Here is a 54,216-nt window from a genome sequence, read left to right as displayed (position 1 = left end):
CTGGTCAATCTTGAAGATGTCAGGACAGGGTATGTGTTCAGCCCGCAGGCTGAATAAAAGCAGGCATGAGCCGTATACGAGGTCCGTACGTACGGTTCTGTGAGAGGGATGAGGCGGTAACGCCTCACCCTACTCGTTATGGGAAATTTATTCAAATAATTTGAACCTCAAAGCCAGTAAAGGTCGCTTTGATTTTCAGTTAAAGCGATTAGACTTGAGATTAATAATCATGCACAGTTGATTGCGTGGCTGGTTACGGCGGCGCAGGAGAAGCCATTCATGCAGAAATATTCAATTACAATGCGCCTTTTTCACTGGCTCACTGCCCTGCTGGTATTTGGCCTGTTTGGGGTGGGGTTATGGATGCGCAGCCTGGGTTATTACGATCCGCTTTATCAGGTATTGCCCTACTGGCATAAAAGCGTGGGCTTTTTGCTGGCCGGCCTGATAGTGCTGCGCCTGCTAAGCCGCTGGTTTAGTGCTCAGCCCGCGCCGCTGGCCAGCCACAAGGCCTGGGAGCAGCGGCTGGCTCATCTGATGCACTGGGTGCTGTATTTATTATTGTTCGGGCTGTTTATCAGTGGTTATCTGGTGGCCACCTCCGATAACAGGCCCGCTTCGCTTTTTGGCTGGTTTGATATTCCGGCCTTGTTTACTGCCTTTGAAAATCAGGAAGATGTAGCCGGGCTTATTCATGAAATCTGCGCCTGGTCGCTGATTGGCCTGGTGGCATTGCATGCCCTGGCGGCTCTTAAGCATCACTGGTTTGACCGCGACCAGACACTGAAACGCATGCTGTAAGCCTTTTCTCACACAGGAGAGATAACATGAAAAAAACACTGATTGCTTCCGCTTTGCTGGCCGTTTCTGCCTCACCGGCGTTTGCTGCTGCTGAAAGCTACACCGTTGATACGCAAGGCATGCATGCCTCGGTAAACTTTAAAATCAACCATCTGGGATACAGCTGGATTGTGGGCCGGTTTAATGATTTCAGTGGTAACTTCACCTTTGATGAAAGCAATGCCGCCAACAACAGCGTGGAGATGACGATAAAAACGGCCAGCATCGACACCAACCACGGTGAGCGGGATCGCCATATTCGCAGTGACGACTTTCTCGATGTGAGCAAGTTTCCGGAAGCCACCTTTAAAAGTACCAGCGTCACCAAAGACGATGATGACGAGGGTGAATATGTGGTGAAAGGGGATCTGACCCTGCACGGCGTAACCAAGCCGGTGGAATTTGAAATTGAGCAGGTAGGTGCCGGTGAAGATCCCTGGGGGGGCTTCCGTCGCGGCTTTGAAGGCGAGATGGAAATAAAACTGGCTGACTTCGGCATCGACTATGATTTGGGTCCGGCCGCTGCCACTGTTTATCTGGATATGCATCTGGAAGGCGTACGCCAGTAAATAAAACCCGCCTGTGTTATGCACACCGCCCGGTCCCAAAAGCCGGGCGGTTTTTCATTTGGGACTTAAATTTGCCACAATAAACATTTACTTACCCTAAACAGGATGTGCCATGACTCAGGTTGCCGCCCGCATCGGGCATCGCTTGCGCTTTATTCGGGAGCATGGAGTGGATTTTTCTCTCTTTGTATTCAAGCGCATGCAACAGGACCGGCTTAAAATTACTGCCGGTTATCTTACTTATATCAGTCTGTTGTCGCTGGTGCCCATGCTGGCGGTGGTGTTTGCCATGATGTCGGCCTTTCCCATGTTTGCCGAGCTGCGCGAGACCATTCAAAACTTTGTGTTCAGCAATTTTGTGCCGGCCGCCGGAGACGTGGTGCAAAAGAACATTCAGGGCTTTATCGACAATGCATCCAAAACCACTGCCATCGGTGTGGCGGCACTGGCAGTGACTGCCATGCTGCTGATCTCGGCCATTGATGAAAATTTCAACCATATCTGGCGGGTTTCCCAGAAACGACGCTGGTCGGTAGCCTTTTCCACCTATTGGATGATATTGACCCTGGGGCCCATTCTGGCCGGTGCCAGCCTAGCGGTCACCTCATACATTACTTCCATGCGCTTGTTTCAGGGTGACAGTTTCTTTGGTGTGGGAACCCTGTTGCTGAGTATGCTGCCGTTTCTGCTGTCTACCCTGATGTTTGTGGTGTTTTACATGGTGGTGCCCAACAAGCGGGTGCGCTTCAGCCATGCCATTGTGGGTGGTCTGGTGGCGGCCGTGCTGTTTGAAATTGCCAAGCGCGGTTTTGCTTTTTATATCACTCAGTTTCCGTCTTATCAGGCCATTTACGGTGCTCTGGCGACCATTCCCATTTTATTTGTATGGGTTTACTTCAGCTGGATGATAGCGCTGTTTGGTGCCGAGCTGACCGCCAGTCTGGGTGATTATGAACACAGCCACGGACTAAGCTTTGAGGATGATAAAGACGACGAGGGCTCTGACTGATGCGCACCCTGTATCCGGCAATTAATGCTAACCGGCAGTTTTGGCTGCCTGTATCCGATTTACACCAGATTTATGTGGAAGAAAGTGGTAATCCGCTGGGTATTCCCGTGGTATTGGTGCATGGCGGACCCGGGGCCGGTATCAGCCCGGAGCACAGACGCTTTTTTGATCCCGAGCGCTATCGCATTATTTTGTTTGATCAGCGAGGCTCCGGTCAGTCTGTGCCTCATGCGGAGCTTGCCGATAACAGCACGCAGGCGTTGCTGGCCGATATGGAGCAAATTCGTGTTCATCTTGGCATTGAGCGCTGGCTGGTGTTTGGCGGCTCCTGGGGCTCGACGCTGGCGCTGTGCTATGCCATTGAGCATTCGGGCAGAGTACTGGGGCTGGTGCTGAGAGGCTTGTTTCTGGGCCGGCAGCAGGATCTTGACTGGCTGTATCAGCCCGAAGGCGGTGCTGCCCAGCTGTTTCCCGACTATTACCGGGAGTTTCTGACGCCCCTTAACGGTAACGCAGAAGATCTGCTGCACCGTTACTATCAGCTGCTTACCAGTGATAATGAGCTGGCCCGGCTCAATGCTGCCCGGGCCTGGGCCATCTGGGAAGGGCGCATTTCTACTCTGCTGCCCCGGCACGATGCCGAAAGCCATTATGGTGAAGCGCACAGCGCCCTGGCACTGGCCCGGCTGGAGTGTCATTATTTTGTAAATCACTGTTTCTTTGAAGAAAACTACATTATTCGGCACATAAATAACGTGCGCGGCCTGCCCGCTGTTCTGGTGCACGGCCGTTACGACGCCATCTGCAAACCCGCCGCTGCCACCACACTTGCTGCCTGCTGGCCCGAACTTCACCTGCAAATTGTGCCCGGTGCCGGGCATTCGGCCTTTGAACCGGGTATTATGGACGCGCTTATCAAGGCCACCGATCACATGGCAAGGGAGTTGGCAGCAGTATGATTGCCCTGATTCAACGAGTAACAGACGCCTCGGTAACCGTGGCCGGCGAGCAAGTAGGTGCCATTGGCCCCGGCCTGCTGGTGCTGCTGGGGGTGGAGCGGGACGACGATAAGGTTAAAGCCGACAAGCTGCTGGCCAAGGTGCTGGGCTATCGCGTGTTTCCCGATGAAAATGGTAAAATGAATCTTAATGTACGTCAGGCGGGTGGCAGCCTGCTGGTGGTGTCTCAGTTTACTCTGGCCGCCGATACCAACAGTGGCTTGCGGCCCAGCTTTTCCCGCGGTGCGGCACCGGCAGACGCAGAGCACTGGTATGATTATTTTCTGATGGCCGCCCGGGATCAGGGCGTGGCGGTAGAAGCGGGCCGCTTTGCCGCCGATATGCAGGTAAGCCTGACTAACGACGGTCCCGTTACCTTTTGGCTGCAGGCATAAGCCTGCACGCTTCAGGGCGTATGCCCCACCCGGCATTCCTTACTTACGAATAACCACAACAGGAGCAGACCATGTATCGTGTGGTCACCCCGCAAACGGAAGCGGAACTGGAAGCCTATTATCAGCTGCGCTGGCAGCTGCTGCGTAAGCCCTGGCAACAGCCGAAGGGCTCGGAACGAGATGAATTTGACGAATATGCCCATCATCGCATGATGGTGGACGACACCGGCAAACTGGTGGCGGTGGGCCGCCTTTATGTAAGCGGCGATGAAGCTCAGATCCGCTTTATGGCGGTCATCCCGGAGTGCCGGGATCACGGTCTGGGCTCACGTATGGTGCAGGCTCTGGAACAGGTCGCCCGTCAGCAGGGAGTGCGCCGGCTGGTGATGAACGCCCGGGAAGAGGCGGTGGCGTTTTATACGCACTGCGGATTTACCGTGGTGGGGGAAGGTCCCATCAGCTTTGGCAAAATTCCGCACCGGCAGATGATCAAGGCACTCACGCCTATTCATGAGATAAGCCACAGACCAGAGCTGTGCGACGAGCTGCAGCGCCAGTGGCACAGGCGCATTCCCATCAGTGAAAAAATGGGCGTCAAGATTATTCAGTATACCGGCAGCAAGCTGAAAACCCTGGCTAATCTCACTGCCAATTTAAATATGCATGAGTCCATGTTTGCCGGCAGCATTTACAGTCAGTGTGTACTCAGTGGCTGGGGGCTTATCTGGCTGCAAATGCAGGAATACGGCCTCAGCGGCGACATAGTGCAGAGCAGTGGTGACATTAAATATCTGACGCCGGTGTGGGACGAGCCCACCGCCGAAGTGCAGGGCCGGCTGCGGGATCAACTGCAGCCTCTGGGCCGGGGCGAGCGGGTCAAGGTGGAGCTGTCCATTACTTTGTACAGCGGCGACACCCGGGCCGCCCTGTTTACCGGACGCTATGTGATATTGTCCCATTAGAATAAAATACACACTCCCTCGTTCTGCGTGGGAGTGTGGATATGGATACTGTTACCTGAATTTGAATATTTCGAGTTGTTTTACTTCCATAAAGCCACTTGGCTAAAATGGAGTATAAACAAAATATGCTCGGTATATTATAAAGGGTTAAGAAGGTGTCATTGTTACTGACCCAATTCCTTTGGTTTAATATATTTCACCTCTTAAGTTGTTGATATTCTTAGTTAAGTGGTAGGCTCTTCATTATGCCTAGAGGGCAAGGTCAGTAATAATGCCACATGATAAGCTGGATTAGGAAAAAAAGGGAGGATGCTTCCTCCCTTTAATTTAATAATGTTCTATTAGGAAATCACTTACTATCATATTGAATAGCTCGCTCTTTTCCATGTGTATATTGTGAGCGCACTGTGGTAATACGGCTATTTCAGCGTCCTTGATACCACGCCATAAAGCATAAGGTTGCTCCCAAACATATGTGCGGTCTTTATTTCCCCAGACTATCAATGTCTGAGCAAGAATCTGATCCAGTCTGTCAGTGGAACTCCAACTTTTCATGGCTTTCAGGCCATTGATATAAGTCTGTGTAGAAACTTTCTGAGCTAACTCCAGGCTGGGCTGGTAATTAGGGTCTGCAGTTTCTTGAAGGTACCAGCTTTTAACCGAGTAAGTAGCTGCTTCCTTTGTTCCTTGGTGTTTTACCTTTTCTTGGCTAACTTCAAGTGGTTCAAACCTGCCAGGTAAGTTACCTACGGGCCCTGTACCATAGAGTACCAGTCGTTGTACTCTATGGTTTACTTTTAGTGCCACTTCTTGGGCGATCATTCCACCCATAGAGTGCCCAATAAGGTGAAAATCACCCACATTCAGTACATCCAGTATTTCAATCACATAATCAGCAAAGTCAGAGATGCTGTCAAGGCCAGTTTTCTCTGTACTATCGCCATAACCAAGAAGATCCATGGCTATAACGTCAAAGTGCTTTTTCAGATACTCTATTTGCTCGCTCCAATAAGAGTAGCCACTTAAAAAACCATGAATCAGTACTAGTGTTGGGCCATTTCCAGTTCGGATGTAATTCATTGCTTATACCTATTTAATTGCATTGGGTAGCCAAGTGGCTATATCTGGTAGCATTACCATCATACCAAGAAGAGCGATAAGTGCGCCGATGAATGGTAAGCACCCTATAATCACATCGCCGATAGTTACTTCTTTTCTGGCCAAGGCTTGAATTACATACAAGTTTAGCCCGACTGGTGGAGTAAGTACTGCTATCTCCATGGTGATGGTATAGATGACACCAAACCAAATCAGATCAAATCCAGCGGCTGACACCAATGGGTATAGTGTTGGTAATGTGATGAATGTCATTGATACTGGCTCTAGGAACATGCCAAGTATGACATAGAACACTATGATTGCAGCCAGAATCACATAAGGAGATAATTCCATCGCTGTAAATAGTGCTGTAAATTGCTGCGGTACCCTATAATAAGTCATTACAAAACCGAAAAGCACACCAGCTGACAAGAGCAGCCCAAGATACCCCATCGTTTTCATGGTTGCTCGAATTGCTTCTACAAAACCATCCCAGCGTAAACCGCCAACAGAAAATGCCATTATTATGGTGGCCACACAGGAAATTCCTGCTGCTTCTGTTGGTGTTGCAATGCCTGTGTAAATAGAGACGGTAATAATTAAACCAATGATAACAACTGGTAGTACGGCACTTAATGCAAGCCCCCAAGGGATTGGGTTACTATTGTCTCGCTCAGGAACTTCTTTGGGCTGCAGCCAGCCCCAGACACTGACAATAAGAATAAAAAGAGAAACCAGTATAACACCAGGTATAACTCCGGCAATAAACAAGTCACCTATAGACTGGTCGGTTACAATGCCGTAAAACAGCAAGATCAGGCTGGGGGGAATCAGAACGCTGAGTGTGCCACCCGCTGCCAAAACCCCACTGGACAGGCGCTTTCCATAACCCAGCTTAAGCATTTCAGGCAAGGCTACGCCACCTATGGTGAGTGAGCCAACCATACTTGAGCCGCATACTGCACCAAAGCCAGCACAGGCACCAATGCTACCATAAGCAGCAGAGCCGCGGACTGGAACTTTACTGTGCATGAACCAGTAAAGATTCGGGCCTATTGCCGACCTTCCTATCAGCTCCCCCAATAAAACAAACAAGGGTACCGCCAACAGAATGTAATCAACCCAGACTCCCCAAAGCTTGAGTTCAGCAGTGATCAGTGAAGTAGATAAGGACTGAATGTTAAGCAAAAAAGGTAAAGAAGCTGCAGCCAACGCAAATGGAATTGGAAGGCCAATAGATATAAAAAGGATTAATAGGCCAAGTAAGCCCAGGCCAACAACATACCATTCCATTATACTTCCTCCAGCTCTGTGTAATTTCTATCAAGAGGGTGCTGATAATTCAACAAGAGGACAAGTGCCAACAAGGTGAAAACAAAAAGTGAAATAGCCACGGGGATCCAGAAGTAGAATCTTGGCCAAAGTAAAATCTCAGATGCAGCGCCTGAATGAAAAGCCCGTACAGCAGCTTCGCCGGATGCAATGCTGAAAAATAATCCGGTTAAGGTCATAATTAAAAGGTTTACCCTGTCAATGACAGCCTGGACTTTTTTTGGCAGTATATCACGTAGTAAAGTCACCTTTGGATACGCATCCTTACTAAGTGCATACGCAAGTCCAAAAAATGCAACAGGTACTAACATGAGGGCTGTTGCTTCAGTGACCATACCATCCGGGTTATCCATTACATAGCGCATGAACACACCGTAAGTGATCCAGGATGCCTGAATGAAAACAACAAGACCTCCGGAGTAAAGCAGAATGTTTGCTATTTTCTCCAAGATTCTCGTCACCTTTGATAGCGTTAAAGTCAATGCCTGTTGCATTTTGACATCTCCGTCCCTAAGTAAAGCTATGTAAATTTATTTGGCATGTTTGGCAAACAATTCACGAATGTCATTTGCTAAATCTTCACCACATGCTTCATTCACTTCATTATCCCATGAAGATTGAACGCTATTAATTAGTTCGTGTCTCTTTTCTTGAGAGATGGTGAAAGCAGAACCATTACCTTTCATAACGGCATTACCAACCCGTTGATCAATCCAGTCTTCATAGCGTGGTTTGAGCCAGGTCTCAGCCTCTTGCGCTGCTTCAAGGAGGGCGGTTTGGTTAGTTTCACTCAGAGAGTCAAACTTGTTCTTGTTCATCATATAAATGATATTGGCATAGAACAAGTTGGCATTAACCATGCTTGGCATGACGCTCCACAGTTTCCATGAGCTATAGGTTGCTACACCCATGTTTATACCATCAACAACGCCTCTCTCAGCTGACTGAAAAACTTCATTGGGTGATACAAAAACAGGCTTCCCACCCCAGGCTTCGATCATGCTGCTGACCAAAGGACCAATAGAGCGAACCATTTTTCCATCCAGGTTCCCGAGATCACTAACAGGCTCCTTAAACCACCATTCCTGATCATAAGAGTAGTTTGAGTTAATTAGCGGCATTAACCCAACTTTTTCTGCTTCAGCCCTAATTAAGTTGGAGTACTCTTTATCCAGCTCAATTTGATTTTCAAGGCTCACAGCGACGGGATATAAAGAGGTCACCCGATAACATGCAAGTCGTTTGTCGGAGGGGATCCAGCTGATATCAGACAACCCACCTTGTACCGCATCAACGCCCTCGCTCCAGCCATGTAATGTAGATGAAGGGAATATTTGTATATCTAAATCACCATTAGATTTTTCAGTGGCCAGCTCGGCAAACTTTTCAAAACCCTGATAACGAATGTCAGTCTCGTTAACATAAGTGGAAATGCGGATGGTTTCCTTGGCCTGTGCTGCCCCCATGGTCAGAGAAAGAGCAATAGATATACCAAGAGCAGTACGTAGCAGTTTATTTTTTTTCATTTTATTCTCCATGTTTAAAATGTCATTTTCTGTATTTTCATTAGGCTAAAATGTAAAAAATTTTTTAATACCTACTTAGTGTTGTTCCCTCTGGTAATGCATTATTGATATTTCTTTTGTTCGTATACCGGAAAGTTCCACGTGATATCAGAAAAGTACTTACGCAGGCGCCAGTCACAGGCACGGGCGTGGCCTTCCATGCCCTCTGCACGGGAGATGCGGGAACCGGCGGCGCTGAACACCAGGTTGGCCTCTTCGCTCAGTTCCTGATAGGTCAGCACCTTCATGAACTTCTGCACGTTCAGGCCACCGCTGTAGCGGGCCGCCTTCTTGGTGGGCAGAATGTGGTTGGTGCCGGAGCACTTGTCGCCGTGGGAGACGGTGCTGCCTTCACCCAGGAACAGGGAGCCGTAGTTGTTGAGGTTGGCCTTCCACCATTCCAGATCGTCCGCTAGCACCTGCAGGTGCTCACAGGCCCACTCGTCGCTGATTTTGGCGACTTCTTCCCGGTTGTCGCCGAGGATCACCACACCGTGATCGCGCCAGGCCGCTTCGCACACATCGGCATTGGGCATGTCGGCAATCACATGGGGCATGATCTCCAGTACCTTCTCGCCCAGCTCGCGGCTGTCGGTAAACAGCCAGACCGGGGAGTTGGGACCGTGCTCGGCCTGGGACACCAGGTCAACGGCAATGGTCATGGGATCGGCATTCTTGTCGGCGATAATGGCCGACTCGGTCGGGCCGGCAAACACATCGATACCCACTTCGCCGAACAGCATGCGCTTGGCTTCGGCCACGTAGGCGTTGCCCGGACCCACCAGAATGTCGGCAGGGCGGCCGGTAAACAGACCATAGGCCATGGTGGCCACGGCGTGTACGCCGCCCATTTCCAGGATCATATCAGCACCGGCCACATGCATGGCATAGGCCACGGCCGGGTTGATGCTGTCGCCCCGGGGCGGTGAACAGGCCACGATAAAGGGTACGCCGGCGGCCTTGGCGGTGGCCACGCTCATCAGCGCAGAGGTGGCGTGGGCATAACGGCCACCGGGTACGTAACAGCCGGCACACTGCACCGGCAGTACCTGCTGACCCAGGCGTACGCCTTCTTCGGTTTCAATTTCAAAGGAGGTCAGGCTGTCACGCTGGGCTTCGGCAAAGCGCTTGATCTGGCGATGGGCAAAGTCAATATCGTCCTTGACCTGCTGGGGCACCTGATCGATCAGGGCCTGCTTTTTCTGCTCGGTCAGCACGAAATCGCCCTGCCAGTTATCAAACTGTCTGGCGTATTCACGCACCGCGGTTTCACCGTTGCGGCGAATATTGGCCAGCATGTCCTTGACTACGCCCTGAATGCATTCATCTCTCAGTACGACGTCACTGTTTGCCGCTGCCTCTTTGAGATATTCCATGGTATATCACCTGTTAAAAAGACGAGCCAACTGGCTGACAACAGAGTTCGTTGGTTATGAGCGGCCATAGTGTGGCCGCCCGAATCAATCAGTAGTATTTGGCAAAACCAAAGGCATCACGGTAGCCGAACAGCGCCTGTGCGCCGCCGGTGTGCAGGAACACCACGTTTTCACCTTTCTTGAAGTGGCCCTTGCGGATCAGGTCGATCAGGCCGGCGCCACCTTTGCCGGAGTAAACCGGGTCCAGCAGAATGCCTTCGTGACGGGCAAACAGCTCAATGGCTTCCAGGGTGCTGGGAGCGGGAATGCCGTAGCCTTCACCCACGTAGTCACAGTTGGCGACCACGTCTTCGCGCTTGACCGCACCGGGAATGCCCAGCTTCTCGGCGGTGCGCTCGGCCAAACGGAACACGTTGGCTTCCTGCTGTTCGCGGGGAACACGAACGCCGATGCCCAGTACCGGAATGCGGCTGTTACTGCCGGACAGACCGGTGACCAGACCGGCCTGGGTGCCGGCGGAACCGGTGGCGTGCACTACGTGGTCAATGCGCAGGCTGGCGTCGTTGGCTTGGCCCAGCAGTTCCAGGGCGCAGTTTACATAACCCAGGGCGCCGATTTCGTTGGAGCCGCCACCGGGCACGATATAGGGCTTCTTGCCGGCCGCTTTCAGTTCGCTGGCCAGTTCTTCCATGGCCGCGTTCATGTCGGTGCCGCCCGGGTACTTGCGCAGCATGCCGCCGAACAGCTGGTCGAGCATGACGTTGCCGTTGTAGTTGTAATCGGCGTCTTCGGAACCGGTACGGTCTTCCAGCAGAATGTGGCATTCCATGCCCAGCTTGGTGGCAATGGCCACGGTCTGACGGGCATGGTTGGACTGGGTGGCACCCTGAGTGATGATGGTATCGGCACCCTGTTCCAGGGCATCGGCCATCAGGAACTCGAGTTTGCGGGTCTTGTTGCCGCCACCGGCGAGACCGGTACAATCGTCACGCTTGATCCACAGGTTCGGACCATCCAGCAGTTTGGTCAGTTGATGCATCGGCTCCAGCGGGGTGGCCAGATGAGCAAAGTGCAGACGGGGATAACGAGCTAGATGCATTTTAACATTCCTCTTCGTTTTGAACATGTGCGATACATTTGGTTAACAACTGCATGGTGGAATAATCACCGTTCCACGACCAATGCTATATTGGCTTCGCTCCTGGTTACTTTTGGGCATAGGGCCAAAATGAGACAGTAAGGGATTGTTTTTAATGGAATTAAAATGGCTGAAGGACTTTGTGGCTCTGAATGAACACGGCAGTTTTTCCAAGGCGGCCGAGGCCCGTTTTGTGACCCAGCCCGCATTCAGCCGGCGGATTCGTTCGCTGGAAAACTGGCTGGGAGTGGCGCTGGTAGACCGGGAAAAATATCCCACTACCCTTACATCCAGGGGGTTGGCCTTTGTGGAAGAAGCTAAACGGATGATCCACGACACCTACCGGGTGCGTACGCGGCTACAGGGACAGGAGATTCAGAAGAGCCTAGTATTTTTTGCTCAGCATTCACCGGCAGTGTCGTTTTTTCCTCACTGGATTCGCACCCTGGAGCCCCTGGTGGGCAATACCCTGGTCAAGCTCAGTACCGGCAACCTGCACGATCTGACCGAGTCCTTTATGGCGGGCATGGGGGATTTTCTGCTGAGCTTTTCTTCCGCCGGCGACATGGGACAGCTGTCACGCAATGACACCACCTGCATTCAGGTGGGGACCGACAGGTTGGTGCCGGTATCGGCACTGACGCCTGAAGGCACGCCGGTGTTTTCGGTGAACGGCAAAACCCCGCTTAAATTGTTGGCCTATCCAGACGACTCCTATCTGGGCGGGCTGGTGAAAGAACTCTGCCTGAACCAACTGCCGCCGGACTTTCAATACACCATAGTGTGTGAAAACGCCCTGGCGGAGGGGCTCAAAGCCATGGCCTTGCAGGGATATGGCGTGGCCTGGCTGCCCTATGGACTGATCCAGAATGAACTGGCCCAGGGCCAGTTAACCCTGTTGCATGAAGGCTTTCATACTGTGGATCTACGCATTTTGCTGTATCGCTTTCGGCACACGGTCAAGCCGGAAGTAGATATGTTCTGGCAGTACCTGGTCGAGCTGTACAACCTTAGTTATACCGAGCAGTTTCCTGTGGTGCGGCCAACGGTGTAAAGGGCGCTCAGGGTGCCGCCGGCAGTGCCCGCACTGCCTCAATCAGCTTGCCGGGCAGGCCGGCGGCCGGGTAGGGCACAGCGCCCGAATACCAGGGCTGGCAGGGCTCGGCCAGTGTCGGCTGGTGCAGGCGCAGTTTGGGTGCCTGCCAGTCTTCGGTTAACTGAATGGCCAGCTCCCGGCAACCGGCATCGTTAATCACCCCCAGATTGAGCTTGAGCTGGCCGCCGGCGCTGATGCTGCCGCGCAGGGCCAGCAAATGGCGCACGCTCTGCAGAGCGCTGCCGTTCAGCTGCCAGCGGCCAGCCTGAACCGGCCCCTGTAAGTCGAGCCGGTAGATAAAGCCGTCATGTTGCATTAAATCCAGTCCGGCCAGGGCCGCATCCACCTGTTTGGGCCGAGGGTAGTCTTCTGCCAGCCGGTTGCGCAGCCAGTGATCCAGTCCCGCCTGCTCCACAAAAATATCCCGGCCGTCCAGCGCCAGCTTTCCCTGCCAGCTGTCGGCGTTACCAGGCTCACCGGTGAGCCTGACATTAACGGTAAGATCACCGGCAAAGCCTCTGTCGGCCCGCAGCCAGTTGCTGAGATGGCGCAGCTGCCAGTCTTTGCCTGCAAGCTCAAGCTCTGTGCTGTGAGGCGGGTAAAGCCCCATGCTGCCGTTCATTGTCAGCTGACCGTCGAGCCAGTTGCCATTGAGGTTATCCAGCAGCCATTGCTCGTCGGTAAGACGAGCGCTGAACTCAGTATTGCGGCCGATCAGGCTGTTCCAGACCAGCTCGGTCACACTGCCTTCAATTCGGGCCTGAGTGCTGAGTGGCCGCCATAATCCTGCCGACCAGGCCAGATCCGTGATAAACACATCGCCGTTATAAACAGACAGCGGCAGCTCGTTGTCCAGCGACAGCAGCTCTGTACTGGTGAGGTTGAGCTTATGAATACGCACATCCGGCACCGGCCAGTGTATATCAGGCTGCCATACCAGCTTGGTGTTGCTCAGTCGCAGCTCGTCTACGTCGAGCCTGCCCTGATCCGCATACCAGCCTAGTTCAGCCTCAATATTGCCTTCCCAGGCGTTGCCTGCCAGTGTGATGCTCTGACGCTCTTTGTCTCCCAGCCACTGCAGTGTATGGCTGTCCAGGCGCAGCCAGTCGAGGGTGGCTTCACTGGCCTGCCATTGTCCCCGGCCTTGTGGCAGCCCGGAACCTGTCCATTCCAGGTCTCTGATCTCGCCTCTGATGCCGTTAACAACAAGCGAAGGTGTGGTCAGACTGACGTTATCGAGTCCGGCCCGGGTGAGTTGCAGGGTCCAGCCTTCGGCCAGGGTGACATCCGGATTGACCGGCAGCTTTACCTGACTGAACCGGGGTCTGTTCAGACGCAGCTCGCGGCTGACCGGATCCAGCACCAGACTGCCACTGAGCAGGCCGCCAAACAGCCGGCTGCGCATATCATCCAGCTCCAGCCGGCCCTGGCGTAACTGGCCGGTAAAGCCAAATCCGGCCAGCTCCAGGGCGGGATGAGACAGCTGGCGCAGATTGCCGCTGACATCGGCATCGGCCCACCATTGCCACTGGCCGTTTTGCCGGGGTTGCCAGTTGCTGACGCTCAGCCGAATACCGCCGGCTTCCCAGCCGTTGCCGGCGAGGCTGAGGTTGCGGGTATTCAGTTCATGAATATAAACATTGGCCAGATTGGCGGGCAGTTCGGGGGGCCGGGTCTGCTCAAGGTTGAGCCTGCCGTCGATAATATCGAGAATGGCGATCTCGGTGCGTCCGGCCAGCGGTGCCAGCTGCTCCAGCTCCAGATAAACCTGGCGGGCGCTGAACCAGTCTCCGAGCCGCACGTCTTCTGCCAGCAGTTTGTAGGGTGACAGCGGATTGAATTCCAGCCGGCCAATACTCACATCCAGCTCGGTATTCTCGTTCAGCCAGGTAAGCACCGGCTTTTTCAGCTGATTCACATCCAGCAGGTTCAGCAGCAACCAGCCGCCGAGCAACAGCACCAGCAGCCCCGTCAAACCTCTTCTGGCCAGTTTTTTCATGCACTTATCCTTTTAAAACCCGCTGCTTGTATCATACATAGGCAGGACTTCGCCGGAAACTGATTTACTTTTAGTCTTCAGGCTACTCAGGAGCTGCATAAGGAGGGTGCGGGGTGTCTGCTTCACGACCGATCAAATGCCATGGATGGCATTTGCCGAGCGCTACATGGAGGTACTTGAAGCGTGTCGTGAAGTAGTGCGCCGTGCCCGACGGATCTGCACGCCGATGCAGATGACATACGGCATGCAATATTGTTTTCTCAAACCTTACCGTAGTGATCCCGAGTGCCGAGCCAGCGGCGGATCAATGGCTGCACGCAGTCGGGGTGGCGGTCGGCCAGATAGCGGGCCAGCCGTTGTACTTCCGGCAGCAGCGCCTGATCCCGCACCAGATCGGCAATTTTCAGATCTGCCAGCCCGGTCTGGCGGGTGCCGAGCAACTCGCCCGGGCCGCGAATTTCCAAGTCCTTCTGGGCGATGATGAAGCCGTCGTTGGTATCGCGCAGCACCCCCAGCCGCTGAGTGGCGGTCTTTGACAGGGGAGCGTGATAGAGCAGCACACAATGAGAAGCGGTGGCCCCCCGGCCCACCCGGCCGCGCAGCTGATGCAGCTGAGCCAGCCCCAGACGTTCGGGGTTTTCAATGATCATCAGCGACGCATTGGGCACATCCACCCCCACTTCAATGACGGTGGTGGCCACCAGCAGGTCCAGTTTGCCTTCCTTGAAATCGGCCATCACTGCCTGCTTTTCTGCGGCTTTCATGCGGCCGTGCACCAGCCCTACCTTCAGCTCCTGCAGCCGTTCCGACAGGGCGGCGGCGGTGTCTTCCGCCGCCTGGCATTCCAGTATGTCCGACTCGTCAATCAGGGTGCACACCCAGTAGGCCTGGCGGCCCTGTTCACGGCACACCTGGCGCACTCGTTCAATCACTTCATCGCGCCGGGTGTCGGGAATGGCAACCGTGGTCACCGGCGTCCGGCCCGGGGGCAGCTCGTCAATGATGGAGGTGTCGAGATCGGCGTAGGCGGTCATGGCCAGAGTGCGGGGAATGGGAGTGGCGGTCATGATCAGCTGGTGCGGATAGTGCTCGCCCTGAGTGCCTTTTTCCCGCAGGGCCAGCCGCTGGTGCACGCCAAAGCGGTGCTGCTCGTCGATAATCACCAGCTCAAGGGCGTTAAACTGCACCTGTTCCTGAAACAGCGCATGGGTGCCCACTATCATGGCCAGCTCGCCACTGGCCAGTTTTTCCAGTTGCTCGGTGCGGGCCTTGCCTTTTACCTTGCCCGCCAGCCAGCCTACTTTTATACCCATGGGAGCCAGCCAGGCGGCAAAGTTGGCGGCGTGTTGCTCTGCCAGCAGCTCGGTGGGTGCCATCAGCGCCACTTGCCCCTGGTTGCCGATCACCTGCAGCGCCGCCAGTGCCGCCACCAGGGTTTTGCCCGAGCCCACATCCCCCTGCACCAGCCGCATCATGGGCACGTTTTTATTCAGATCGGCACCAATTTCCGCTACTACCCGCTGCTGAGCACCGGTGGGAGAAAACGGCAGCCGGGCCAGAAAGTCATTCACCAGCGCCTCGGCGGCGGGCAGTGCCCGGGCCAGATGGGTCTGACCCTGTTCGCGCACCTGCAGCACCGACAGGTTATGGGCCAGCAGCTCTTCCATGACCAGTCGCTGCTGGGCCGGATGCTGGCCGCGCTCCAGCTGATCCAGCGCCACGTCCGGGGGTGGCCGGTGCAGCAGGCGCACGGCATCGTTCAGGGGAATTTGCTGATGATAGAGGCCCTCAGGCAGCAGCTCGGGCAGCGGAGTTTGCGCCAGCAGCGCCAGCGCCTGATCGGTGAGCTGGCGCAGGCTGATCTGGCGCAGCCCTTCGGTGGTGCCATAAACGGGGGTCAGGCTGGCTTCTGCGCTGACCGGATTATCGCCCTGTAGCAGAGTATATTCCGGATGAATGATTTCCAGGCCGTGATGACCGGGGCGAATTTCGCCAAAGGCGCGCAGCCGGGTGCCGGCGGTGAGGCTGTTTTTCTGGGCGGCGGCAAAGTTGAAAAAGCGCAGGGTAAGGGTGCCGCTGTGGTCCCGCAACCGGCACAGCAGCATGCGTTTGCGGCCATAGCTGATGTGGCTGTCGACCACCTCGCCCACCACAGACACATGCATGCCGGGCCTGAGTTCGGCCACCGGACAGATTTGGGTGCGGTCTTCATAGCGCAGCGGCAGATGAAACAGCAGATCCTGCACCGTTTCCAGCCCCAGCCGGTGCAGTTTTTCCTGCATTTTGTCGCCTACGCCCTTGAGCAGGTTAAGGGGCATTTTGTCCGGTCTCATGGCGGCCCTTCACTGTAAATATGTACAGAGAATAGCAACAAGAGCTGGAAGCTGGAAGCGCGAAGCTGACCAGAGCGGCTTCCAGCTTCCGGCTTCAGGCTTTCAGCTTCAGAGTAGGCGTTTCAGTAACACATTGGCCTGAGTGCGCTGCACCCGCTTCAGCAGGCGCTGCACCGGCTCGGGATAGTCACTGAGCTGCTCGATTTCGGTGAAGTGAGTCAGGCGGCGGCAGTGCTGCAGAATATTGGCCTTTTCTTCCTCAAAAACTGACCGCAGCTTGTGCTCCGGATCCTGCAGCAGCAGGCCGTTTTCCAGATCCAGACCCCAGGCTCGGGGGTTGAGGTTGTTGCCGGTGATCATGGCCAGATCGTCGTCCACAAACAGCCCCTTGAGGTGATAGGAGTTGTGGTCGTGGTGCCACAGCATAATGTTGAGCCGGCCCTTGTAAATAAAGGTCTGGTTGGCCCGGGCAAAGCGGCGCAGGTTGGCTTCATACAGGTAGGGCAGGCCGCCTATGGTGCGGAACGGCTGGTCCGGCGGAATATAAAAATCGTTGGCGGTTTTGTCACCGATCACCAGAGTGATTTCCCGGCCTTTTTTCAGCTGGGCACGAATGTCCCGGGCCAGGGATTTGGGCAGATTAAAATAGGGTGTGCAGATAAACAGCCGCTGCTGCGTGCTTCTTACCAGCAGCCGAATGGCCTTGTTCAGTTTGTTGCCCCGTTTGCCCAGGCCGGCCAGCGGCGTGACCGCTACCTCGCCGCTCTGGCGGGATTTATCATCAAACTGATACTGGCCCCGGCGCAGTTGCTGACGAAACTGCCGTATGGACTGGCGCAGCTGACGGGCAGTGGGAATGTCCGCCCTGTTCAGCGCCGGCACCGCCGGGTTGTGGGCAAACAGCCGGTCTACGTAGCCGAGCATGGTGTCGGCAAGGCTGGCATCGGTAATTTCGTGGTAGCGGTCAAAACGATAGCGGCCGTTCTGGTGCAGATAAATATCGTTAATGCTGGCACCGGAATAAAGCAGGGTATCGTCAAACACAAAGCCTTTCAGGTGCAGCACACCCAGCAGCTCCCGGCCCTTGACCGGCACACCATAAATGGCGATGGGGTGTTCATAGCGCTCGGCAAACTCCTGATACATGCAGTGATTGCCGCCCTGACCTTTGTGGCCAATCAGACCACGCTGGGCCCGGTGAAAGTCCACATAAAGGCGCACGTCCAGCGCCGGATTGGCCTGTTTGGCGTCATGCAGGGCGGTGAGAATTTCCCGGCCGGCGTCGTCGTCCTGCAGATAGAGGGCCACCAGACAGATGCGGGTTTTGGCGGTGGCAATCAGCGCCAGCAGCCGGGATTTAAAATCGGCGGCGGAGTGCAGCACCCGCACCTGATCGGCATTCACCGACAGAGCAGGCAAACGCTGAAGCAGACTTCGGTAGTAGTTGGCTAGTCGCATAATGAACCTGATTAATAACATTGCCGTTTAAGACCATACTCAAACGACAAGATTCGGTGCAGTTTACCGAATTAAGGCAAAGGGCAGCAAATCACTGCGGGGAGCAGGGAGAAAGGTAGGTTGGTGATGAGCGCAGCGAATCCCAACAAAGGCGTTGCCACATTACATGTTGGGACTCGTCCCAACCTACCCCTCCAGCTTTAAAGCGGGCGTGTCGCCTGCTCGAGCCAGGTGAGGTCTTCGCCTTCCAGTTGCGGGCTGATCTTTTCCCAGACAGTGGCGTGGTAGTCGTTAAGCCATTCAATATGCCTGGCGTCCAGCCAGTTGCTGTCGATCAGCCGGCGGTCAAAGGGCACCCAGGTGAGATTTTCAAACTCAAATACCGGAATATCGCCGGAGGTGTCGGCGGGTTGTACTACTTCGAGGTTTTCACAGCGAATGCCAAAGGCGTTTTCCCGGTAATAGCCGGGCTCGTTAGACACTATCATGCCGGTGGTCAGCGGAACTGTGCTGCCCTTGGGTGAAATGCGCTGAGGACCTTCGTGTACGCTGAGGTAATGGCCCACGCCATGGCCGGTGCCGTGATCGAAGTTGTAGCCCTGCTGCCACAGCGGCATGCGCGCCAGGGCGTCGAGCTGCAGGCCGCCGGTGCCGGCGGGAAAGCGGGCTGAGGCCAGATCAATATGGCCGCGCAGCACCAGGGTAAACAGTTTGCGCATCTCGTCATCAGGCTCGCCTACCGCTACGGTGCGGGTAATGTCGGTGGTGCCGTCCAGATACTGGCCGCCGGAGTCCACCAGATAGATAGCGTCCTGACCCAGCTTTCGCGGCGTGCCGTTGTCATGATGGTAGTGGCACATGGCGGCGTTGGGTCCCAGTGCCGAAATGGTGCTGAAGCTGGGCTCGACAAAATCGGCATGCTCGGCCCGCAGCGCCAGCAATTTGTCGGCCAGGGTGCCTTCGTCTTCGCGCTCGGGAGCGGGCTGCTCAAGGCGGCGATCCAACCAGGCCAGAAAGCGGCACACGGCCACGCCGTCGCGCAGGTGAGCGGCACGGCTGCCCTGTACTTCCACCGGGTTTTTGCAGGCCTTGGGCAGCATGCAGGGATCATCCGCAAACACGATTTTGGCACCGGCCTGCTCCAGCACCAGGCTGCTCCAGGCGTTGGCGGTGGCCGGGTCCAGCTGCACCCGGGCACCCTTGTTGCCCAGCTCGGTCAGTGCCTGTTCCAGGGCGTTAAAGGGCGCCAGGGTCACGTTATGGCCGCAGTGGGCGGTCAGATCCAGGCCTTCAAACTTGGCGGGCTCGGCAAACAATTGCACGCTGCCGTCCTTATGCAGCAGGGCAAAGCTTAACACCGCCGGCAGGCAGGGAATATCCCGGCCGCGAATATTGAGCAGCCAGTTAATGGGCTCGGCCTGAGTGAGTAATTGCGCGTCGATATTGCCGGCCGCCAGCTGTTCGGCAATGCGGTTGCGCTTGGCTTCGCTGTGCTGGCCGCTGTATTCCTGGCTCAGCAACAGGGCCGGGTTAATTGTCGGCTCGGGCCTGTTGTGCCAGTGGCGGTCTACGGGGTTGTGCTTCACTGGCACCAGCTGCAGGCCGCGGGCGGCCAGTTTCTGTTGGGCGGCATCAAACCAGCTCCGGCTGTGCAGACGCGGATCAAAGCCCACACGAGCACCGGTATTCAGCTCGCTCAGCACATAGTCGAGCAACGGCTGCTCAATCAGGTGACGATATTCAAACAGGCTGGCATCGCACTGATGGCGCACCTGCACCGTATAGCGGCCATCCACAAACACCGCCGCCTTGCGGGCCAGCACCACGGCAGCGCCGGCAGATCCGGTAAAGCCGGTCAGCCAGTCCAGCCGCTCGGCATAGGGAGGAATATATTCACCCAGGTGCTCGTCGTCGTGGGGCACAATAAAGGCATCCAGCTGCTGTTGCTGCAGGTCGTGGCGAACACTGGCAAGGCGTTGGGCATGAGTCATTATGGTTCCTTAACGGGTCTTGAGCAGATGTTTAATGGAGTGACCGGCGGATTCAATATGCTGGCGCAGCAGGGCGGCGGCCTCAAATTTTCGCCCCTGCCGGCACAGACTCAGCAGCTGAGTATGTTCCCGCTCGGCGGTCATAATGCCTTGCCGGGAGTGCAGCAGCTCCAGCTGAATGTAGCGGTCGCAACTAAGGTTAATTTGATCTACCAGCGCCAGGGTGCGCGGCCGGTTAGCCGGGCCGTAAAGTGTGGTATGAAAGCGGCGGTTCAGCTCACTCCAGCGTTCAATCTGATCGCCGGTTTCCAGAATATGATCAAATTCGGCCAGAATGGTATCGGCCTGACTCAGCTGTTCTTCAGTGAGGTGATCAAAGGCCTGAAACAACAAGTCGCTTTCCAGCATGGCACGCAGATAGAACAGCTCGTCAATCGCCTCGGCATCAAGCTCGGTCACCACGGCACCGCGGTGAGCCTCAAACTTGACCAGGCCCTGGGCTTCCAGTTGCATCAGCGCTTCGCGCACCGGAACCCGGCTTACATTCAGCTCCTGAGCCAGGGTGTCCTGGCGCAAAGGAGCGCCGGCTTTGAACTCGCCTTTGAGAATGCGCGCCCGAAGCGTTTCTACCACCGATTGGGTAAGCGTTTTATAGGGAGCTCGGCTCATGAAAAATCGTATACGTTTTTGGTATCAGTCACTCTACTCTGCCTCTGTATGGTTGGCAAACCGGCGGCGGGGTTGCCATTGCTGAATAAGCAATGCCGTGACTATCATCACCAAACCAACCAGAGTGGCAGGGTAAATTTGTTCGCCCACCAGCAGCCACAGCAGCAGCAAAGATGCAAAGGGCGAGATAAAGATCAGATTTGAGATACGGGCAGTATTTTCCGCATAACGCAGGGCCAGCAGCCACATCACAAAGGCAAAGCCCATTTCAAACAAGCCTACATAAATGGCTCCCACCCAGCCCTGCCAGGCGGTAAGTGAAAAATCCGACAGCCAGGCGGTGGCCAGCACAATCACCGGCAGCCCCAGTAAAAAACTCAGGGTAAGTGTGACCAGCGGCTCGGCCTGGTTGCGGGTATTCAGTATCCAGTAGCCGGCCCACAGCAGGGTAGAAGTCAGTGCCAGCGCCACCCCCTGCGGGCTGTCAAAGTCCAGGCTGAGCAAATCGCCTTTGGTGGCGATGACCATGGCACCCAGGTAGCCGAGCAGGATGGCGATCCAGTCCTGGCGGCGAATGGTCTGCCCCAGAAAGGGCACCGCCAGCAGTGTAAGGGTAATGGCCCAAGTGTAGTTGAGGGTCTGGGCTTGCTGGGCCGGTAATAGATCATAGGCCTGAAACAGCACCAGATAATACAGCGCCGGATTGATCAGCCCCAGCAGGGCGTAGTAACCGGGATTCTGTTTAAAGGTGCGGCCCAGCAGATGCAGTTTGCCCTGGCGCACCAGCAGTCCCAGCAGTAACAACAGTGAGCTGAGGGTGGCCACCAGCAGCAGCTGGGCCGGTTCAAAGTAACCCAGCGACAGTTTGAAGGCGCTGGCCACGGTAGACCAGCAGGCCACCGCGCCCAGCCCGTATAAATAGGCTTTTTTCTGATTTTTCATCTCTTTGCCTGTCTTGTTACAGCATTGCTCAATAAAAAGGGCTGCGTGATGCAGCCCTTGGTTTATTTGAATCAGCTTACTGTTCCGGCAATGCCTTGGGTGCCTGAGTTTCGTCAAACTCCGGCAGCGGCTGATGCCGTGATGCCAGGAAGGTGTAGATCACCGGCAGCACGAACAGGGTGAACAGTGTACCTATGCTCAGGCCGGACACAATGACGATGCCCATGCCAAAGCGGGAGAAGGCACCGGCACCGGTGGCAAACAGCAGCGGAATCAGGCCCGCCACCATGGCGGCAGTGGTCATCAAAATGGCGCGCAGACGAATGCGGGCCGCCACCCGAATGGCCTCGGTCCGGCTTCTGCCACGATGCAGCTGCTCTTCCTTGGCTACTTCACACATCAGAATGCCGTGCTTGGTGATGATGCCCACCAGGGTAATAAGCCCCACCTGAGTGTATATGTTCATGGTGGCCAGACCCCAGGCCAGCGCCACCAGAGCGCCGGAAATGGCCAGCGGCACAGACACCATGATCACCAGCGGATCGCGCACACTTTCAAACTGGGAGGCCAGCACCAGAAAGATGATGAACAGCGCCAGCAGGAAGGTCATATACAGCGCATTGCCCTCGGTCACGAACTGGCGGGCAGCGCCCAGATAGTCGTGGTTATAACCGTTGGGCAGTTCGGCGGTGACGTCCTGCTCCAGAAAACCAATGGCATCACCCATGCTTACTCCGGGCGTGAGTACGGCACCAATGGTGGCCGAGTTCAGCTGGTTATAGTGGGGCAGGGCGCGGGGCTGAGCTTCCATGGTAATGGATACCAGGTTGGCCAGGGGCACCATGTCGCCGTTATGGGCGCGCACGTAATAGTCCTTGATGGAGTCCGGATTAAGCCGGTCGGCCCGGGCTACCTGAGGGATCACCTCATAGCTGCGGCCGTCCAGATCCACCCGGTTCACATAACCGTCACTCATCATGGTAGACAGGGTCAGGGCAATGTCCTGCATGGTCACGCCATAGGCACCGGCCTTGTCTCTGTTAACCTTGATTTTCATGGTGCCCGAGTCAAAGGCCAGGTCCAGCTCGCTGTAGACGAACAGCGGGCTCTGGCTGACTTTTTTCAGCACCTCGGCGGCGACTTCATACAGGCTTTCAAAGTTGTTGGGGGTGGTCAGCACATATTGCACCGGCAAACCGCTGGACGCACCGGGCAGCTCGGGGAACTCAAAGGCACTGATGGCCACCGCCGGAATGGCCTGCAACGGTGGCGTCAGCCGCTCAATCACCGCTTTTTGCGCATCCCGCTGACTCCAGGGTTTGAGTACGGCGACTGCCAGGCCCTGGTTGGCGTTGGGCACGCCGGCAATGGTCAGGGAAGTGGACAGAGCATCGTCATTATTGAGCACTTTCACCGCTTCACGCATATTATTTTCGATGTAATCGAGGTTGGCGGTGTTGGGTGCCTTGGCCATCATCAGAAAGGCGCCCTTGTCTTCGCTCGGCGCCAGCTCGCTGGGAATAAAGCTGAACAGCACCGGCATGGAGCCAAACACCAGCAGGGCAAAGGCGATGACCACCGGGCGTTTGGCCAGCACCGCATCCAGCATACGGCTGTAGCGGTTGGTCATGCGATCCAGGGTATTCTCCACGCCCCGCTCAAAGCGGTTGGGGTTGTCGTGGGGCTTGAGCAGCTTGGAACACATCATGGGCGACAGGGTCAGTGCCACTATGCCGGAGATAAATACGGCCCCCGCCAGAGTAAGCGCAAACTCCTTGAACAGCGAGCCGGTAATGCCGCTCATCAGCGCAATGGGTGCGTATACCGCCGCCAGGGTGATGGTCATGGTGATCACCGGCACCGCAATTTCCCGGGTGCCGAGAATAGCGGCCCGATAGGGGGACTCTCCGGCCTTGATGTGGCGGTCGACGTTTTCCACCACCACAATGGCATCATCCACCACCAGGCCGATGGCAAGTACCATGGCCAGCAGGGTCATCAGGTTAATACTGAAGCCAAAGGCGCTCATCAGAATGGCCACGCCTATCAGCGACAGCGGTATGGTAATAATGGGGATCAGTACGGCGCGCAGTGAGCCCAGGAACAGAGTGATCACCACAACCACGATCAATGAGGCTTCGAGAATGGTTTTTACTACCTCAAAAATGGACTCGTTGATGGCATCGGTAGCATCGTAGAGCAGTTCCATCTTGATGGTGTCGGGCATATTGCGTTCGAGATCCGGCAGCATGTTACGCACGTTTTCAGCCACGCTCAGCGGGTTGGCCGACGGCGTCGGATCCACACCTATGATCACCGCCGACTGACCATCAGCCAGGGCGCGTACCACATCATGACTCTTTTCCAGCGACACATTAGCCACATCGCGCAGGCGCACCACGGCATCGTCCCGGGTTGCTACCACCAGTGACTCCAGCTCCTCGGCAGTTTCTATCTGAGTATTGATGTCGCTGTTATAGAGCATGTAATAGCCGGTAGACTGGCCGGCGGCTGCCTGGTAGTTGTTGGCCTGCAGCACCGACAGCACCTCGGCAGCGGTCAGCTGCTGAGCCGCCAGGCGCAGGGGATCAATCCAGATGCGCAGAGCAAACTTGGCACCACCAAACAGGTTGATCTTGGCAACGCCATCCACCGAATAAAACTGTGGCCGCACTACCCGCTCCAGATAGTCATTGATCTGGGGCGAGTTAAGCTGCTCACTGCTGAACGCAATGTACATGATGGAGGTGGAGGCTCCCGTGGTCATCTCCAGGCTGGGATCTTCCGCTTCCCGGGGCAGCTGTGAGCGCACCGAATTGACCCTGGCCAGTATATCGGACAGCGCCGCGTTGGAATCGGTGTTCAGCTTCATCTGTACGGTAATAACAGACTTGCCGTTACTGCTCGACGACGACATAAAGTCGATGTTGTCGGCCTGGGCAATGGCCTGCTCCAGAGGCTGAGTGATAAACCCCTGTATCAGATCAGCACTGGCACCGTAATAGCCGGTGTTCACGGTAATGACGGTGTTGGTCATTTCCGGATATTCTCGCACCTGCATGTTCTGCAGGGACTGCAGCCCCAGCAGCACGATCAGCAGGCTGATCGAGACGGCCAGTACCGGCCGTTTTATGAAGATATCGGTAAAACGCATGGAATTCTCCGCTTACAGCAGGGGGGCCGACTCTGGGGTGTTGAGGGCGTCGCTTTCCACCGGCTTGACCCGGCTGCCGTTAGACAGGCGCACCTGACCCGAAGTGACTATGGTTTCACCGGCTTCCAGGCCTTTTACCACGCGGGCGTAGTCCTGTTCACGCTCGGCCACTTCCACTACCCGCTGGCTGGCCACTTGCACGGTTTCGCCATCGTCGGTCTGCTCTTCTTTTACCACATACACGGTCTGGCCGTAGAGGGTGAAGTTAATGGCATGCTGAGGCACCAGAATCTGGTCAGTTTTCACCGGCAGCTGTACATCCAGCTTGGCAAACATGCCGGATCGCAGCTTGCCTTCGGGATTGGGAATGCTGGCCTGCACCTGCACCACACCGGACTCAGGGTTAATCTGCGGTTCAATGGCGGCAATTTCACCTTCAAACGGCGTATCCGGGTAGGCATCCACCAGAATATTCAGGGTTTGTCCTACCTTAATATCGGCAATGCGGGTCTGCGCAATGGTAAAGCGAATGCGGAACTGGCTGATGTCTTCCAGCCGGGCAATATCGGTGCCGGCATTCAGATACTGCCCCAGAAAGGCGTTACGAATACCCATCACCCCCTGAAAAGGCGCGCGAATGGTACGGCGCTCTATGGTGGCCTTGAGAGAGTCAATTTGCCCCAGCAGTTCCCGGTAGTTGGCGTTGGCCTCATCCAGCTGGCCCTGAGACACTGAGCCACGCTGGAACAGCTGACGCATACGCTCCAGGTTTGCCTGAACTGCAGGCAGGCGGCCCTCGGCACTGCGCAGGTTGGCTTTCTCTACATCGGCATCCAGTTCCAGCAGCACATCACCGGCTTTAACCTGCTGACCCGATTCAAAGTGAATGGCACGGACAATGCCGGCAGACTCGTTGCTGACGTTAATGCCCTGAATCGGCTCAATAAAGCCGATAGCAGCAATACGAGGAGTCCAGTCTTGTGGTGTTACTTCGGTAACGGTGACAGGAAAGCTGGGCACCGGCATATTGGCAAAATACTGGGCCATCATTTTTTGTTTGAACAGGTTAAAACCAATGACGCTGCCAAAGATAAGAATTACCAGCAGCAGCATGGACAGGGTCCACTTTTTCATCGAAGTCACTCCCGCGACGTGGTTGTTAGCGTTTTAAAATAGCGTTCCAGGCAGCATCCATCAGCTCATCAAAAATAGCATCACTCAGCTGAATGCAGCCCCGGGTGTGTTTTTGGGTAAGCAACATCAGGTTTTCCATGGCAAGAAAGCCCAGCAGCTCTGCCGGCAGATCCCGGAACAAGCCGGTTTCACGGCCGTGTTCAAAAAACTCGAACACCGGCTTGAAGTAACGTTCATCCATGCGCACTTCCTCCTCCCGTGTGAACAGGGGAGACGCTTCATACTGCACACGATAGAGCAGGCAGTCGGGGTTGCTCAGCAAATAATGCAGGCAGTTACGCCACAGCACGCGAAATTGCGCCAGGCAAGGCTGTTGCGTGTTCACCCCTTGCAGCAGCGCCTGAGATACATCCTGCAGCCGCTCTTCATGCACACAACGCAGCAGGCTTTCTTTATCCTTGAAATAGCGATAAATGGTGCCGGCGGCCACATTGGCCTCGTTGGCCACCTGCTGCATCGACATGCCCTGAAAACCTTTATGGGCGATCAGGTGTTCCGCTGCATTAAGAATGCGCTCGCGTTTGTTTACCATGTCTTGCTCATCGTCATTTGAAACCCAGAGTGAATGAACGTTCATTCCTCTTTTGAGGATTCTAGAGAATTACCGGCTCAAGTCAATTGTCTGCATCAGGCCTTATCATCACTTTAGTTAAAAAAAGCAGCAATGTGCTGATAAAAGCGACAGGCGTGTCTTGTTAGTAAAAAAGTACTGGACAGGGGCAGGGCTGACGCTTAGTATTCGCAGCGTCCAAATGTAGAGCGCCCGTAGCTCAGCTGGATAGAGCGCTGCCCTCCGGAGGCAGAGGTCACAGGTTCGAATCCTGTCGGGCGCGCCATTCGGTTTTGGACAAGGTAATACTGGTGACCGTAGCTCAGTTGGTAGAGTCCTGGATTGTGATTCCAGTTGTCGCGGGTTCGAGCCCCGTCGGTCACCCCAGTTTCAGGCCACGGCCTGGAAAGCAGTACACGATGCGAGGGTGGCGGAATTGGTAGACGCGCTAGCTTCAGGTGTTAGTGTCCTTACGGATGTGGGGGTTCAAGTCCCCCCCTTCGCACCACTGCTTTCAAACAGTTTAACGGCGTTTAGCGCAGCCTGGTAGTGTATCTCGTGTTTTGAGAATAAGCGGACCAGAGGGTCGCGACCCGAACAGATTTAAAGTAATACAACGTTTTCCGGCGTTTAGCGCAGCCTGGTAGCGCATCTGGTTTGGGACCAGAGGGTCGCAGGTTCGAATCCTGCAACGCCGACCAAATTAACCGACCTCAGGGTCGGTTTTTTTACGTCTGCAGCACGGCATCGGCATGACGCTGTTTAGCGCATTCGTGTTTTTCATTTTCCTTTCTTCTGTATACAGTTAGCGCCACACAGGGCGGGACTTGCGCGACAATTAACCATACAATGTGAGCCAGGTCTCTGTAATACACGGCTTTTTAATGGCTGACGAAACAAAACTCAAAAAAACCAAAAACACCAAGGCGGGTGGTGCCACCCAGGTTCAGTCCCTGTCCCGGGCGCTGCTGCTGCTGGAACGGCTGGCCGCCTCTGATATGGGCATGTCGCTGACCGACGTGGCCGGCAGCCTGGGGCTGGCACCTTCTACCGCCCATCGCCTGCTGAACAGCCTGCGCAGCTATGACTTTGTCGATCTTGATGATACTCAGGGATTGTGGAGCATAGGCGTTAATGCCTTTTCCATCGGTAATGCCTACCTTAAAAAGCGCGATTTTATTGCCCAGGCCAGGCCGCATATGAAGCGGCTGGTGGCAGAAACCGGTGAAACCTCCAACCTGGCCATTCTGGAGCAGGGCAGCGTGGTTTATGTGGGCCAGGTGGAATCCCCCCAGACCATGCGTATGGTGGTGTCTCTGGGCAGCCGCTCGCCAGTGCATGCCGCCGGCGTGGGCAAGGCGCTGCTGTCGGCCCTGCCCATGAAAGAGGCGCTGGAGCTGGTACGTAATGGCGGTATGAAAGCCTACACAGAGCACACCATTATCAACCCCAGCCAGTTTGAGCAGGAACTGGTTAAAATTGCCCGTCAGGGGTATTCCCTCGACGACGAGGAGCAGTTTGAAGGGCTGCGCTGCATTGCCGCCAACATTTATAACGAATACGGCGAGGCGGTGGCTGCCATTTCCATCTCGGGCCCGGCGGTGCGGGTAAAGTGGGAGCGCATTCCCCAGCTCAGTGCCCTGGTAATGGACGCTGCCAGGGAAGTGACGCAGGCGATTGGCGGCAAAACTCCCAAAGCAAACAGCCGAAAGCCGGAGACTGACCGCTAGCATGATGGGCTTCGTTCCAACCTGCCGATTTTATTCACTCATCTTGCTCTGGCTGGCCTAACGCTGCTGGCTGCCCCGGGTCAGGGCGGCGGGGTCAAGCAGTTCGCGCAGCTCGGCGTCAGACAGCTCGGTTTCTTCCTGCGCCACCTCAAGAACAGGGCGACCCTCGGCATAGGCTTTTTTGGCAATGACGGCGGCTTTTGCATAGCCGATCACCGGATTCAGCGCCGTGACCAGTATGGGATTGCGGGCCAGGTTTTTTTCAATGTGTGCCTCGTTCAGGATAAAGCCGTCAATGGCTTCTGCCAGCAGGGGCGTACAGTTGGCCAGCAGCTTGATCATGGTGAGCAGGTTGCTGGCCACCAGCGGCAGCATCACATTCAGCTGAAAATTGCCCGACTGCCCGGCAACGGTATTGGCGGCATCCAGGCCTATTACTTGCGCTGCCACCATGGCCACCGCCTCGGGAATAACCGGGTTGACCTTACCAGGCATAATGGATGAGCCCGGCTGCAGCGCCGGCAGCTGAATTTCGGCCACACCGGTGAGCGGTCCCGAGTTCATCCAGCGCAGATCGTTGGCAATTTTCATCAGTGCCACCGCCAGGGTTTTCAGCTGGCCCGACAGCTCCACCGCCGTGTCCTGGCTGCTGAGCGCATAGAAGTAGTCTTCTGCCGGACAAAACGCCTGGCCGGTGAGCTGATTGAGGTAGTCACAAGCCAGCCTGGCCTGACGCGGATCGGCATTGATACCGGTGCCGATGGCGGTGCCGCCAAGAGCAAGCTGCTGCAGCCGGCTCTGCAGCCCCTGCAGCCGGTCGCGGCCATATTGTATCTGAGTGGCCCAGCCACCCAGCTCCTGATCAAAGCGCAGGGGCATGGCATCCATCAGGTGAGTGCGGCCGGTTTTTACCTTGTTCTGCAGCTGTTCTCCTTTTCCCAGTATGGTTTGCTCCAGCTGGTGCAGCGCCGGCAGCAGATCCCGGCTGAAGGCGAGCGCCGCACTGACATGAATGGCCGACGGGATCACGTCATTGGAGCTCTGGCCCATGTTGACGTCGTCATTAGGGTGCACTGGCAGACCGGCATGGTCACTGGCAAGGTTCGCCAGTACTTCGTTAACGTTCATATTGGTGCTGGTGCCCGAGCCGGTCTGAAACACATCCACCGGAAAGGCATCGTCATGTTGACCCTGCATCACACTATGGGCGGCCTGAAGAATTGCATCGGCCTTGCTTTGTTCCAGCCGGCCAAGTTCACTATTGGCATGGGCACAGGCTGCCTTGATGGCTGCCACCGCATGAATAAAGCCGGCGGGAAGAGGGGTGCCTGAAATGGGAAAGTTGTTAATGGCGCGCTGGGTCTGAGCACCATAAAGGGCCTTGGCCGGCACCTCTATTTTGCCCATGGAGTCTTGCTCTGTTCGCATTTTCATTACTGCTTCCCCCTTTCATTTCAGGATGTTAGGAATACAAAGAACAGCTTAGCACTCCTTGCTGACGGTGAAAGCCCGCCTGCTCAAAAAACGCCGCCAGTGCCTCGGTTTGCTGTTCAGGCGCGTCGTTCAAATTCAGTTCCAGCCGGGTCAGGCCCTCTGCTTTGGCCTGCTCTTTCAGCCGGCGCAGCAGCTCGCTGCCTACGCCCCGGCGGCGGGTAATGTCCCGTACTGCAAAAAATACAATTTGCTCCTGCCGGTGCCACGCCATGGCCACCGCCTTATCGTTGAAGGTGGCCAGTAAAAAGGGCTGTTTCTCCGGCAGAGTATGCTGCTGCAGAATAAGTCCGGCATGCTGATGATGCTGCTCGGGAAGGTGAGTAAGCCGGTGTATGGTAAGGCGCATAATGCCGCTCCCTGATGATGAAAATACCTATTCTAACACGCGGCCGGTTCGACAAACGCCGGCCCGAGCGGCATCATGGCGGCGTGTTTTCTACCATGATGTTTGCAATGAGCTTTGATACCCGGGCGCACAACAGCGCCATGACCCATTTCGATCAGCACGACAGCTTCTGGCTGTTTGGTTATGGCTCCCTGATCTGGAAGGCAGACTTTGCCTTTATTGAACGCAGGCCCGCTTATATTGAAGGCTGGGCGCGGCGGTTCTGGCAGGGTTCTCATGATCACAGAGGCACGCCGGAGTTACCGGGGCGGGTGGCAACCCTGACCCGTCAGCCGGACGCGCTCTGTTATGGCATGGCCTATCGTATTGAGCCGGCGGTGCTGGCCGGGCTCGACCTCAGAGAAAAGAACGGCTATTTGCGGGAGCGGGTCATCATCCGGTTTGACGGCGGCCGGGGTGAGGAAGGGCTGATTTATCTTGCCACCGAAGATAATGCGGCTTTTTTGGGAGCCGCTCCGCTGAAGGAAATGGCAGCTCACATCGCCCGCGCTCACGGCCCCAGCGGCAGTAACCGGGAATATTTGCTGAATCTGGCGAGTGCGTTGGCTGCCCAGGGCGTGCACGACGAGCATGTATCCGCACTGGCCGCTTTGCTGCCGGCGGAAGGAGAGTATTAATGGAGTGTCGCTCCAATTGTGGTGCCTGTTGTATTGCACCCAGCATCAGTGCACCTTTGCCGGGCATGCCCAATGGTAAACCGGCGGGCGTGCCCTGTGCTCATTTAATGGCAGACATGCGCTGTGAGCTGTTCGGCAGGCCCGAGCGGCCGGCTTTGTGTGCCCGTTTCAACCCGGCCGAAGACGTATGCGGCACCAGCCGGGACAACGCCATCTGGCTTATCAGCGAGCTGGAAGCGGCGACGGCCTGACTGTTGCACTTGTGCAACGAAGCATCAGTGCGGTTGCACTCCGCCGACACGCTACAAGTACTTCCCTGTAACGCTCGAAAATGCCATCCATGGCATTTAATGGTCGGCTACGGCAATCCCCACTGCTGCTTCGGGTAGCATCGACGTTGCCTGCTGCTATTCGTCGATTTTGTGTTCTGAGAACGTCCTAACCCCGGCGCAGCCAGGGCAGGGGATCCACGGCCTGACCTTTGTAGCGTATTTCAAAATACAGGCCGGGCTTGTCCTGGCCGCCGCTTTCACCACTCAGAGCAATGGCCTGGCCGGCCTTGACCTTGTCACCGGGCCCCAGCAGTAAAGACTGATTATGACCGTAAAGGCTTAAATAACCTTTTCCGTGATCAATCACCATCACCATGCCAAAGCCGTTCAGCCAGTCGGCATACACGACCTGGCCATTGGCCACCGCACTGACTTGCCGTCCGGCGGGAGCGGAAATCAGCAGGCCTTTCCAGTTCAGTTCACTGGTCCGCGATGAGCCAAAGCGATGCTGCAGTTTGCCTTTCAGTGGCCAGGGCAGGCTGCCTTTGGCCAGGCCGCCAAAGTTTCCTTGAGTTTTGGCCACCACCGGCGTGTGACCCGAGGGGCCGGGCTGACGACGGGCAGCGGCTTCACGGCGTTCACGCTCCAGCCGTTCTCGTTCGGCGCGCTCGGCGGCGGCTTTTATCTGTTGTTCAAGGTGGCTGGCAGCCTGCTTGAGATTGGCCAGCCGGCGGTTACCCTGCTCCAGCTGAGCGTTAAGCTTTTTAGCGGTCTGGTTACGCTCATTTTGCCGTTGTTGCAGCGATTGTTGCTGTTGTTGCTGGCCTGCCAGCAGCGCTTTGAGCTGAACCCGGCTCTGCTCGGCCCGGCGGCGGTTATCCGCCAGCTGGCGGCGAATGTCGGCCAGTCTGTGCAGCGCATCGGCGCGGGCCTGGTTAAGGTGGGCGTAATAGTGCAGCAGACGGTCTATATCACTGCTGTCCTGACCATTAAGCAGCAGCTTCAGATAATCGTGGCGGCCATTCTGATAGGCAGCGCGCAGCTGTGTGGCCAGCTGCTGTTTTTGTTCATCAGCCTGACGGTTCAGGGCTTTGTGTTCCTGATCGAGCCGGGCCAGCTCCTGCTCGTTGCCTTTCAGCTTGTTGCGCGTCTGGTTCAGCTGTCGTGCCATGGCGGAAATGGCTTTTTCATCCTTGGCCAGCTGTTGCTGCAATGCCTTCAGCTCCCGCTGCTGAGTCTGAATATCCTTTTGCTGGCTGGCAATCTGTCCTTTTACATTGCCCAGGTCCTTGCTGTCGTCCGCCCATGCGCAAGCACCGGCCATCAGGCCGGTGCTCAGCAATAACGAAACAATCAGTCTTTGCGTGCCCATAGGGCCGTGATTATTTCAGAACCATCAGAGGCTTGCCAGTCATTTGCGGCGGAATCTCCAGCCCCATCAGGGTCAGTATGGTAGGGGCCAGATCGGACAGCCTGCCGCCTGCTACCGGCGTGGCATCCCGGCCGATGTAAATCAGCGGCACCGGCAGGTTGGTATGAGCGGTATGAGCCTGACCTGTCTGTGGGTTGACCATTTGCTCGGCATTGCCGTGATCGGCGGTGATCAGGGCTTCGCCACCGACTTTCTCCAGGGCTTTCACCACCCGGCCAATAGATCTGTCTACCGCTTCGCAGGCTTTGACCGCCGCTTCAAATACACCGGTATGACCTACCATGTCACCGTTGGGGTAGTTGCAGATAATGACGTCGAACTCGCCGCTTTCAATGGCGTCTACCAGCTTGTCGGTGAGCTGCTCAGAGTTCATTTCCGGCTGCAGATCATAGGTGGCCACCTGAGGGCTTGGAATCAACTCGCGCTGTTCGCCCCTGAAACAGTCTTCCATGCCGCCATTAAAGAAGAAGGTAACATGAGCGTATTTCTCGGTTTCAGAGATGCGCAGCTGGGTCTTGTTGTGATTGGCCAGCCACTCTCCGAGGGTGTTTTCCAGCCGGACCGGCGGATAGGCGCAACTGGTGTGAATATCGGCAGCATATTCAGTGAGCATCACAAAATCGGACAGGGCCGGATAGTGGCTGCGTTCAAAGCCGGCGAAGTCGCTCTCCACAAAGGCACGGGTCAGCTCCCGGGCCCGGTCGGCACGAAAGTTCATAAAGATGACGGCGTCATCATCCTGCATGATAACCGGCTCGCCGATCACAGTGGCGTTTACGAACTCGTCGTTCTCGTCTCTGTGATAGGCTGCCTGTAAGGCAGCAGGACCTGATCCGGCGCTGTATTCCGCCTTGCCCTGAGTCAGCAGATCATAGGCAATTTGCACCCGCTCCCAGCGGTTGTCCCTGTCCATGGCGTAGTAGCGGCCAATGACGGAGGCCAGCCGGCCTTTACCCAGTTTTGTAAACAAATCGTCAAAACGTTGGAGTGAACTCATGGCTGAACGCGGGGCCACATCCCGGCCGTCGAGAAAGCCATGCAGATAGATTTGTTCGGCACCGCGCTGGGCGGCCAGTTCAATCATGGCAGCAATATGATCTTCATGGCTGTGCACGCCACCGGGCGACAGCAGGCCCATAATATGCACCGCTTTGCCCTTGCTCACGGCACCATCCACCGCCTTGGTCAGGGCCGAGTTAGTAAAGAAGTCGCCGTCTTTAATGGCCTTGCCGATGCGGGTGAAGTCCTGATAAACAATGCGGCCGGCACCAATATTGACGTGACCTACTTCCGAGTTGCCCATCTGCCCGTCGGGCAGACCCACATCGTCACCTGACGTGGAGATCAGGGTGGAAGGCCGGTTCTTCATCAGGCCGTCGAGCACGGGAGTATGAGCGCTGTGAATGGCGTTATGTTCGGTTTTTTCGCTGTACCCCCAGCCGTCGAGAATCAGCAGTACCAGGGGTTTTTTGGTCGAGTTCATGGTGTAACCCTATATCGTTATTTAAAGTGTCATGCGATGAAAACTGAAACTGTGTGTCATTTTACTACAATTGCCGAATTGGTCACCAGACAAGGGGTGTGGGATTTGCCATTGGGTGATCCGTCCCGCATTTGGGCGGACAGCGGCGGCTGTTATTTGATGTTTCCCCATGTATACTCGGGCTTTTCCGTCTTTAATTCGCAAGAAGTAACATCATGCAAGAATACCTTGATTTTGCCGGCCGGCATCCGCTGCTGAGCATGGTTTGGCTGGGGTTGGCCATGGCAGTGATATATACCTTTATCATTGCCCGTTTTTCCAAGGTGAAGGTGATTCCGGCTCAGGAAGCGGTCATGCTGATTAACAAGCAGAATGCTGCCGTGGTGGATATTCGGACCGCAGAAGAATTCCGCAAAGGCCATATTGCCGGTGCCATTAATGTACCCAACAGTCAGCTGAAGGCCAACAACCTCAATCTGATTGAAAAGTATAAAGACAAACCGCTGGTGCTGGTCTGTGAAAGCGGCATGACCACCTCCGGAGCCGGCCGCCTGCTGAGCAAGGCGGGCTTCAGCCAGGTTCATACTTTGCGCGGCGGCATGACCGACTGGCGCACTCAGAACCTGCCGGTGACCACCAAGCGTTAATTTTTATAACCCATTGAGCAAAAGGATAGTTTCATGGCTGAAGCAGCAAACGGTGCCGACACTCAGGCGCAACAACAGGTAGAATTTCAGATCCAGCGTATTTATCTGAAAGACGTTTCCTTTGAAGCACCGGGTACGCCCGTGGTGTTCCAGAAGGAATGGAAACCTGAAGTTAAACTGGATCTCGACACCAAAAGCGCCCGCCTGGGTGACAATGTATTTGAAGTGGTGCTGACCCTGACCGTCACCTGCAACATGGGCGAAAACGAAACCGTTTACCTGTGTGAAATTCAGCAGGCTGGTGTGTTCACCATCGGTAACATGGCCGAGCCGCAGCTGGCTCATTGCCTGGGTTCTTTCTGCCCCAATATTCTGTTCCCCTATGCCCGTGAAACTGTATCCGGTCTGGTGAACAAGGGCTCCTTCCCACAGCTGAATCTGGCGCCGGTCAACTTTGATGCTCTGTTTGCCGCTCATATGCAGCGCGCTCAGGAGCAACAGCAGCAGGCCGATGCCTGATGACCCGGCAGGCTGCCATTTCAGTGCTGGGGGCCGGCTCTTACGGCACGGCCCTGGCTATTGCGCTGGCCCGCAACGGCCACCGTACCCTGCTGTGGAGCCACAGGCCCGAGCAGGTGGCCACGCTGGCGGCAGACCGTTGTAACAAGGTTTTTCTGCCCGATGCGGCCTTTCCCGACAGCCTGATACCGAACGCGGATCTGCAGCAAGTGGTGCAGGCCAGCCGCAATTTGCTGATTGTGGTGCCCAGCCATGTGTTTGCCGATGTGTTACGCCAAATAAAGCCGTTTTTGCGCCCGGACAGTCGTATTGCCTGGGCAACCAAGGGGCTGGATCCGGATACCGGCAACCTGCTGCAGCAGGTTGCGACCGATATTCTGGGTGAAAACAGGGCGCTGGCGGTATTGTCGGGGCCAACCTTTGCCAAAGAGCTGGCCATGGGCCTGCCCACGGCTATTTCCCTGGCATCCAACGATGCCGGCTTTGCCAGAGAGCTGGCCGATCTGCTGCACTGTGGCCGCTCGTTCCGGGTATATCTGAACGACGATATGGTGGGGCTGCAGCTGGGCGGTGCCGTCAAAAACGTGATTGCCATTGGTGCCGGTCTGGCAGACGGGCTGGGTTTTGGTGCCAATGCCCGCACTGCGCTTATCACTCGCGGGCTGGCCGAGCTGCAACGTCTGGGCGTGGCCCTGGGTGCTCAGCAGGAAACCTTTATGGGCATGGCCGGGCTGGGTGATCTGGTGCTGACCTGCACTGATAACCAGTCCCGTAACCGTCGTTTTGGCCTGGCACTGGGGCAGGGCAAGAGCGTAGATACCGCCATGACCGAAATCGGGCAGGTGGTGGAAGGCTACCGCAATGCCGCCGAGGTGCATCAGCTGGCGGGCCGCCACGGGGTGGAAATGCCCATTTGCGATCAGGTATACCGAGTGCTGTATGAAGGCAAGAACGCCAAAGAGGCCGCCATTGCCCTGCTCAGCCGGGATCGCAAAGCGGAGTAGCAGAGCTGGAAGCTTGAAGCAGGCAGCACGAAGCATCAGTGCGGTTGCACTCCGCCGACACGCTACAAGTACTTCCCTGTAACGCTCGAAAATGCCATCCATGGCATTTAATGGTCGGCTACGGCAATCCCCACTGCTGCTTCGAGTAATATCTGCGTGTTCTGCTTGCAATCAGTCAGTTCAGGGTAACCCAAGGGCGGAGTAGTAAACCCGAAGCAAACAAAAAAGGAGCCTAATGGCTCCTTTTTGCTTTGGGGCGAAGGCACTCAGTAGTAGGAGTGGTCGCCGCGCTGGTGCTCGGTGGCGTCACGCACGCCGTTGAGTTCACCCGGGAACAGCTCGAGCAGTTGCTTCTCTATGCCTTCCTTCAGGGTCACGTCTACCATGGAGCAACCGTTACAGCCGCCGCCAAACTGCAGAATGGCCAGACCGTCTTCGGTGATCTCGGTCAGCACTACCTGACCGCCGTGACTGGCCAGCCCGGGGTTGATCTGGGACTGCAGCACATATTCGACCCGGTCGGCCAGAGGGGCATCATCCGGCACCTTGCTCATTTTGGCATTGGGAGCTTTCAGGGTCAGCTGAGAGCCCATCTGATCGGTGACGAAATCAATTTCGGCTTCTTCCAGAAAGGGGGCGCTTTGCGGGTCAACCACGGCTTCAAAACCATCAAACTGCAGATGGGTATCTTCCGGATCCACTGCATCGGGAGGACAGTAAGAAACGCCGCACTCGGCATTGGGTGTGCCGGGGTTAACCACAAACACGCGAATATTGGTGCCTTCCGGTTGCTGCGACAGCAGCTTGCAGAAGTGCCCCTGGGCGGTTTCGGAAATCGTAATCATCGCTATCCTCGTAAACCTGACTAAACAACTCAACTTTAAATCATACTCCTGTTGCCAGCGCTTGAATAGTGATCAGCGTTCAAGAGTGCGGCACACTGCCCAGACTTCGACGGTTTCCACGCCATTGTCGTGCAGCAAGTGAGTCAGCTCCGTCATGGTGGATCCGGTGGTGATCACATCGTCCAGCAGGGCGACGTGGCGATAGCGGCAGTTAGCAACAGCAAAGGCTCCGGTCAGATTGCGCCGGCGCTCTGCTCTGCTCAGATGGGTTTGCGCTGCGGTGGCACGCACCCGACGCAGCATCCGGCTATCTATGTGCAAATCCAGGCATGACTGCAGGCCACGGGCTATTTCATGGCTCTGGTTAAAGCCCCGGCGCAACTGTCGCCACCAGTGCAGCGGCACCGGCAGTATGGCTTCAGGCCATGGCGGGGTCAGCTCAGCAGCCAGCAAGTGCCCCAGCAGGCGGCCATTGAGCATTTTTCCGTGATATTTCAGATCGTGGATCAGCCGGTTAAAGGGAGCATCAAAAGGGGCCAGCACTCGCATGCGCTGCCAGGCCGGCGGCTGTTTCTGACAGCGGCCACAGTGGGCATCGTCTACTGGCAGCGGAAAAGCACAACCCGGGCAGGGATAAGTCAGCACCGGCAGACCGGTGCGGCAATGCCGGCATAACAATGGCTGCTCATCACAGTCCTGCCGGCACAACAGGCACTGTCCCTGCCACAGCGGGCCGGATTGTAAGCGGGCCAGCAGGGGCCGTATGATGGGCCGGAGACGATAAGGAAACATGTAATGAGTGTATATACAGAACGGCGGGGCAGTGGCCCTGATTTGGTGTTGCTGCATGGCTGGGGCATGAACGGCGGCGTCTGGCATGAGCTGGCCGGCAGGCTGGAAAGTGATTTTTGTCTGCATATGGTGGACTTGCCGGGATTTGGCCACAGCGCGCCGTTGCCAGCAGGCAGCTCTTTGGCTGACTGGGCCGCCAGTGTACTGAAAGTGGTGCCGGAACACGCCGCCTGGCTGGGCTGGTCGCTGGGCGGGCTGGTGGCTACTCAGGCGGCACTGCAGGCACCACAGCGGCTAAGCGCGTTAATTACCCTGGCAAGTTCGCCCCGCTTTGTCAGTGAAGCGGGCTGGCCCGGTATTAAGCCCGAGGTGCTGAGTGGTTTTGAACAGCAACTGACAGAGGACCATCAGCAGGTAGTGAACCGTTTCCTGGCACTGCAGGCCATGGGCAGCGAGCATGCCAGAGAAGACATTCGTCGGCTGCGTAACAGTCTGGCCAGCCGGCCGGCACCGGATCCCCGGGCACTGGCAGCTGGCCTTGGTCTGCTGGGCGAGACTGACCTTCGGGCCCAGCTGGCACAGCTGGAGATGCCGCTGCTACGGCTTTATGGCCGGCTTGATGGTCTGGTGCCGCGCAAGGCGGCGGTGCTGACCGACGAGCTGGCACCTGACAGTGACAGCCATATTGAGCCCAAAGCCTCTCACGCGCCCTTTATTTCTCACCCCGATGCCACTGCGGACAGAATAAGAGACTTTTTGCACCGGCTGAAGTGAGCCAGCTTGCTGCCCCGCCGGACGCTCTGGGCTATAGTCAGAACTGACAGGCAATCTCGCCTTGAAGGAAACCGTTATGGCCATACCCGTCATTCTGCCCAATATGCCGCCCAATCCGGCCCAGCCCGCCACCGAGGCGGCCCGGGCAGATAATGTGCGCCGCCCTGCCATCCCGGTTATTCGGGCGGTACAGCCTTATGTGGCCATTCGTCAGCGTGACCGGCAACGCCAGCGCAGCCGGCGGGAAGAAGCCTTTGAAGCCTGGCTGAGTCTGCATCAGGGCGCGGTTTGTCTGATTGGCACCAGCCCGGCCATGAGCCGCCGGCTGGAAGTGATCAACCGGCGTTATCACGACCTGGAAGGGCAGGCGGATGCCGTGCTGGATGTGGAGGTCTGACGACCGCGCAGTGGCCGTTGACTGAAAATAGAAATAATCCGGCGCTGTGTGTAAAATTCGTGCTCTTTTTGCTGAACAACGAGATCACGTCATGGGCAGAGCCTATCAAAACCGCAAAGAATCCATCGCCAAGACCGCCAATGCCAAGAGCAAGGTCTACAGCAAATACGGCCGCGAAATTTACGTGGTCGCCAAAGCCGGCGGTGCCGACCCCGATGGTAACCTGAGCCTGCGTGGCCTGATCGAACGCGCCAAAAAAGACCAGGTGCCCACCCATGTAATTGAAAAAGCCCTGCAAAAGGCCACCAGCGGTGCCGGTGAAGATTTTTCACCCGCCCGCTATGAAGGCTTTGGCCCGGGCAACTGCATGGTGATTGTGGACTGCCTGACCGACAACCCCAACCGTACCATTGGTGACGTGCGTCAGTGCTTTAACAAGGTCAAGGCCAAGCTGGGTACTTCGGGCACAGTGAGCCACATGTTTGATCACTGCGCGATTCTGGTATTTGACGGTGACGACGAAGAGGCCGTACTGGAAGCCCTGATGATGGCTGATGTAGATGTAACTGACATTGAGCTGGAAGACGGCAAGATCACCGTCTTTGCGCCCAATACCGAATATGCCAAGGCCAAACAAGCGCTGATCGATGCTTTTGAAGGCATCGACTTTGAGGTGGATGCCATTCAGTTTGTGCCCCAGACCACGGTAGAAATCAGCGGTGATGATGTGGCTCAGATGGAGCGCTTTCTTGATATGCTCAACGATGTGGACGACGTTCAGAACGTGTATCACAACGCCGAATACTGATACATCCTTACTCTGTAAACCTATCGTCACAGGGGCAGCCGGCAGGCTGCCCCTTTTGCGCTCTCAGTACACATCTTCCCGGTATCGGCCTTCCGCCTTGAGGGTCTGCACATCCAGCCCCAGGGGAGCCATTATCCGGTTTAGTGTCTCCGCGACGCTGTTGGTAAATCATCATAAGCCGAGAGATCGCTGTTTTCACTGAATTCCACTTCCAGGCTGCGAATACGCAGGGAAGCCGGTGCATATTTCGCTTCTATCCGGTTACCGTGCCGGTCCCGGCCCTTGACCTCATAGCAGCCGTCATCCACTTTAATGCGGTGCACCTGCCAGCCGTGCTGCTCCACCATCTGGCGCAGGTTTTCACGGGGCTGCCAGTCTGCAACGGCATCGTGACAGTCGTCATCGGCATGGGCACTGCCGGCGGCCAGCATCAGAGCCAGGGCGGTTGCGCTCAGGGAAAGATATTTCATGGTCTGTCTCCTTCTGGTGTCTTGTTTCAGTGTGCGCTGTTTTCCTGACAGACACCTGAATGTCATAAAAATGTGTGCTGATATTCGGTAATAACGGACAGCTTCAGCCGGCTGTCAGCCAAACGCGATATGCTTGAAGCAGACAGAGACCGACAGCGGGAAGAATCCATGCGTATATTACTGATTGAAGACAGTGCCGGACTGGGAGAGGCAATACGGGATCAGCTTGCCGATGATGGCCATGCGGTAGACTGGATGCAGCAGCTGGCACCTGCCCGTGCCTGCATCAGGACCACGGAATATGATCTGGTTCTGCTCGACCTGATGCTGCCCGACGGTGCCGGGCTGGACTTTCTGCGCTGGCTGCGGGCATTACCTGCCGGGACGTCGGGAGCTGTTACTCCCGTGATTATTCTGACCGCCCGGGATCGTATTTCCGACAGGATTGAAGGACTTAATGCCGGTGCCGACGACTATCTGGTCAAGCCGTTTGATCTTGCCGAACTGACCGCGCGTATTCATGCCGTGACCCGGCGTTACCATGGTCACTCTAACCCGCGGCTGCAGATAGGCGATCTGGAGGTGGATCTGAATGAGCACGCCGTCTGGCGAGCAGAGCAGCGCATTGAGCTCACCGCCCGTGAGTGGGCACTGCTGGAGGCGTTTCTGCAACGGCCCGGAACCCTGTTGTCCAAGACACAGCTGGAAGATCATCTCTATGCGTTTGGTGCTGAAATTGAGAGCAACACCATAGAAGTATATGTCAGCCGGTTACGCAAACGTCTGGGGCGCGGGCTGATTGAAACAGTGCGTGGCATGGGCTACCGGCTGGTACGGCCATGAGTGGTTCCACCAGCCTTCAGCGCCGCCTGGGCCTTGGTCTGACCCTGGGCGTGTCTTTATTGTGGTTGCTGGCCACCCTGGCATCCGGGGTGGTGGTACGTAACGAGCTGGATGCGGCCTTTGACAGTGCCATGGAAGAAACGGCCCAGCGCATACTGCCGCTGGCAGTGACTGAAATTGTAAACAGAGAGCTGCCGGGCCTGTCGCAGCAAATTGCCATGCTGCGGCCGCATACCGAAATGCTCAGTTATCTGGTGCGTGATGCCAGTGGCACAGTGTTGCTGCAGTCTCATGATGTTAACCCGGCGCTGTTTGCCGCGCGTCCGGTAACCGGATTCCGTACCTCGGACAGTCATCGTATCTATGGTGAAGCTGCGGTGAGTAATACCATTTTTATTGAGGTGGCGGAGCCGCTTGCGCACCGGCAGGAAACGGCGCGGCAAGCGGTGATGGCGCTGCTGGCACCATTGTTACTGCTGATCCCGCTCAGTCTTGCCGGTATCTGGCTGTGGGTGCGCAGCAGCCTGCGCCCTGTGCTGGCTTACAAAACGGCCATTGAAACCCGCGGAGCAGGTGATTTGTCACCGGTTACCCAGATAGCGCTGCCTGAAGAGATTGAGCCGGTGGCACAGGCTGTGGATCAGCTGATGGAGCGGCTGCGCCGGGCGCTGGAGTCGGAACGCAGCTTTACCGCCAACAGCGCCCATGAGTTGCGCACTCCGCTGGCCGCCGCGCTGGCTCAGGTACAGCGGTTGCGGCAGGAAGCACCGGAAACTCAGTGGCAGCAGCGAATTGATCATATTGAGGCGTTACTTCAGCGGCTGGCGCGCCTGTCGGAAAAGCTGATGCAGCTGGCCAAGGCAGAAGGCGGAGCCTTGCTGGCCACCGAGCCGCATAACGCTGTGGCTGTTATCAGGCTGGTGGCCAGTGAGTTCCGGCATGATCCGGCAGGATGGCGTCTGCAGCTGGAGCTGCCGCAGACGGGTGCTGTGATGACCACACTCGATATGGATGCGGTTGCCATTCTGGTGCGTAACCTGATTGAAAACGCGCTTAAATACGGTGATGAGACGCAGCCGGTCAGGGTCAGTCTGTCGAGTGAGGGAAGGGTACGAGTCAGTAATGGCGGCCCGCCGGTGCCGGCGGATCAGCTGGCCGGACTGACCGCCCGCTTTGCCCGTGCTGCGGGGGCTCATGTGTCCCGTCCGGGGGCCGGCCTGGGACTGGCCATTGTGGATGCCATTGCCAGCGGTGCCGGCACTCGCCTGGTGTTGTCTTCACCGGCACCAGGACAGTCCGACGGCTTTGCTGCCGAAGTCATGCTGCCCGGTATTATGCCCCCCCACTGATGCTCACCATAGCGTGCCTTGGATCACATAATTGCTAACAATTTTTCTGTTTTTTGTGACTCAAGCACCTGCCTGAAAGCATGGTATATCGACGATTCAGAATGCCTTTCATCCTCTAAGTTTTTTTAAACTTTTGATTTTAATGACCTTAATTTTCTGTCCGATTACTTTTAGTACGCACTTCTCATGTCAACCAAACCTGTCTAAATGATTAACGCATCACTCACAAACAAGTTTACAAATCGTTAACGATGATTCCATAATCAAATCGTTAACGATTTATCAGGTTTGCTGTAAACAAGGAGTCAGTATGCGGATCAAGATTATCAACCCCAACACCACTCGAGCGTTTACCGATGCGCTGCAGCGACTGGCTGACAGCGTGGCCCGTCCCGATACCCAGGTGCTGGCGGTGAGCCCGGCCAGCGGTCCGGCCTCCATTGAAAGCTTTTACGACGAAGCCCTGGCGGTGCCCGGCGTGCTGGAAGAAATTGCCAAAGGGGATCGGGAAGAAAATATCGATGCTTATGTGCTGGCCTGCTTTGGCGACCCCGGCCTGTATGCGGCCCGCGAGCTGACCGACAAACCGGTACTGGGCATTGCCGAAGCCGCCTTTCACATGGCCAGCATGGCCGGTGCCTGCTTCAGCATTGTGACCACCGCGCCTCGTGTGCGCTTTATGACTGAGCATTTGGTCAGCCGTTACGGCTTTGGCGAGCATTGTAAAGGTGTTCGTACCACGCCCATGCGGGTGCTGGACCTGGCCACCTCGCCGGACACCGCCATCGCCAAGGTGATTGCCGAGTGCCGCAAGGCGATGGCAGAAGACAAGGCGGAGGCCATTGTGCTGGGCTGCGCCGGTATGTCGGCTTACCGGGAGTTTATTGAGCAGGAAATTGGCATTCCGGTGATCGACGGCACCGTGGCTGCACTCAAGCTGTGCGAAGCCATGGTGGACATGAAACTGGGCACCAGCAAGGTGCTGACCTTTAACTGGCCACGCCCCGAGCTGGCTGTGCAGGGCAAAGGATTGAAAATCGCCTGAGCCCACTCTGGAGCGCATGGCCAACGACGGCCAGCGCATGAATGAGGGCTTGCCCTCATGTGATGGAATACCGAGGACTAAACTATGGCTATTCAGAATATCAACAGCGAAGCCGCCATTCCCATGAACACCGGCAAGGCCCAACCGGCTCAGGCCGCCGGCAATGACAAAAAAGCCGGGGATGAATCCCTGGCACCGCAAAAGCACCGTATTATGGGCAGGGTGTCCTACCTGCTGGCCTGGTTCGGTGGTTGTGTGTCGATTGGCACCTTTACCATGGGCTCCAGCATTGTCGGCACCCTTAACCTCACTCAGGCGGTAGTGGCCATTGCCATTGGCTGTTTTGTCATTGGCATTGCTTTGGCACTGAACGGCGCTGCCGGTTACAAGTACGGCATTCCGTTTATGGTGCAGGCCCGGGCCGCCTTTGGCTTTTCCGGTACCCGTTTCCCGGGGTTAGTGCGGGCGGTGCCGGCCATTGTCTGGTACGGCTTTCAGAGCTGGATCGGGGCAGGGGCGCTGAATGCGGTGTCGGCCACCCTGTTTGGCTTTGACAATCTGGTGCTGTTCTTCGTGCTGTTCCAGTTCCTGCAGATTGGCCTGTCGATCTTTGGTTTCCAGGGCATCAAGTGGCTGGAAAACGTGGGCAGCGGCTTTATTCTGCTGGCGCTGGTGTACATGTTCTGGAGCGTGATCAACCGCTACGGCGACGAGATCACCGCCAACCTGGTGAATATGGAAGGCACCTGGGGCGTTCCCTTCTGGGGTGCGACCATGCTGTTTCTCGGTATTTACAGCACCATGATGCTGAACGTGAGCGACTACTCCCGTGAGCTGAAGGAAGGCACCAAGCCGGGCCTGCTCACCATCATCTATGCCATGTCCATTCTGCCCTGCACCCTGTTTATGGGCCTGATTGGCCTGATGGTGTCCGGTGCCACCGGTGTGTCCGACCCGATTCAGGTGTTCTCCAGCGCCGTCGACAACACGCCGCTGCTGGTGACCACCCTGCTGTTTATCGCCTTTGCTCAGGTGACCACCAACGTGCTCAATAACGTGGTACCGCCCACCTACATTCTGATGGACGTGTTCAAGCTGAAGTTCCGTACCTCCACCATACTGGTGGGTCTGCTGGCCTTCTGCACCTTCCCCTGGGAACTGGTGAAAGAAGAGTCGTCTGCCGGCCTGCAGCTGTTCGTACAGACCTACTCCGCCTTTCTCGGCCCGATCTTTGCGGTGATGGTAGTGGACTACTTCATCCTGCGCCGCCGCAAGCTGGATATCGACAAGCTGTATGACGAAAATGGTCCTTATAAAGGCGTGAACTATGCCGCCGTGATTGCCGCCCTCACCGGTGCCGTGGTGGCCCTGACCTTCTCTTCTGTCTCTTGGTACGCCAGTCTGATCCCGGCCGGCCTCACCTATTACCTGCTGATGCAGTACTGGCAGCCCTGTCAGCGCTTTCGCAACTAAGTCATTCAGCTCCGCACATCAGCTGCGGAGCTGTTTTTGTTTTTATCCCGGGAGAAAAAGCATGGATGACAAGCAACTTGAAATAACCCATCACGATCCGCTGCTCTATAACGAAGATTTGGCTCCGCTCAAGCACAAGGACCGGCATTGGGGCTGGTTTGAAATTTTTAACGTCTGGTCCAACGATATTCAGAGTCTGTTTGGCTACACTCTGGCGGCGTCGCTGTTTCTGAGTTACGGCCTGAATGGCTGGGCGGTGATGGCAGCCATTATTCTGGCCGGTTTTATTGTGATGGTGCTGGTGAATTTAAGCGGCAAGCCCAGCGTCAAATACGGCATTCCCTTTCCGGTGATGATTCGGGCCAGCATGGGGGTGCGCGGTGCCAATTTTCCGGCGCTGCTGCGGGCCATTATCGGTATCTTCTGGTACGGAGTGCAAACCTACTTTGCTTCTACCGCCGTGACTCTGTTACTGACAGCGCTGTTTGGTCAGAGTAACAGTGAATTTCTCGGTATGTCGGGTACCGCCTGGCTGTCGTTTATGCTTGTCTGGGTGTTTCAGATAGCCTTGTTCTGGCAGGGCATTGAGAAAATCACCGTGTTTCTTAACTGGGCTGGTCCACTGGTGTATGTGGTGATGCTGGTGCTGATGCTGGTGGTCTGGTATCAGGCCGGTGATCAGCTGCTGCCGGCGGTAGCCACCATCTTTGATGGCGGCGGTGATTATCAGGGCAGTGACGTAGCGGCTTTTTCTGCCATTGTCGGCACCATGGTGGCCTATTTTGCTGCTGTTGTGATCAACTTTGGTGACTTTACCCGCTTTGTGCGCAGCGAGCGGCAGATGAAAATTGGCAACTTTGTGGGGCTGCCCCTGAATGTGGCCTTCTTTTCCTTTATTGCGTTGATCATTACGGCCGGCACTCTGGTGCTGTTTGGTGAGGCACTGACCAACCCGGCGGACATTGTGGACCGGGTCGACTCGTTGCCCCTGACCATTGTTGCGGCGCTCACTTTCTTTGCCGCGACCGTGGGTATTAACCTGGTAGCCAACTTTATTCCGCCGGCTTATGACTTGGCCAACCTGTTCCCAAAAGTGATCAGCTTTCGCATTGGTGGCCTGATCACCGCCGTGGTGGCCTTCTTTGTGGGCGGACTCTGGGTGTCGGTGATCAGCCAAATCGGTATTTCCGGTTTCGTGAATGCCCTGGGCGCCATTGTTGCTCCCTTCTACGGCATTATCGTGGTGGACTATTACCTTATTAAACGTCAGAGCCTGAACATGCAGCAGCTGTTCTCCCGGGACCCCAACGGTGCCTATTTCTATCAGAATGGCTGGAATAAAAAGGCGCTGATTGCCTTTGCCATGGCGGCGGTGTTTTCTATTGCCACCGTCTGGGTACCGGCGCTCAGTGATCTCAACGGCTACGGCTGGATGATAGGCGCAGCGCTTGGCGGTGTTTTTTATTACTTGCTGGCACCAAAGCCCAAGCGTCAATACTGACAAGGCGGTCTTGCCGGCTAATGACCCCTTGTTATGATGGAGATGATCCATACATGTTTTTTAAAGGTTCTGAGTCATATGCCTGAAGTGGCAAAAACATTAATGCTGATCAACCCCAATTCCAGTGAAAGCGCCACGGCAGCCATGGTGGCGCTGGCCGGGCAGGTTGCGGGGGGCGGTGTGCAAGTGCAGGGCCTGACCAATACGGGAGTGCCTGCCCTGCTGACCACGCCGGCCGAGATCAGGGCGGCCACTGCCGGTGTGATTGAGCTGGGAGTGGCGGCAGCAGCTGAGGGCGCAGCAGCACTGATGGTGGCGGCGTTTTCTGATCCGGGGCTGCAAGCACTGCGTCAGCGTGTGAAGGTGCCGGTAGTGGGCATTGCCGAGTCGGCCTATCTGGCGGCAGCCTGTGAAGGACGGCGTTTTGCCATTGCCACCATTACCCCCGATGCTGATCTGCTGGCATTTTTTAACCAAAAAGCCCGCTCTCTGGGCCTGGAACAACAGTTTTGTGGCACTCGGGTAACGGCCGGCGATCCGGCCGAACTGGTGGCCATGCCCGACGCGCTGGATGATGCCCTGAGTGAAGCGGTGCGCCTGGCGGTGCTGCAAGACGGTGCCGACGCTGTCATTATTGGTGGTGGTCCGCTTACCGGCTCAGCCTTAAGGCTGCAACCTCACTTTGATGTTCCGCTTGTCGTCCCCGTGCTTGCTGCTACCCGTGCGGCATTGGCGGCTATTGATAATGGATATTTTTAACGAACGAATACAAGATTGTTGACAATAAAAAGCCATGTTAACCTGAGGTTAAATGGCGACAGAGCACAAAGGACAAGCCCATGAATAATAAAAACAAGGATCTGGACAAGGTTTATCAGCGCATCTGGGAGGCGATTGTCGCCCACAAGCTATTGCCGGGCACCCGGCTGAAGGAAGAAGAGCTGTGTGAGACCTTTAGCTTAAGCCGGGGGTTTGTGCGCAAACTGCTGCTGCAGCTGTCTTATCACAAGCTGGTGAACCTGGTGCCCAACAGTGGTGCCTTTGTGGCCGAGCCGACACCGGAAGAAGCCAGGGATATTTTTCAGGCGCGCCGGCTGCTTGAGGCCGAACTGGTGCGGGAGCTGGCGAGCAAATGCACCCTGCGCGAGAAAAAGCTGCTACAGGAACATTTGCAAAAAGAGCACCAGGCGGCAACGCAGGGGGATCAGAGCCTGCGCATTCGTCTGTCGGGAGAGTTTCATCTGCTGATTGGCAAGTTGGCCAACAAGCCGGTGCTGACCTCCTTTCTGCATGAGATCATTCCCCGCTCATCACTGATTGTGGCCCTGTATCAGCAGCCAGGTGGCGCGCGCAAGGGGCATCATCATGCCGGCCCTTCCTGCAGCGAGCATAACGACCTGCTGGCCGCCATTGCCGGGCACCACACAGAGCGGGCGGTGCAGCTGATGATTGATCATCTCAACGAGATAGAAGCCCAGCTGCAGCTGGAGCCTCCCACTGAAGAAGACATTAATCTCAAGCATATCTTTGCCGATCTGTAGGGCTTGATCGTGATGACCGGCGGGATATGATGCCAACTTACTGATTTTATTAAAAACGTTACAGCGGCCTCACCGGGCCGTTGTTTTATATGGGAGCAGGCATGATGGCCGATTTGGATTATCTGAAAACGAGCATTGATCTGGCGCGGGACAACGTAGCCAAGGGCGGCCAGCCCTTTGGTGCCGTGCTGGTGAAGGACGGCAAGGTATTGGCGGAAGGGGTAAACCAGACCTATGTTGAGCATGATCCTACCGCCCATGCCGAAATTCAGGCGCTGCGTAATGCCGCCCGCACCCATCAGCAGTCACTCTTTGCCGGCAGCACCATGTATGCCAGCGGCAAGCCCTGCGCCATGTGCATGGCCGCCATGATCCAGGCCGGCGTATCGCGGCTGGTGTATTGCGCCGGCGACGACGTGGGCGAGGGCTATGGCTGGTCTACCGAATATCTGTATCAGCGTATGCAGCAGCCCTTTGGTGAGCAGGGCGTGGAAACCCTGCACCTGCCGCTGGACGAAAAAACCGCCGTGTTTGACCTGTGGCAGGAAAAGCACGGTTATGGTGCCAATGAGCATATCAAGCAGGATTAACGCCGGCGTGGCTACTGCCGGCAGGTGTTATCGCAGGCACTGATCAGCCGCTCCGCCAGCAGCTTGCTGTGGGCCGAGAGTTTATCCTGGGCGTGCAGGGTCAGCTCCAGATCCGGCACGTCGGGCAGGCCATCGGCCTCGGAGAGAATGCGGTGGTTGGCGGTCACCAGCCGCCGCGGCAGCAGGGAAATACCAAAGCCGGCCTCCACCGCACAGCATACCCCCGACAGGCTGGTGCTGACATAGGCCAGCCGCCAGCTGCGGCCCAGCCGGTCAAAGGTGTGGGCCATTTCGCCCCGGTAAAGACCACCGATGGGAAAGGTGACCAGCGGCACCGGCTGACTGGCCAGGTTGTTGCTTTCCAGACCGTCTATCCAGCACAGCGGCTCGGGCCAGCTGGCCATGCCCGGCACGCTGCCCGGGCGCTGCTTTACCAGCGCCAGATCCAGCTCGCCGCGCTGAAACTCCCGCCAGATATCGCTGCACAGGCCGCTTTTTACCTCCAGCCGAATGCCGGGATACTGATCGGCAAAGGCAGACAAGGCGGGCATGATGGCGTGGGTGGCAAAGTCTTCCGGCACCCCCAGACGAATTTTTTGCTGCTCTATGCTCAGGCTGGTCTGAGCTACGGCTTCCTGCATCAGCTGCAGTATGCGCCGGGCGTAGTTGAGCACCCGCTCGCCTTCCAGGGTAGCGGTAATGTAGCGGCCCTTGCGGTTAAGCAGTTCGCAGCCAAGCTGGGATTCCAGCTTGCGTACCTGCTGGCTGACGGTGGACTGGGTAAGGTGCGTGCTGTCGGCGGCGCGGGTAAAACTGCCGGTATCCACCACGGCCACAAAGCTGCGCAGCAGCACGGGATCGAGTGTTGTCAGTTGAGTCATTTTTTCCTGGTAGTGGGAAGTCCACTGGGTATCATTGTATTATTTAATTTATAAATTATTATTTCATACACTACAATCCACGTGTTCAGCATTTAAGCAATATGGCACCATGATAAGCTGCCGTGTTGCTCTCGTTGGCAAATGTCCAACCATCAAGCATAAAGGACAAAGTAATGGCCCGTAATACCTATTATGCCCCCAAGGGCGGTCTGCCCCCGCAGACTCAACTGATCCACGATCGCGCTGTCTTCACCGAAGCTTACGCCGTTATTCCGAAAGGCGTAATGAGCGATATCGTCACCAGCTTCCTGCCGTTCTGGGACGAAACCCGCCTGTGGGTAATTGCCCGTCCGATGAGCGGTTTCTCCGAGACTTTCTCTCACTACATCATGGAAGTGTCTCCCAACGGTGGTAGTGACAAGCCTGAGCTGGATGCCGGTGCCGAAGGCGTTATCTTCATCGTTGAAGGTGAAATGACCCTGACTCTGGAAGGCAAAGAGCATCACATGGAGCTGGGTGGCTACGCCTACCTGCCGCCGGGTGCCAACTGGACCGTGAAGAACAACAGCGGTGAGCCGGTACGTTTCCACTGGCTGCGCAAGGCCTACGAATTTGTAGACGGCATCGACGTGCCGGAAGCCTTCGTAACCAACGAAAACGACATTGAGCCGACTTCCATGCCGGACACCAATGACGTGTGGGCCACCACCCGCTTCACCGATCCGACCGACCTGCGTCACGACATGCATGTTAACATCGTGACCTTCCAGTCTGGTGGTGTGATTCCGTTCGACGAAACTCACGTAATGGAGCACGGCCTGTACGTGCTGGAAGGTAAAGCCGTTTACCACCTGAACCAGGACTGGGTTGAAGTTGAAGCCGGTGACTACATGTGGCTGCGCGCCTTCTGCCCGCAGGCCTGCTACGCCGCCGGCCCCAGCCGCTTCCGTTACCTGCTGTACAAGGACGTGAACCGCCACATGGTGCTGAACTCGTCCCCTGCTTACCGCGGCAACCGTCGCTAAGCAGCAGCTGGAACGATAAAAAAGGCAGCCTTCGGGCTGCCTTTTTGCGTTTGGAGCGAGGCACCAGTTGTCTATGGATGCCGCAAAGCGAAGCAGCAGCGCGGTTGCACTCTGCCGACACGCTTCTAGCCCATCCATGGGGCGCTCGGCACATGCCGTCCTTGGCATGTGACGGTCGGCTCCGGCAATCCACGCTGCTGCTTCGTGATACAAAGCGTTGCCTGATAGATATGGTCAGCCGGCTCTGTGGTCATGTAAGGAAGGCCTGAGGGCGTCTGCTTCGCCGCACCCTCTGCGCCAGGGATGGCGCAGCGGAGCCCCCAGGGAGGGGTTCACGGCGAGTCGGCGAAGTAGTGCCCTTGGGACGACGTGGTGCACTGCGTTTCAGATAACGAACATTGCACGGTATTTAAGCGAAGAGCTTACGCCTTCAGCAGCCACTGCTGCAGCTGGCCGAGGGACGTCACTTCATGGTGGGGAGTAATGCCCTCGGGCGCGGGCTTGCCCTGAGTGTTGAGCCAGCAGGTGTGCAGGCCGGCGTTGAGGCCGCCGAGAATATCGGAGTGGGGGTTGTCACCCACCATCAGCACCCGGCTGCGATCGGGGTTACCCATAAGCTCCAGCGCATGCTCAAAAATGCCCGGATCGGGCTTGGCCACGCCCACCTCTTCCGATACTACCAGAGGTGAAAAAGCATGCTCCCAGCCGGCGCGCTGCAGCCTTGCCTGCTGCATGGAGGCAAAACCGTTGGTAATAATGCCCAGCCGAGCTCTGCCTTCCAGCCCGGCAATCAGCTCACTGGCACCGGGCAGCAGGGTGCACACCTCCACCATGGTGTTCATAAAGGTCTCGTTCAGGTGTTGTGTGGTCACCGCCAGCCGTTCGGCCCAGAGGGCAAAACGGCGATGGCGCAGCTCTTCGGCATCAATATCACCATTCTGATAAGCCACCCATAACGGCTGATTCTGAGCCTGATAGTGTGCAAAGGCACTTTCATCGAAGTTAACACCAAATTCGGCAAAAGTACGCTTAAGGCCGCCAAATGCATCGAAATGAAACAAAGTGTCATCGGCGTCAAACAGTATCCAGTCGTAGCGCATCTAATCAAAACTCCAGAGCAAGTTGCCGGCAGAAGACGCACAGTGTAGAAAGTCCGTCAGGTAAAACTCAATAGTTACAGCAAATTATGCTTAAATGCAGCTATTCGTTATAGCGAGGTAAAAGCATGGAATTGTCGAGCTGGCTGGCCCTGGCGGCCATCTGCATCATGGGTGCCGTGAGTCCCGGCCCCAGCCTGGCGGTGGTGATGCGCAATACGGTGCGCGGCGGCCAGAGCCACGGTGTGCTTACGGCGCTGGGCCATGGCCTGGGAGTGGGGCTTTATGCTTTGATCACCGCCCTGGGGCTGGCGCTGCTGATCACCCGCAATCCGCTGTTATTCGATATTATTCGCTACGGTGGTGCCGCCTTTCTGGCCTGGCTTGGCATCAAAGCCTTGCTGGCGAAGCCACAGCCGGCAGTTACAGGGGAAAGTGGCCATGTCGTACGCGGCCGGCAGGGTGCTTTTGAGGGCTTTATGGTGGCCTTTCTTAACCCTCAGCTGGCCATTTTCTTTGTGGCCCTGTTCAGCCAGTTTGTGCGCGCCGATACCGGCTGGCAGCAGGGTGGCATCATGATGCTCACCGCCGGCGGCATTGATGCGCTCTGGTATGTACTGGTGGCCTTGTTGCTGTCTCGCGGGCCTGTGCTGGGCTGGTTGCGTGAAAAGTCTTTTGTCATCGACAAGCTCAGCGGTCTGGTGCTGGTGGCGCTGGCCATCAAAGTGGTATTGTAACTAACGTAAAGCAAAGAGTGCAGTTGTGTGCTGGATCAAAGTTTGGTAGCCTTTCGCGGTCAAAAAACAGCCTTTGTGCTCTGTGTCACTGATTTAATAACAGATAGAACCAACGGAAACAGCCCTTGAGCCCGATGTTGCACCTGCCCATAGCCGAGAGATGGCACGACCTGGCGTCGTTGTCGCGATCTGGTATGGACGGATTTGGTGTGCTTGGTGCCCTCATGATGCTGGAGCTGGTGGGTGACTGGCTGCTGAGCTGGACCGGCCTGTCTGCCGATGTGTTTGAATATCAGGCCCAGCTGGCAGATCTGCAGCCCCTGGATGCACTCAAGGCACTGCTGTGTACTTCCTTGCTGGTCTTTGCGCCGCTGTTGCTGCAATGGCTGTTGCTGTTGCTGCATTTATTGCTGCAAACCTTTAACTGGCCCCGGCTCACTCAACGCAAACCCTGCTTTTCTGCTTCAACCAAGCCGCGCCGTGCTCTGTTAAAAGCGCACAGTTGTCGCGCGCCACCTGTTTTCCCCTGCGGAGTCTGACAGTCTGACGACGTAACCATTACGTCCGTTTTGTCTGCGTCATTCTTCGCCATCGGGTCATACCCGAAAGTTCCAATATGGTCTTGCCGATAAGCGGCAAGCTAGACCCATAGGAATAGGGGAAGGTTTCCTTTGTTTATTCGAAAGTTAGTTAACCTGCTGCTGGCAGGGACGGCGTCCTTTGCGCTGTCCGGCTGCGAAGGCGGCGTGCTGGATCCCAAGGGCCAGATCGGTGCCGATGAAAAGTACCTGATCATGGTGGCTACCGGCCTGATGCTGCTGGTGGTGATTCCGGTGATCGTGATGACCTTGTTCTTTGCCTGGAAATACCGGGAAGGACGCAACGAGGCTTATGCTCCCAAATGGTCTCACTCCACCAAAATTGAAACCGTGGTGTGGATAATTCCCGTCATTATTATCGTAATTCTGGGTGTTATTACCTGGCGCTCTACTCATGAGCTGGACCCGTATAAAAAGCTGGACCATGAGAAAGAGCATCTGGTGGTGCAGGTGGTGTCACTGAACTGGAAGTGGCTGTTTATCTATCCGGAGCAGGGCATTGCCACCGTCAACGAGCTGGCGTTCCCGAAAGACGTGCCGGTGGAGTTCCGCATTACCTCCGACACCACCATGAATTCCTTCTTTATTCCGCAACTGGGTGGCCAGATCTACTCCATGGCGGGTATGGAAACCCAGCTGCACCTGATTGCCAACGAGGCCGGCCGCTATGACGGCATCTCCGCCAACTACAGCGGCGAAGGCTTTACCGGCATGAAGTTTGACGCCATTGCCACCGAAGACGAAGCCGGCTTTGACGCCTGGGTGAATAAGGTGAAAACGAGCGAACACACCCTCGATATGGCGGCCTACCGGCAGCTGGCCGAACCCAGTGAACACCATCCGGTGGAATACTTCGGCGATGTCAGCCCGAATCTGTTCCACAACGTTGTGATGAAATTTATGCAGGACCATCACCCCATAAAGGGCGATGCGCATTCCCATCATCATTCAGCCAGCACCATGACGGAGGCTGAGAAATAATATGTCGTTACTAGGTAAACTCACACTTGACGCCGTGCCCTACCATGAGCCCATTATCATGGTGACCCTGGGCGTGGTGGCCATTGCCGCCGTGGTGATCGCCTTCCTGATCACCCGTTATCAGAAATGGGGCTTGCTCTGGCGCGACTGGATCACGTCGGTGGACCACAAGCGACTGGGCATCATGTATATCGTG

General features: G+C 56.2%; 53 protein-coding genes and 4 tRNA genes (1 of these 57 cut by a window edge). 33 read left to right on the top strand and 24 right to left on the bottom strand.

Annotated features, from left to right (window positions below):
• Positions 1-279: 279 nt before the first annotated feature.
• The 6 genes from R0I78_RS13460 to R0I78_RS13435 all read left to right on the top strand — a co-directional run bounded on the left by R0I78_RS13460 (position 280) and on the right by R0I78_RS13435 (position 4,773).
• The gene (locus R0I78_RS13460; protein WP_317075691.1) at positions 280-801 is read left to right on the top strand and encodes a cytochrome b; all 522 of its coding nucleotides are present in this window, start codon (positions 280-282) and stop codon (positions 799-801) included.
• 26 nt (positions 802-827) lie between these two features.
• Positions 828-1,409: a YceI family protein gene (locus R0I78_RS13455; RefSeq protein WP_317075690.1), complete on the top strand. Its 582-nt coding sequence runs from the start codon at positions 828-830 to the stop codon at positions 1,407-1,409.
• Positions 1,410-1,521: 112 nt separating this feature from the next.
• The gene (locus tag R0I78_RS13450; RefSeq protein ID WP_317075689.1) at positions 1,522-2,418 is read left to right on the top strand and encodes a virulence factor BrkB family protein; all 897 of its coding nucleotides are present in this window, start codon (positions 1,522-1,524) and stop codon (positions 2,416-2,418) included.
• Positions 2,418-3,377 (top strand): prolyl aminopeptidase, encoded by a 960-nt coding sequence (gene pip / locus R0I78_RS13445; protein WP_317075688.1) that lies wholly within the window; start codon positions 2,418-2,420, stop codon positions 3,375-3,377. The genes R0I78_RS13450 and pip overlap by 1 nt, the downstream gene beginning before the upstream one ends.
• Positions 3,374-3,811, top strand: a complete 438-nt coding sequence (gene dtd, locus R0I78_RS13440; protein WP_317075687.1) for a D-aminoacyl-tRNA deacylase — start codon at positions 3,374-3,376, stop codon at positions 3,809-3,811. Before pip ends, dtd begins: the two co-directional genes overlap by 4 nt.
• Before the next feature lie 71 nt (positions 3,812-3,882).
• A complete protein-coding gene (locus R0I78_RS13435) occupies positions 3,883-4,773 on the top strand; it encodes a bifunctional GNAT family N-acetyltransferase/hotdog fold thioesterase (protein WP_317075686.1) in 891 nt (296 codons plus the stop codon).
• Between the two features lie 327 nt (positions 4,774-5,100).
• Here the strand turns inward: R0I78_RS13435 and R0I78_RS13430 are convergent, their stop codons facing one another.
• The 6 genes from R0I78_RS13430 to R0I78_RS13405 all read right to left on the bottom strand — a co-directional run bounded on the left by R0I78_RS13430 (position 5,101) and on the right by R0I78_RS13405 (position 11,243).
• Complete coding sequence (locus tag R0I78_RS13430; protein ID WP_317075685.1) at positions 5,101-5,853, bottom strand: alpha/beta hydrolase; 753 nt, start codon at positions 5,851-5,853, stop codon at positions 5,101-5,103.
• 9 nt (positions 5,854-5,862) lie between these two features.
• Positions 5,863-7,164 carry a TRAP transporter large permease gene (locus tag R0I78_RS13425; RefSeq protein WP_165660849.1) on the bottom strand — a complete coding sequence of 434 codons (1,302 nt, stop codon included), beginning with the start codon at positions 7,162-7,164 and terminating at the stop codon, positions 5,863-5,865.
• A complete protein-coding gene (locus tag R0I78_RS13420; protein ID WP_165660848.1) occupies positions 7,164-7,697 on the bottom strand; it encodes a TRAP transporter small permease in 534 nt (177 codons plus the stop codon). The genes R0I78_RS13425 and R0I78_RS13420 overlap by 1 nt, the downstream gene beginning before the upstream one ends.
• A 36-nt stretch (positions 7,698-7,733) precedes the next feature.
• Positions 7,734-8,729 (bottom strand): TRAP transporter substrate-binding protein DctP, encoded by a 996-nt coding sequence (gene dctP / locus R0I78_RS13415; RefSeq protein ID WP_206063499.1) that lies wholly within the window; start codon positions 8,727-8,729, stop codon positions 7,734-7,736.
• Positions 8,730-8,830: 101 nt separating this feature from the next.
• Entirely contained in the window at positions 8,831-10,144 is a 1,314-nt protein-coding gene (gene hisD, locus R0I78_RS13410) for a histidinol dehydrogenase (protein WP_317075684.1), read from the bottom strand.
• A gap of 88 nt (positions 10,145-10,232) precedes the next feature.
• Entirely contained in the window at positions 10,233-11,243 is a 1,011-nt protein-coding gene (locus tag R0I78_RS13405; RefSeq protein WP_317075683.1) for a D-cysteine desulfhydrase, read from the bottom strand.
• 154 nt (positions 11,244-11,397) lie between these two features.
• Here R0I78_RS13405 and R0I78_RS13400 point away from each other — a divergent pair, with 154 nt between their 5' ends.
• Positions 11,398-12,336: a LysR family transcriptional regulator gene (locus R0I78_RS13400; RefSeq protein WP_317075682.1), complete on the top strand. Its 939-nt coding sequence runs from the start codon at positions 11,398-11,400 to the stop codon at positions 12,334-12,336.
• Positions 12,337-12,343: 7 nt separating this feature from the next.
• On the opposite strand, the gene R0I78_RS13395 is transcribed toward R0I78_RS13400, so the two are convergent.
• The 9 genes from R0I78_RS13395 to R0I78_RS13355 form a co-directional block, all read right to left on the bottom strand.
• Complete coding sequence (locus R0I78_RS13395) at positions 12,344-14,377, bottom strand: hypothetical protein (RefSeq protein ID WP_317075681.1); 2,034 nt, start codon at positions 14,375-14,377, stop codon at positions 12,344-12,346.
• Between the two features lie 260 nt (positions 14,378-14,637).
• Positions 14,638-16,710, bottom strand: coding sequence for an ATP-dependent DNA helicase RecG (gene recG / locus R0I78_RS13390; RefSeq protein WP_317075680.1), 2,073 nt, complete (start codon positions 16,708-16,710; stop codon positions 14,638-14,640).
• Positions 16,711-16,818: 108 nt separating this feature from the next.
• Complete coding sequence (gene pssA, locus R0I78_RS13385; RefSeq protein WP_317075679.1) at positions 16,819-18,168, bottom strand: CDP-diacylglycerol--serine O-phosphatidyltransferase; 1,350 nt, start codon at positions 18,166-18,168, stop codon at positions 16,819-16,821.
• Positions 18,169-18,368: 200 nt separating this feature from the next.
• A complete protein-coding gene (locus R0I78_RS13380; protein WP_317075678.1) occupies positions 18,369-20,159 on the bottom strand; it encodes an aminopeptidase P family protein in 1,791 nt (596 codons plus the stop codon).
• Between the two features lie 9 nt (positions 20,160-20,168).
• On the bottom strand, positions 20,169-20,828 hold the full coding sequence (locus R0I78_RS13375) for a GntR family transcriptional regulator (RefSeq protein ID WP_317075677.1): 660 nt from the start codon (positions 20,826-20,828) through the stop codon (positions 20,169-20,171).
• A gap of 33 nt (positions 20,829-20,861) precedes the next feature.
• Positions 20,862-21,770 (bottom strand): DMT family transporter, encoded by a 909-nt coding sequence (locus tag R0I78_RS13370; protein WP_317075676.1) that lies wholly within the window; start codon positions 21,768-21,770, stop codon positions 20,862-20,864.
• Positions 21,771-21,846: 76 nt separating this feature from the next.
• On the bottom strand, positions 21,847-24,924 hold the full coding sequence (locus R0I78_RS13365) for a multidrug efflux RND transporter permease subunit (protein WP_317075675.1): 3,078 nt from the start codon (positions 24,922-24,924) through the stop codon (positions 21,847-21,849).
• Between the two features lie 12 nt (positions 24,925-24,936).
• Positions 24,937-26,058 carry an efflux RND transporter periplasmic adaptor subunit gene (locus R0I78_RS13360; protein WP_317075674.1) on the bottom strand — a complete coding sequence of 374 codons (1,122 nt, stop codon included), beginning with the start codon at positions 26,056-26,058 and terminating at the stop codon, positions 24,937-24,939.
• A 25-nt stretch (positions 26,059-26,083) separates the two neighbouring features.
• A complete protein-coding gene (locus R0I78_RS13355) occupies positions 26,084-26,650 on the bottom strand; it encodes a TetR/AcrR family transcriptional regulator (protein WP_317075673.1) in 567 nt (188 codons plus the stop codon).
• Positions 26,651-26,877: 227 nt separating this feature from the next.
• Here R0I78_RS13355 and R0I78_RS13350 point away from each other — a divergent pair.
• The 5 genes from R0I78_RS13350 (at position 26,878) to R0I78_RS13330 (ending at position 28,398) form a co-directional block, all read left to right on the top strand.
• Positions 26,878-26,954, top strand: a tRNA-Arg gene (locus R0I78_RS13350).
• 25 nt (positions 26,955-26,979) lie between these two features.
• Positions 26,980-27,055: transfer RNA gene (locus tag R0I78_RS13345), tRNA-His, on the top strand.
• 34 nt (positions 27,056-27,089) lie between these two features.
• A tRNA-Leu gene (locus R0I78_RS13340) sits at positions 27,090-27,176 on the top strand.
• Between the two features lie 116 nt (positions 27,177-27,292).
• Positions 27,293-27,369 (top strand) — tRNA-Pro (locus R0I78_RS13335).
• Positions 27,370-27,552: 183 nt separating this feature from the next.
• On the top strand, positions 27,553-28,398 hold the full coding sequence (locus R0I78_RS13330; protein WP_317075672.1) for an IclR family transcriptional regulator: 846 nt from the start codon (positions 27,553-27,555) through the stop codon (positions 28,396-28,398).
• Positions 28,399-28,455: 57 nt separating this feature from the next.
• Here R0I78_RS13330 and R0I78_RS13325 read toward each other — a convergent pair whose 3' ends face one another.
• A complete protein-coding gene (locus R0I78_RS13325; RefSeq protein WP_026344796.1) occupies positions 28,456-29,832 on the bottom strand; it encodes a class II fumarate hydratase in 1,377 nt (458 codons plus the stop codon).
• Between the two features lie 28 nt (positions 29,833-29,860).
• The gene (locus R0I78_RS13320) at positions 29,861-30,238 is read right to left on the bottom strand and encodes an acetyl-CoA sensor PanZ family protein (RefSeq protein WP_019934716.1); all 378 of its coding nucleotides are present in this window, start codon (positions 30,236-30,238) and stop codon (positions 29,861-29,863) included.
• A 14-nt stretch (positions 30,239-30,252) separates the two neighbouring features.
• Between R0I78_RS13320 and R0I78_RS13315 the strand changes: the two genes are divergently transcribed.
• Together R0I78_RS13315 and R0I78_RS13310 are read left to right on the top strand one after the other, a co-directional pair.
• The gene (locus tag R0I78_RS13315) at positions 30,253-30,915 is read left to right on the top strand and encodes a gamma-glutamylcyclotransferase (RefSeq protein ID WP_317075671.1); all 663 of its coding nucleotides are present in this window, start codon (positions 30,253-30,255) and stop codon (positions 30,913-30,915) included.
• A complete protein-coding gene (locus tag R0I78_RS13310) occupies positions 30,915-31,166 on the top strand; it encodes a YkgJ family cysteine cluster protein (protein WP_019934718.1) in 252 nt (83 codons plus the stop codon). Before R0I78_RS13315 ends, R0I78_RS13310 begins: the two co-directional genes overlap by 1 nt.
• Before the next feature lie 187 nt (positions 31,167-31,353).
• Here R0I78_RS13310 and envC read toward each other — a convergent pair whose 3' ends face one another.
• Entirely contained in the window at positions 31,354-32,559 is a 1,206-nt protein-coding gene (gene envC / locus R0I78_RS13305) for a murein hydrolase activator EnvC (RefSeq protein ID WP_019934719.1), read from the bottom strand.
• Between the two features lie 10 nt (positions 32,560-32,569).
• The gene (gene gpmM, locus R0I78_RS13300; RefSeq protein WP_317075670.1) at positions 32,570-34,102 is read right to left on the bottom strand and encodes a 2,3-bisphosphoglycerate-independent phosphoglycerate mutase; all 1,533 of its coding nucleotides are present in this window, start codon (positions 34,100-34,102) and stop codon (positions 32,570-32,572) included.
• A gap of 215 nt (positions 34,103-34,317) precedes the next feature.
• On the opposite strand from gpmM, the gene R0I78_RS13295 reads away from it, so the two are divergent.
• From R0I78_RS13295 to gpsA, 3 genes are read left to right on the top strand one after another with little or no spacing between them, the layout of a single operon-like run.
• The gene (locus R0I78_RS13295) at positions 34,318-34,749 is read left to right on the top strand and encodes a rhodanese-like domain-containing protein (protein WP_019934721.1); all 432 of its coding nucleotides are present in this window, start codon (positions 34,318-34,320) and stop codon (positions 34,747-34,749) included.
• A gap of 33 nt (positions 34,750-34,782) precedes the next feature.
• Positions 34,783-35,268, top strand: coding sequence for a protein-export chaperone SecB (gene secB / locus R0I78_RS13290; RefSeq protein ID WP_019934722.1), 486 nt, complete (start codon positions 34,783-34,785; stop codon positions 35,266-35,268).
• Complete coding sequence (gpsA, locus tag R0I78_RS13285) at positions 35,268-36,272, top strand: NAD(P)H-dependent glycerol-3-phosphate dehydrogenase (RefSeq protein ID WP_317075669.1); 1,005 nt, start codon at positions 35,268-35,270, stop codon at positions 36,270-36,272. The genes secB and gpsA overlap by 1 nt, the downstream gene beginning before the upstream one ends.
• Positions 36,273-36,538: 266 nt before the next feature.
• On the opposite strand, the gene nfuA is transcribed toward gpsA, so the two are convergent.
• Entirely contained in the window at positions 36,539-37,117 is a 579-nt protein-coding gene (gene nfuA, locus R0I78_RS13280) for a Fe-S biogenesis protein NfuA (protein WP_019934724.1), read from the bottom strand.
• Positions 37,118-37,189: 72 nt separating this feature from the next.
• Entirely contained in the window at positions 37,190-37,885 is a 696-nt protein-coding gene (locus R0I78_RS13275; protein ID WP_317075695.1) for a ComF family protein, read from the bottom strand.
• Between the two features lie 27 nt (positions 37,886-37,912).
• Between R0I78_RS13275 and bioH the strand changes: the two genes are divergently transcribed.
• The 3 genes from bioH (at position 37,913) to R0I78_RS13260 (ending at position 39,888) form a co-directional block, all read left to right on the top strand.
• Positions 37,913-38,683, top strand: coding sequence for a pimeloyl-ACP methyl ester esterase BioH (bioH, locus tag R0I78_RS13270; protein ID WP_019934726.1), 771 nt, complete (start codon positions 37,913-37,915; stop codon positions 38,681-38,683).
• A gap of 76 nt (positions 38,684-38,759) precedes the next feature.
• Positions 38,760-39,080 (top strand): hypothetical protein, encoded by a 321-nt coding sequence (locus R0I78_RS13265; RefSeq protein WP_317075668.1) that lies wholly within the window; start codon positions 38,760-38,762, stop codon positions 39,078-39,080.
• A 91-nt stretch (positions 39,081-39,171) separates the two neighbouring features.
• Complete coding sequence (locus R0I78_RS13260; RefSeq protein WP_019934728.1) at positions 39,172-39,888, top strand: YebC/PmpR family DNA-binding transcriptional regulator; 717 nt, start codon at positions 39,172-39,174, stop codon at positions 39,886-39,888.
• Positions 39,889-40,028: 140 nt separating this feature from the next.
• Here R0I78_RS13260 and R0I78_RS13255 read toward each other — a convergent pair whose 3' ends face one another.
• Positions 40,029-40,358 carry a PepSY domain-containing protein gene (locus R0I78_RS13255; protein WP_317075667.1) on the bottom strand — a complete coding sequence of 110 codons (330 nt, stop codon included), beginning with the start codon at positions 40,356-40,358 and terminating at the stop codon, positions 40,029-40,031.
• Positions 40,359-40,526: 168 nt separating this feature from the next.
• Between R0I78_RS13255 and R0I78_RS13250 the strand changes: the two genes are divergently transcribed.
• From R0I78_RS13250 to R0I78_RS13215, 8 genes are all read left to right on the top strand, one after another.
• Positions 40,527-41,201, top strand: coding sequence for a response regulator transcription factor (locus R0I78_RS13250; RefSeq protein ID WP_317075666.1), 675 nt, complete (start codon positions 40,527-40,529; stop codon positions 41,199-41,201).
• Positions 41,198-42,550 carry an ATP-binding protein gene (locus R0I78_RS13245; protein ID WP_019934733.1) on the top strand — a complete coding sequence of 451 codons (1,353 nt, stop codon included), beginning with the start codon at positions 41,198-41,200 and terminating at the stop codon, positions 42,548-42,550. The genes R0I78_RS13250 and R0I78_RS13245 overlap by 4 nt, the downstream gene beginning before the upstream one ends.
• A gap of 310 nt (positions 42,551-42,860) precedes the next feature.
• A complete protein-coding gene (locus R0I78_RS13240; RefSeq protein ID WP_317075665.1) occupies positions 42,861-43,595 on the top strand; it encodes an aspartate/glutamate racemase family protein in 735 nt (244 codons plus the stop codon).
• An 84-nt stretch (positions 43,596-43,679) separates the two neighbouring features.
• Positions 43,680-45,068, top strand: coding sequence for an NCS1 family transporter (locus R0I78_RS13235; protein WP_317075664.1), 1,389 nt, complete (start codon positions 43,680-43,682; stop codon positions 45,066-45,068).
• Positions 45,069-45,129: 61 nt separating this feature from the next.
• Positions 45,130-46,569, top strand: a complete 1,440-nt coding sequence (locus R0I78_RS13230; protein WP_317075663.1) for an NCS1 family nucleobase:cation symporter-1 — start codon at positions 45,130-45,132, stop codon at positions 46,567-46,569.
• Between the two features lie 78 nt (positions 46,570-46,647).
• Positions 46,648-47,328 carry an aspartate/glutamate racemase family protein gene (locus tag R0I78_RS13225; RefSeq protein ID WP_317075662.1) on the top strand — a complete coding sequence of 227 codons (681 nt, stop codon included), beginning with the start codon at positions 46,648-46,650 and terminating at the stop codon, positions 47,326-47,328.
• A gap of 80 nt (positions 47,329-47,408) precedes the next feature.
• On the top strand, positions 47,409-48,110 hold the full coding sequence (locus tag R0I78_RS13220) for a GntR family transcriptional regulator (RefSeq protein ID WP_317075661.1): 702 nt from the start codon (positions 47,409-47,411) through the stop codon (positions 48,108-48,110).
• 101 nt (positions 48,111-48,211) lie between these two features.
• Entirely contained in the window at positions 48,212-48,700 is a 489-nt protein-coding gene (locus R0I78_RS13215; protein ID WP_317075660.1) for a nucleoside deaminase, read from the top strand.
• Between the two features lie 11 nt (positions 48,701-48,711).
• Here R0I78_RS13215 and R0I78_RS13210 read toward each other — a convergent pair whose 3' ends face one another.
• Entirely contained in the window at positions 48,712-49,581 is an 870-nt protein-coding gene (locus tag R0I78_RS13210; RefSeq protein WP_317075659.1) for a LysR substrate-binding domain-containing protein, read from the bottom strand.
• Positions 49,582-49,754: 173 nt separating this feature from the next.
• Here R0I78_RS13210 and R0I78_RS13205 point away from each other — a divergent pair, with 173 nt between their 5' ends.
• Positions 49,755-50,606 (top strand): bifunctional allantoicase/(S)-ureidoglycine aminohydrolase, encoded by an 852-nt coding sequence (locus R0I78_RS13205; protein WP_317075658.1) that lies wholly within the window; start codon positions 49,755-49,757, stop codon positions 50,604-50,606.
• Positions 50,607-51,028: 422 nt separating this feature from the next.
• Here the strand turns inward: R0I78_RS13205 and yjjG are convergent, their stop codons facing one another.
• A complete protein-coding gene (gene yjjG, locus R0I78_RS13200; protein WP_317075657.1) occupies positions 51,029-51,706 on the bottom strand; it encodes a pyrimidine 5'-nucleotidase in 678 nt (225 codons plus the stop codon).
• Positions 51,707-51,831: 125 nt separating this feature from the next.
• On the opposite strand from yjjG, the gene R0I78_RS13195 reads away from it, so the two are divergent.
• From R0I78_RS13195 to cyoB, 4 genes are all read left to right on the top strand, one after another.
• Positions 51,832-52,440, top strand: coding sequence for a LysE family translocator (locus R0I78_RS13195; RefSeq protein ID WP_317075656.1), 609 nt, complete (start codon positions 51,832-51,834; stop codon positions 52,438-52,440).
• Positions 52,441-52,574: 134 nt separating this feature from the next.
• On the top strand, positions 52,575-52,979 hold the full coding sequence (locus R0I78_RS13190; protein WP_040614562.1) for a hypothetical protein: 405 nt from the start codon (positions 52,575-52,577) through the stop codon (positions 52,977-52,979).
• A 132-nt stretch (positions 52,980-53,111) separates the two neighbouring features.
• Complete coding sequence (gene cyoA, locus R0I78_RS13185) at positions 53,112-54,020, top strand: ubiquinol oxidase subunit II (protein ID WP_317075655.1); 909 nt, start codon at positions 53,112-53,114, stop codon at positions 54,018-54,020.
• A gap of 1 nt (position 54,021) precedes the next feature.
• Positions 54,022-54,216, top strand: partial view of a cytochrome o ubiquinol oxidase subunit I gene (gene cyoB / locus R0I78_RS13180; protein ID WP_317075654.1) — the start only. Its footprint extends 1,788 nt past the window's final position; 195 of the gene's 1,983 nt are visible here — the first part of the coding sequence; its start codon is at positions 54,022-54,024; its stop codon lies beyond the right edge, outside the window.

Source organism: Oceanimonas sp. CAM02 (assembly GCF_032842915.1).
GTDB lineage: Bacteria > Pseudomonadota > Gammaproteobacteria > Enterobacterales > Aeromonadaceae > Oceanimonas > Oceanimonas smirnovii.
This window is presented reverse-complemented; position numbering and strand designations above follow the sequence as displayed.

Excerpts from the sequence above, each read along its gene's own strand:
- R0I78_RS13460 (WP_317075691.1), top strand. The coding sequence starts at position 280 with ATGCAGAAATATTCAATTACAATGCGCCTTTTTCACTGGCTCACTGCC.
- R0I78_RS13455 (WP_317075690.1), top strand. The coding sequence starts at position 828 with ATGAAAAAAACACTGATTGCTTCCGCTTTGCTGGCCGTTTCTGCCTCA.
- R0I78_RS13450 (WP_317075689.1), top strand. The coding sequence starts at position 1,522 with ATGACTCAGGTTGCCGCCCGCATCGGGCATCGCTTGCGCTTTATTCGG.
- pip (WP_317075688.1), top strand. The coding sequence starts at position 2,418 with ATGCGCACCCTGTATCCGGCAATTAATGCTAACCGGCAGTTTTGGCTG.
- dtd (WP_317075687.1), top strand. The coding sequence starts at position 3,374 with ATGATTGCCCTGATTCAACGAGTAACAGACGCCTCGGTAACCGTGGCC.
- R0I78_RS13435 (WP_317075686.1), top strand. The coding sequence starts at position 3,883 with ATGTATCGTGTGGTCACCCCGCAAACGGAAGCGGAACTGGAAGCCTAT.
- R0I78_RS13430 (WP_317075685.1), bottom strand. The coding sequence starts at position 5,853 with ATGAATTACATCCGAACTGGAAATGGCCCAACACTAGTACTGATTCAT.
- R0I78_RS13425 (WP_165660849.1), bottom strand. The coding sequence starts at position 7,164 with ATGGAATGGTATGTTGTTGGCCTGGGCTTACTTGGCCTATTAATCCTT.
- R0I78_RS13420 (WP_165660848.1), bottom strand. The coding sequence starts at position 7,697 with ATGCAACAGGCATTGACTTTAACGCTATCAAAGGTGACGAGAATCTTG.
- dctP (WP_206063499.1), bottom strand. The coding sequence starts at position 8,729 with ATGAAAAAAAATAAACTGCTACGTACTGCTCTTGGTATATCTATTGCT.
- hisD (WP_317075684.1), bottom strand. The coding sequence starts at position 10,144 with ATGGAATATCTCAAAGAGGCAGCGGCAAACAGTGACGTCGTACTGAGA.
- R0I78_RS13405 (WP_317075683.1), bottom strand. The coding sequence starts at position 11,243 with ATGCATCTAGCTCGTTATCCCCGTCTGCACTTTGCTCATCTGGCCACC.
- R0I78_RS13400 (WP_317075682.1), top strand. The coding sequence starts at position 11,398 with ATGGAATTAAAATGGCTGAAGGACTTTGTGGCTCTGAATGAACACGGC.
- R0I78_RS13395 (WP_317075681.1), bottom strand. The coding sequence starts at position 14,377 with ATGAAAAAACTGGCCAGAAGAGGTTTGACGGGGCTGCTGGTGCTGTTG.
- recG (WP_317075680.1), bottom strand. The coding sequence starts at position 16,710 with ATGAGACCGGACAAAATGCCCCTTAACCTGCTCAAGGGCGTAGGCGAC.
- pssA (WP_317075679.1), bottom strand. The coding sequence starts at position 18,168 with ATGCGACTAGCCAACTACTACCGAAGTCTGCTTCAGCGTTTGCCTGCT.
- R0I78_RS13380 (WP_317075678.1), bottom strand. The coding sequence starts at position 20,159 with ATGACTCATGCCCAACGCCTTGCCAGTGTTCGCCACGACCTGCAGCAA.
- R0I78_RS13375 (WP_317075677.1), bottom strand. The coding sequence starts at position 20,828 with ATGAGCCGAGCTCCCTATAAAACGCTTACCCAATCGGTGGTAGAAACG.
- R0I78_RS13370 (WP_317075676.1), bottom strand. The coding sequence starts at position 21,770 with ATGAAAAATCAGAAAAAAGCCTATTTATACGGGCTGGGCGCGGTGGCC.
- R0I78_RS13365 (WP_317075675.1), bottom strand. The coding sequence starts at position 24,924 with ATGCGTTTTACCGATATCTTCATAAAACGGCCGGTACTGGCCGTCTCG.
- R0I78_RS13360 (WP_317075674.1), bottom strand. The coding sequence starts at position 26,058 with ATGAAAAAGTGGACCCTGTCCATGCTGCTGCTGGTAATTCTTATCTTT.
- R0I78_RS13355 (WP_317075673.1), bottom strand. The coding sequence starts at position 26,650 with ATGGTAAACAAACGCGAGCGCATTCTTAATGCAGCGGAACACCTGATC.
- R0I78_RS13330 (WP_317075672.1), top strand. The coding sequence starts at position 27,553 with ATGGCTGACGAAACAAAACTCAAAAAAACCAAAAACACCAAGGCGGGT.
- R0I78_RS13325 (WP_026344796.1), bottom strand. The coding sequence starts at position 29,832 with ATGAAAATGCGAACAGAGCAAGACTCCATGGGCAAAATAGAGGTGCCG.
- R0I78_RS13320 (WP_019934716.1), bottom strand. The coding sequence starts at position 30,238 with ATGCGCCTTACCATACACCGGCTTACTCACCTTCCCGAGCAGCATCAT.
- R0I78_RS13315 (WP_317075671.1), top strand. The coding sequence starts at position 30,253 with ATGATGAAAATACCTATTCTAACACGCGGCCGGTTCGACAAACGCCGG.
- R0I78_RS13310 (WP_019934718.1), top strand. The coding sequence starts at position 30,915 with ATGGAGTGTCGCTCCAATTGTGGTGCCTGTTGTATTGCACCCAGCATC.
- envC (WP_019934719.1), bottom strand. The coding sequence starts at position 32,559 with ATGGGCACGCAAAGACTGATTGTTTCGTTATTGCTGAGCACCGGCCTG.
- gpmM (WP_317075670.1), bottom strand. The coding sequence starts at position 34,102 with ATGAACTCGACCAAAAAACCCCTGGTACTGCTGATTCTCGACGGCTGG.
- R0I78_RS13295 (WP_019934721.1), top strand. The coding sequence starts at position 34,318 with ATGCAAGAATACCTTGATTTTGCCGGCCGGCATCCGCTGCTGAGCATG.
- secB (WP_019934722.1), top strand. The coding sequence starts at position 34,783 with ATGGCTGAAGCAGCAAACGGTGCCGACACTCAGGCGCAACAACAGGTA.
- gpsA (WP_317075669.1), top strand. The coding sequence starts at position 35,268 with ATGACCCGGCAGGCTGCCATTTCAGTGCTGGGGGCCGGCTCTTACGGC.
- nfuA (WP_019934724.1), bottom strand. The coding sequence starts at position 37,117 with ATGATTACGATTTCCGAAACCGCCCAGGGGCACTTCTGCAAGCTGCTG.
- bioH (WP_019934726.1), top strand. The coding sequence starts at position 37,913 with ATGAGTGTATATACAGAACGGCGGGGCAGTGGCCCTGATTTGGTGTTG.
- R0I78_RS13265 (WP_317075668.1), top strand. The coding sequence starts at position 38,760 with ATGGCCATACCCGTCATTCTGCCCAATATGCCGCCCAATCCGGCCCAG.
- R0I78_RS13260 (WP_019934728.1), top strand. The coding sequence starts at position 39,172 with ATGGGCAGAGCCTATCAAAACCGCAAAGAATCCATCGCCAAGACCGCC.
- R0I78_RS13255 (WP_317075667.1), bottom strand. The coding sequence starts at position 40,358 with ATGAAATATCTTTCCCTGAGCGCAACCGCCCTGGCTCTGATGCTGGCC.
- R0I78_RS13250 (WP_317075666.1), top strand. The coding sequence starts at position 40,527 with ATGCGTATATTACTGATTGAAGACAGTGCCGGACTGGGAGAGGCAATA.
- R0I78_RS13245 (WP_019934733.1), top strand. The coding sequence starts at position 41,198 with ATGAGTGGTTCCACCAGCCTTCAGCGCCGCCTGGGCCTTGGTCTGACC.
- R0I78_RS13240 (WP_317075665.1), top strand. The coding sequence starts at position 42,861 with ATGCGGATCAAGATTATCAACCCCAACACCACTCGAGCGTTTACCGAT.
- R0I78_RS13235 (WP_317075664.1), top strand. The coding sequence starts at position 43,680 with ATGGCTATTCAGAATATCAACAGCGAAGCCGCCATTCCCATGAACACC.
- R0I78_RS13230 (WP_317075663.1), top strand. The coding sequence starts at position 45,130 with ATGGATGACAAGCAACTTGAAATAACCCATCACGATCCGCTGCTCTAT.
- R0I78_RS13225 (WP_317075662.1), top strand. The coding sequence starts at position 46,648 with ATGCCTGAAGTGGCAAAAACATTAATGCTGATCAACCCCAATTCCAGT.
- R0I78_RS13220 (WP_317075661.1), top strand. The coding sequence starts at position 47,409 with ATGAATAATAAAAACAAGGATCTGGACAAGGTTTATCAGCGCATCTGG.
- R0I78_RS13215 (WP_317075660.1), top strand. The coding sequence starts at position 48,212 with ATGATGGCCGATTTGGATTATCTGAAAACGAGCATTGATCTGGCGCGG.
- R0I78_RS13210 (WP_317075659.1), bottom strand. The coding sequence starts at position 49,581 with ATGACTCAACTGACAACACTCGATCCCGTGCTGCTGCGCAGCTTTGTG.
- R0I78_RS13205 (WP_317075658.1), top strand. The coding sequence starts at position 49,755 with ATGGCCCGTAATACCTATTATGCCCCCAAGGGCGGTCTGCCCCCGCAG.
- yjjG (WP_317075657.1), bottom strand. The coding sequence starts at position 51,706 with ATGCGCTACGACTGGATACTGTTTGACGCCGATGACACTTTGTTTCAT.
- R0I78_RS13195 (WP_317075656.1), top strand. The coding sequence starts at position 51,832 with ATGGAATTGTCGAGCTGGCTGGCCCTGGCGGCCATCTGCATCATGGGT.
- R0I78_RS13190 (WP_040614562.1), top strand. The coding sequence starts at position 52,575 with ATGTTGCACCTGCCCATAGCCGAGAGATGGCACGACCTGGCGTCGTTG.